Genomic DNA, 57671 nt, shown 5'->3' with positions numbered 1-57671 from the left:
TTTGAGTGGGCAAATTACCTTGGTAGGGCGGCAAGAGCATGTCAGCGATTATCTGGCGAACGCCGATGTGTTATTGCTCACGTCGGGCTTTGAAGGTTGCCCCTTGGTGGTGTTGGAGTCCATGCCGATGGGGGTGCTGCTGGCAAGCACCAATGCCGGTGGGGTGTATGAGCTGTTTGCCGAACGGCGCGATGAATTTGTCGTTGGTCAAGCCAGCGGCGCAGCACTGGCCGATTTAATCATTGCACAGCAAACGCACGCCGCCGAGTTAAGTGAATGGCTTAAGCAACGTGCAAAATGCTATGCGCAGGAGGTGTTAATCGATCGTTGGCAGGCGCTGCTTAGCGAGCATCACGACGCTTAAGCGGCTTTGCTGACCGTTCATACAGAATGGGTTGGCATTTGCGACATCTTGTTACGCCAGAAGGCGCGATTTTGCGGGGGAAAACCGTTAAAATAGCGCATTCACAGCCTAAAGCCTGCCATGAACCGCGCCGCACTCTTGATCCCCCATTTTAATAATCCGCAAGGTTTGGCGGCGTCTTTGGCGTCGGTCGGCGCGGATGAGTGCGTTGACGCGGTGATTGTTGACGACGGCAGTACGCGTGCGACGATTGACGAAGCCTTATGCCGCGCCGCGTGGCGCGCTAAAGGTGAGCTGAAGTTTTATTATTTACCGCACAATTGCGGCATTGAATATGCACTTAATACTGGGCTAGAAGCGATTTTGGCGGCGGGCTATGAATTTGTTGCGCGGCTCGATTGCGATGACCTGTGTGTATCGGATCGCATCGCGCGTCAGGTGGCCTTTTTAGACCAATACCCCGAAGTGTATTTACTCGGCAGCGCCGTGACATTCTTTGATGCCAGCGGTGATCGCTTTACGCTGCATCAACCGCAAACGCACGCGCAAATTGTGCGGCAGATGCATAAAGACAATGCCTTTACCCATCCGAGCGTGATGTTTCGCACCGCCGGCGTAAAGGAAATTGGCCTCTATCCCATGGATTGCCAAGCGGCGGAAGATTTTGCGTATTTCTGGGCCTTTGTTGCCCGTTACCAAACCGCCAATTTGCCCGAAGTGCTGACGCGCTCTGAATACAACGACAGCGGTATTTCGATGAGCCGCCGCCGCCAGCAGCAAGCGATGCGAATCAAAATTCTCGCCCGCTATTTTGATTGGCGGCCGCAATCGATGCTCAATATTGCCAAAGCGGCAGCCTCCTTTGCGCTACCGCTGTCATTCACCCGAAAAATTAAACGACTGCTTGGAGTTGGCACGTGGAATTAAAGCATTCGGTTTTATTACTGATACCCCATTACAACAATCCTGATGGCTTACTGAAATCATTGGCCAGTATTGGCGCGGATGAGCCGTGTGATGTGTTGGTGGTGGATGATGGCAGCACGCGCGCGCCGATAGAGATGGCGGCAGCGAATGCTGCCTACCACGGTTGCGGTACGTTACGCGTACTCAATTTGGCGCAAAACAAAGGCATCGAAGGGGCACTGAACGCCGGTTTGCAATGGGCCAAATCGCGTGACTACACATGGATTGCGCGGCTCGATTGCGGCGATGAGAACGTATCGACCCGTATCGCTCAGCAAATGGCGTTTCTTGCCGCACACCCCGAGGTGGTCTTGCTCGGTGGCGCGGCGAGCTTTGTCGATCAAAATGGCGTGGAACAATTTGTATTGCGCCATCCCACTGAGCACGCTGAGATTTTGCAATTCATGAAAAAAAACTCGGCGTATATTCACCCAAGCGTGATCTACAAATTATCAGCGGTCGATACGCTAGGGATGTATCCTTTGGACTTTCCGGCTGCGGAAGATTACGCGTTGTTTTGGGCGTTGGCGCGGCAGCACCAAGTGGCTAATTTACCCGATGTGTTGATCAAATATGAACTCGACCCGAATGGTATTTCGCTGGGTAAGCGCAACACGCAGCTTAAATCTCGGTTGAAATTACAGCGCAAATACTTCGACGGTAGTCCGGCGGCGATGGCAGGCATAGCCCGCACGCTGGCTTTGTTGGCCATGCCGTATGCGTTGGCGTTTAAAATCAAAGCCAAATTGCGCGGGGGAAAAGCATGAGTGCCATTGTGCATGTGGTGGAATCGTTTGGCGCTGGGACTTTGTCTATGGTGTCGGCCATCGCCAACGCTCAGTCGCAAGACGGGCATCAAGTGACGGTGATTCATTCGGTGCGCGAGGAAACGCCAGCAGGATGGCGGGATTTATTTGTGCCAGCGGTCAATTGTATTCATTTGCCGATGCAGCGAGCGATTCATCCTTTAAACGATTTTCGTACTGGCCGCGCTTTATTTAAATGGATTGCTTCGATTGCGCCCGATGTGGTGCATTTGCATTCCAGTAAGGCTGGGGCGCTAGGGCGCTTGGTGAGTTTGGCTTGGGCTTTGCGCTCTGATGGGCCGCGTTGGTTTTTTTCGCCGCATGGTTTGTCATTTTTGCAGCGCGCGGAAGGCCGTTTGAAAAACGGGATCTTCTTAACGATTGAAAAAATACTTGCCGGAGTGCCGGTGACCTTTATTGCCTGTTCAAAGTCTGAGGGTGAAGAAATTCGCCGGCACTTATCTGGCAATGTGGTGGTGGTGAATAACGCAGTTGATTTAAGCAAAATACCGCAAGCGAACGCGCTCACTCCCCAGTCCCCACTCCCCACTCCCCGCCGTCTACGCATTGGTACGGTAGGCCGGGTTTGTTTGGCGCGTAATCCAGAGTTTTTTGCCGAAGTGGCGAGCAAAATGGCCAGCGACTCGCTGGAGTTTGTCTGGGTGGGCGGTGGCGAAGCCAGCGGCGAAGCGGCACTGCGCGCAGCAGGCGTTGCCGTGTCGGGCTGGTGTGATCGTGCTGCCGCTTTGGCGCAGTTGGCAACGCTGGATATTTATATTCAAACCAGTCGTTGGGAAGGTTTGCCAGTGGCGGTGATTGAAGCGATGGCGGCCGGTTTGCCGGTGGTGGCAACCGATGTCGTTGGCAATCGTGATTTAGTTAAAAATGGCGAAAACGGTTACTTGGCGCATACGCCTGACGAGTTTGTCGCGCATTTACAGGCTTTGAGTGCCGATCCGGCATTACGCCGGCAATTGGGGCAACAAGCGCAGGCTTTTGCGCTGGAGTTTTATTCTTTAACACCGATGATGGCGAGCTTATATGCCGCGTATGGCATTGCGCCAACGGCAGATAAGACGCCCAAAGAGACGCAATGATTCAAGAAAAACACTTACAAGCTGAGCGCGCCAAACCTTGGTTGGCGCTGGCTGATTTTATGGCCTTGGCGCTGTCATTTGGCGTGGCGATGCTGCTGTTGTGGATTTTTCGCTATGACCGCATTTCGGCCAGTTTTGGTCTGTGGTGGGCTTGGGAAGGGCAGCAACAAGGCTTGGCGTTTTTAGGCTTGGCCTTGATGACCATTGCCAGTTTTTGGTGGCGTGGGCATTACAGCTTGCGTCTGCCTTTTTGGGATGAATTGCTCGAAATTTTGCGCGCCTTATTGTTGGCAGCCTTACTCAATGGCATGTTGGTGTTGTTGGGTAAATTTACCGTGTCGCGTTTTTTGTGGCCGGTATCTTGGGGCGTAGCGCTGGTGTTGCTGCCGTATTTTCGTAGCTTAATGCGCGATTGCTTATTAACAAAACGGATCTGGCAATTACCGACGGTGATTATTGGTGCCGGCGCCAATGCGATTGAAGCGTATCGGGCGATGTATAGCGAGCGCCAATTGGGCTTTGAAGTGCAGGCGTTTTTGTCAGTCGATCAAGACGCGCCAGATGAATTACAGATTAATGGCGAGCGTTTGCCGGTGGTGCGTTTAGAGCGCGAAGCACTGTTGGCTTGGCTCAGTAGCAATGGCCGCCCGCACGTGGTGATTGCGGTCAACGAAGATGAATTGCGCCAGTTAGAAACGCAAATCGAGCAACTGTCGCTGCGGTATAAAGACCTGCATATTATTCCGCCGATTGCCGGTTTGCCTTTATTTGGCGTGGTGCCGCATCATTTTTTCAGTCATGAAGTCTTGCTGCTGCGCGTGCGTAATAATCTGTTGGTTAAGCCGCTGATTGTGTTAAAACGCGCTTTTGATTTGTTTGGCGCGGTGTGTGGCATCTTATTACTCAGCCCTTTATTGCTGTATGTGATGTGGCGGATTAAATGCGAAGGCGGGCCAGGGGCGATTTTCTTTGGTCATGTGCGGGTGGGGATGAATGGCGTGCCATTTAAGTGCTGGAAATTCCGCACTATGGTGCACAATTCGCAAGAAGTATTGGACCATTTATTAGCGACTGATCCACAAGCGCGCGCCGAATGGGACACCGATTTCAAGCTTAAAAATGACCCGCGAATCACTAAAATTGGCGCGTTTTTACGCAAAACCAGCCTCGATGAAATTCCGCAATTGTGGAATGTGATTTGTGGCCAAATGTCTTTGGTTGGCCCGCGGCCAATTATCGACGCTGAACTTGAGCGCTATGGCGATAAAGTCGACTTTTATCTCGAAGCACGTCCAGGTTTAACGGGCTTGTGGCAGGTGTCTGGTCGCAACGACACCACTTACGCCGAGCGTGTGGCGCTCGATGCGTGGTATGTCAAAAATTGGAATTTGTGGTACGACATTGCGATTGTCTGCAAAACGATTAAAACCGTGGTCAGTGGACGTGGTGCGTATTGATGTATTGAGTTGCAGGCGTTGATAGCTAACGCCTACGTTAATATACCTTCAAGCCTTAGAGGCGATTGCTATGCAAGATTTTGTTCAATGGTTCCGTCAAGCTGCGCCGTATATCCACGCTTTTCGTGGTCGCACGTTTGTGATTGCCTTAGGGGGTGAAGTCGTTCGTGATGGCAAGTTTGCCACGCTAACGCATGACATTAATTTGTTGACCAGCCTTGGGGTGCGCTTGATTGTGGTGCATGGTGCGCGTCCGCAAATTGAGGCGCGTATTGCCGAGCGCGGTTTGGAAGGCCGTTATCTAAACGGTATTCGGGTGACCGATCAGCCATCACTAGAATGCGTGATTCAAGCGGCTGGCCATGTGCGCGTAGAAATCGAATCTTGGCTCTCGATGGGGCTCCCTAATTCGCCGATGGCCAACGCCGATATTCGGGTTTCGGCGGGTAATTTTATTACCGCGCAGCCGATGGGGGTGCGCGATGGCGTGGATCTGCAATACACCGGTGAAGTGCGTAAAGTCGATACCACGGCGATTAATTACCGTATGGATGATGGCGAATTGGTGCTGATTTCAACCATCGGTTATTCGCCAACTGGCGAGATTTTTAATCTGACCTTAGAAGACGTGGCGACCTCGACGGCGATTGCTTTAAAAGCTGACAAATTGCTGTTTTTATTTGGTCAAGATGGGGTGATTAATGACGCCGGTGAGTTGCAAACTGAATTGACCGCTTTGGCCGCCGAGCACTTTTTGGCCGAACACCCGGATGCCAACGACGATGTGTCTTTGTATTTGCCGTGTGCGATTCGCTCGGTACGTAATGGCGTACAGCGGGCGCATTTGATTAGCAATAATGTTGACGGCAGTTTGTTGATGGAATTGTTTACCCACGATGGCATTGGCACGATGATTTCGCGTGAGCCACTGGAAACCTTGCGCCAAGCAACGATTGACGATATTGGTCGAATGCTGGCGCTGATCGAGCCGCTCGAAGATCAAGGCGTGTTGGTGAAACGCGGCCGTGAATTACTTGAGCGCGAAGTGCATCGCTACTCGGTACTCGAGCATGACGGTAAAACCATTGGTATCGTGGCGATTCACCCATTCCCGAATAGCAAAATGGCCGAGTTGGCTTGTCTGGTGATTCATCCGGATTATCGCGATGAAGATCGTGGTGCTGATTTGCTGCGCCACGTTGAGCAACAAGCCCGCGGCTTGGGCATCGAAAAGCTATTTGCTTTAACCACGCGAACCAGCCATTGGTTTGTCGAGCGTGGCTTTAAGCAAGCTTCGGTGGATGATTTGCCAATGGAGAAAAAAGAGTTGTACAACTACCAGCGGCGATCGAAGGTGTTTATTAAAGTGTTGCAGCGCTAGTCTAGGCGCATAATCGCTGATTGTGTCGCGTTTCGTTCGCTAATATGCGGTTTTACTTATATTGCATTTTGAGGGATAGTAAGCTTTAGTATGTCTTTATCTTCCCTTTCTTTGCGTTCGCGGTTTATTTTGGCCTGTATTGCGGTACAGGCGCTATTATTGCTCGCATTATTATGTAATACCCACCGTATTTGGTCGGAGATGGCGCAAGAGCAAGAGGCTGCGCATGTACAGGCACTCTCTAGCTTATTGAATGCAGTGTTCTTACCTTCGATGATCGAAGGCGATCGGGTTAAAGCGGCCGAGATTCTTAATCATCTTCAGCTGGCGGACGAAATCGATTATTTGGTGTTGCTCGATGAGCAGCAACAAATGATTGCCGCGCGTGGCTGGGATATTTCTAAAAAACTGCCTGCCAGTAGCAATCATCATTCATATGCATTGTGGGATCGCCCAACGTTAGAGCATGTTCGCGCGCCTTTGCTCGTTAATGGCGTGCAATTGGGTGAGCTCAGTTTTGGGCTGAGCAATATCAGTGCTTATCGCAGTTTCCAGTATTTAATTTGGCAAAATGGCTTGATTGTCATGCTGGGTTTTATGGCCATCATGGGTTTAATGCTGTTAGCGGCGTGGTGGATTTCGCGGCATCTATATCGCCTGATTCAAGCTACGGAAACCGCGGCAACCGGCTATTTTGAGCCAGTATTGGCCGCCAATGGTTCCGGTGAAATCGCTAAAATATCACAGCGCTTTAATGATATGGCGCGCGCGATTAAGGCGCATGTGACGGCGTTAAAAGACAGCGAAGCGCAATATCAAACCATAGCGGATGCCAGCAATAGCGCCGAATTGTGGATTAATCCGGCAGGGCAATTGGTGTGGGCCAATGCCATGGTGGTACGTATTACTGGTTATTCAGTGAATGAATGCTTATTACTCCCCGATTTTCCATTAACCATTGCCACGCCAGAAGAGCGCTTGCGCGTTGAAGACACCTTTTTACAAGCGGTAAATAATAAATCCACTGAGCAAGATTACGAATTTCGCGCCATGCGCCGCGATGGCAGTTTATTTTGGGTGTCGGTGAGTTGGCAGCCCATGTTTAATGCCGAACAAAGTTATTTAGGTCTTAGAATCAGCCTGCGTGACAATACTGAAATCAAAGATGAGCGTTTGGCGCTGCGTAAATCGGTGATTGAATTACGTCAGATTCAGTCTTTGGGTAAAAGCTATTTACAGCATGCCGAATCAGAGCGCGCGCGTATGCTGGCGTTGTTGGCCGCAATGCGCTTTGGGGTGTTGTTTGTTGATAATGACCATCGGATTGTATTTTTTAATCCGGCCTTTTGTGAAATATGGGGTTTGTCGTCGTCGCAAGCCATGATTGGGCGCCCGATTGGGCAGGTTTTGCAATTGGCCGACAATCGACCAGCACTCAGTGATGGACTGTCTTGTTATTTAGAAGAGCACAGTGCGCTGGAAGATCGGGTTGATTTTGGTGAAGTCACACTGAATGATCGCCGAGTCATCGTACAAAATTGTTACCGCGTAACCGATCCACAAGGCGTTACTAATGGCCGAATGTGGGTGTATGAAGATGTCACGCAGCAGCGCTTAATCGCTGAGCGGATGGTGAACTTGGCCGAGCGTGATGCATTAACCGGTCTGTTTAACCGCCATCGCTTTCAGCAAGAATTAGAACGCATGGTGAGCGAAGCAAACCGGCGCGACCATCAAATGGCCTTGGTGTTTTTTGATTTGGACGAATTTAAGCTGGTTAACGATAGTTTTGGCCATACCGTTGGTGATGAATTACTGAAAAGCATCGCCCGTGAAGTGAATAAGCAAGTGCGCCGACATGAGGTCTTTGCGCGTTTGGGCGGCGATGAGTTTGCGGTGCTGCTACCGACTTGCGATGAGTTTGAAGTCAGTAAATTGGCCGATCGCATTGTGCAAACGGTGATGCAGATTCAATTTGCTGCTGGCAGTCATTTGATGCGTCCTTCAGCGTCGGTTGGTGTCGCGATTTATCCATTGCACGCTAATTCTGCGGATCAATTGGTAGCCCATGCTGATACGGCAATGTATCAAGCCAAGGCCGCAGGCAAGAATACTTGGCGCATTTATCGACCAGATTCCGATCATTCGCGCAATGAGTTAAGCCGCTTATCGTGGAAAGAGCGCATTGTTGATGCCTTAGAAAACGATGGCTTTGAATTGCATTACCAAGGCATTTATTACACCCACAATCGGCAATTGGCGCATTTAGAAGCCTTGGTTCGTATGAAAGATCCCGATGTCGAGGGCGGCTGTATTATGCCGGGCAATTTTATTGGCCATGCAGAAAAAACCGGCAAAATCATCGATTTGGATCGCTGGGTCATTAAAGAAGTGATTCGACTGTTAGCCCAATATCCCGATTGTCCGTCGATTGCGGTCAATGTTTCCGGGCGATCATTTGATGAGCCTGAATTGCCGCTGTATATCGCCAGCTTGCTCACGCAATACGCAGTGGACCCCAAACGCTTATTGGTTGAATTAACCGAAACCTCGGCAGTATCGGATTTATCCGATGCACAGCGCTTTATTGACGCGCTGCGCTCAACCGGTTGCGTGGTGTGTTTGGATGACTTTGGTGTGGGCTTTGCGTCGTTTGCGTATTTGAAGCAGCTTAAAGCCGACGTGTTAAAAATCGACGGGCTGTTTATTCGCGATTTGCCCAATGATAGAGACAGCCAGATTTTTGTTCGTGGCATGGTGAGTATTGCGCATGATATGGGCAAAACCACGATTGCTGAATTTGTCGAAAGCGAAACGATTTTTAATATGCTGCTTGAATTTGGCGTGGATCAAGTGCAAGGGTATTGGCTCGACCAACCGCAAAAAAACCACCCTGGCCTTAAGTAGTATATCGCTGCAGGCTTTGATAATAAAACTCTGAAACGATATACATCTATGATTTGGGCTATGTTCAGATAGCGTGTTGATGATTTTAAGTGCCTGCGGCACAGCATCAACACCAAATCTGAATATTGCCATTATTTTAGCTTCTGCTGATCTGCAACTCAGGCTGGGTTACAGATCGATCTGCAAATTTTATGCTATTGGCTAATCACCGCTTGAATGTTTTTCTCACCGGTTACTCGGCTAATGGTAGTCATTGCTTCGCTGCGGCTGGCGAAAGGGCCGAGACGAACGCGGAAAAGGTTGCTGCTGCTTTGGATGCTGAGTTTATCGCTGTCTTGGTCAAGCTCTCTGGCGACGTGTGCTTTAAAGCTCTCGGCGTTGCTTTGCGATGAAAATGCCCCCAATTGCACAAACACTTTGCCATTGCTTTCGGCAACAGGGATCGGTCGTGGCTTATTACTCACCGGTGCCGGCGTGCTGTGAACCGCCACTTTGGCGTTGGCAATGATGTCGCTCGGTGCGTCGCTTGGCATCAGGCTTTCGACGATGACTTCCGCGCTGCCATTATTGGCGTAGCCCAAACGGCAAGCGGCCAAAAAAGACAAATCCATCACACGGCCTTTATGAAATGGCCCGCGATCATTCACCCGAACAATCACGCTGCGGCCATTTTTAACATTGGTCACGCGGGCATAGCTGGGGATAGACAGCGTGGGATGCGCTGCTGTCATTTGAAACATATCGTAGGTTTCGCCAATACTGGTTTTTTGCCCATGAAATTTACGCCCATACCAGCTGGCAATGCCTTGCTCTTTGTAGCCATCAATCTGGCTATGCGGCGTAAACGACAGTCCGAGTACGGTATACGGGCGATTCGCCCATTTATGCGGCGTTTCCCAGCGTGGAATAGGTTCGAGCACTTGATCCAAATTGGCCGGAAAATCGGCCATTGGGCCATCGTCTTTATAAAAAGCACCGTTACCTGAGCTGGCCTTATAGCTGCAGTTATAGGGCGATGGCGTGCCAGTGATGGTTGACGGCTGAGTCGGTGCTGGAACTACCGGTCGTGGGGTGGGCTTTTCTGGTGTGCTGCTACAAGCGGCCAATAATAAACTGGCGCACACCAGTGTGGCCGAGTGGGTTAATTTCATATCAAGCCTTCATCAGTGGGCGATCACGCTGGATGCTCATTAAAATACCGAAACCGGCCAAAATCGAAACCATTGACGTGCCACCATAGGAAATCAGCGGTAAAGGCACGCCAACAACTGGCAGCATGCCAGTGACCATGCCCATATTTACCAGTGCATAGGTAAAGAAATTCATCGAAATTGCACCTGCCAATAGGCGACCAAATAAGGTTGACGCACTATTGGCAATCATTAAGCCACGGAAAATCACCGCCAAATACAGCACTAATAACAAACCATTGCCCAGCAAACCAAATTCTTCACCATAAACCGCGAAAATAAAGTCGGTGGTACGCTCAGGAATAAAATCCAGATGGGTTTGCGTGCCAGCCAGCCAGCCTTTACCAAATAAGCCGCCCGAGCCAATCGCAATCGTGCCTTGAATAATGTGGTAGCCCGCGCCAAGTGGATCTTCCATTGGGTTGAGCATGGTGGCGATTCGGCGGCATTGGTATTCGTGCAAAATATTAATGCACAAGTCCCAATGGGTAACGATATAGGCGATCACGGCAATCGCCACACTCATCACCGCCAATACTGCCCAAGGCAGACCGGCAAAAAACAAGATATAAAAGCCCGATGACGCCACCAGCAAACTGGTGCCTAAATCGGGCTGCTTCATAATTAACAGCACCGGAATGATAATAATGAAGGCGCCAGCAACATAGTGGCGTTTACCGAGGCTGGCTTGGAAATGATTGAAATACCACGCCACCATCAGTGGCAAGGCAATCCGCATGATTTCTGACGGCTGAATTCGGGTAATCCCAATATTGAGCCAACGGGTCGCGCCGTGGCTGGTAATACCAAAAAACTCGACCAAAATCAGCAAAATAACCCCGCCAACATAGGCGGGCAAAGCCAGTTGCATTAAGGTTCTTTGCTGAATATTGGCGACAAACCACAAGATACCCAGCGAAATGCCCATAAAAACCACTTTATCGGTCACGCGCTCTAAATCGCGATTGGATGCGGAATACAGCACCCCCGCCGAAACGGCAAACACCAGTAAAATCAAAATAAATAGCGCAGGATCAATTGGGCGCTTGATACGATCCCAGATATAGCTAATCACCGGTTACTTCCTCGACGATGGCGGGTACGGCCGATGCCGTTTTGCTAGGTGGATCTTCAGGCATTTTGCCCGTGAGGTAATAATCGAGTACTTTACGTGCAATCGGCGCTGCTGCTTGTGCACCAAATCCGCCATTCTCAACAATTACCGCCAGTGCAATCGTTGGTTTGTCTGACGGTGCAAAAGCAATAAACCAAGAGTGATCACGTAAACGCTCTTTGACTGAATGCGCGTTATATTTGGCGCCTTTTAAGCTATACACCTGTGCCGTACCGGTTTTGCCGGCCGATACATATTGCGCGCCGCGAAACACATTCGCCCCTGTACCAATGGTCATTACGCCTTCCATACCACGGATGACGCGTTCGATATTGGCCGGTTTCCAATCCATGGTTTTGAGGGGTTTGGGCTCGACCAAGGTTTTGGCGCCACTGCGTGGATCGGTTAATGTAGCGACAACGTGCGGACGAAATGCTAAACCGCGATTGGCCAAGGTGGCGGTGGCATGCGCCATTTGCATTGGTGTAAAGGCGTTATAACCTTGACCAATCCCGATGGACACCGTCTCGCCTGAATACCATTTTTGCTGTGCAGGATTTTTAAAGCGGGATTTTTTCCACTCGGGGCTAGGCAAAATCCCTGGACGCTCACCGGGTAAATCAACGCCGGTTGGGCGGCCAAAATCTAAAGTCCCCATAAATTTGGCGATATTGTCGATGCCCATTTGCACGGCTAATTGGTAGAAATAAGTATCGCTGGATAATGCAATCGAGCGATCAAAACTCATTGAGCCATAACCACCTTTTTTAGAGTCATTAAACCGATGCCCGCCATAAATAAAATAGCCGGGGTCAGAAATCGTTTGATGTACCAAAGGCAAGTTTTGTTCGAGCGCCGCCATGGCCATAAATGGCTTATAGGTTGATCCGGGCGGATATTCACCGCGAATAGCGCGATTCAGTAGTGGTTTATCGATCGAGGTATTGAGCTCATTCCAGCTCACCGGATCAATGCCATCGACAAATAAATTTGGATCAAAGCCGGGTTTAGACACCAGCGCCAAAATACCGCCGGTTTGCGGATCGATCGCCACCAATGAGCCACGGCGCTCACCAAATTGTTTTTCGATCATTTCTTGCAGCTTAATATCAATCGACAAAGTTAAATCTTTGCCCGATTGGGGCGCGGTACGCTTAAGGGTACGCACCGCACGGCCACCGGAATCGATTTCAACCTGTTCAAAACCAGTTTGGCCGTGCAATTGTTTTTCATAGCTGCTTTCAATCCCCAGCTTGCCGATGTAATCGGTGCCGCGATAGTTGGCATACACTTCGTCGTCTTTGAGGTCTTTAATGTCTCGATCATTAATTCGGCCGATATAGCCGATCAAATGACTGCCCACTTCACCCAAGGGATATTGGCGGAACAAGCGCGCTTTTAGCTCAACGCCGGGAAATAAATAACTTTGCGAAGCAAAACGCGCCACTTCTTCGTCGCTTAAGCGGGTACGAATCGGTAGCGTTTCAAAGTCTTTGGTTTCGTCTTGTAGCTTTTTAAAGCGACGGCGATCGCGCGGTGTAATGTCGACAATGCCTTTTAAGCTGGCAATGGTTTCATCTAAATTGGCAACTTTGGATGGCGTGATTTCTAGCGTATACGCCGAAAAATTGTGCGCCAGAATCACACCGTTACGGTCGCGAATAATGCCGCGCGATGGCGGAATGGGCACTAAAGAAATACGATTTTGTTCGGCTAATGTCAGGTAACGGTCGTGCTCAACCACTTGCAACCAAAAAAAGCGCGCAAACAACACGCCAAACATCAGCAAAATAAATAGCACAGCAACAATCAGGCGGATTTGAAATGCAAAACGCTCGCCTTTAGGATTGATAACAACATTCTTACTCATGGCAAACACCGTTGCGGCATGCCAAACAACCACGACCGATTATTGGCGAAATAGCGAAAAAAACACAGATAGGCTGCACCGACTGAAAACAAGCGCAATCATGCAAACTCATAATTCGTCGGGCGCGTCTTTACGTTGATACATCAGCATCAAATTTGAAAAAGGTGGCCATAAAATAGCGGCAAATAAACTGCCAGTAAAATAGCCCCAGCCCACAAAAGGCTCACCCATGATGCTGCGAATACTCACCATAATGGCTTGCGACAGTAGCAGTAGCGCGCAAGCAATCAGTGCTTGTTGCCAAAAAGGGAAAATCGCTAATTGCCGCTGCCGCACCAAGGCCAAATAAGCAATGATGGAATACGCCAGCGCGTGTTGCCCTAAAATATTGCCATTGGCGACATCCATCAGCACCCCTAAAAAGAAGGCGCAAGCGACACCGACACGGCGCGGCTGATTGAGTGCCCAATAAATAATCAATAGCGCGACAAAATCAGGGGAAAAATTCATTGCCGTGGCTTGCCATGGTAATAAATTAATCAAAATAGCCAGTACAAACGAGCAAAAAATAAAGCCCACACCGGCAGGACGAAGTAATTGGCGGCTAATTGGCATGGCTCAATCTCCGGCCACACGCGCTGTCAGTGCGCAAAAAGGATAAAAAATACACATTATTTAGTCTTGGCCTTCGGTGCTGAGGCTTCTGTTGGATAAGGTGGCGGCGCAGCGGGCGCATCCAAAATTAAGAAATAACGATGCTGATCAATTTTGGCCAAAGGCTCGCTATAAATGCGGGCAAAGGCGTTGCCGGTGGTGCGCTCAACTCGAGTTACTCGCGCTACGGGTAAGCCTGCCGGATAAATACTATCAATGCCTGAGGTGAGTAGTTGGTCGCCCACTTGCACGTCAACATTTTGCGCCATATTGCGTACTTCGAGCGGCGCATGGCGGCCGGTGCCATACACCACGGTACGCAATTGATTGCGCGCCACGATCACTGGCACCATGTGATTGCGATCGGATAACAGCCGCACTTCACTGGTAAGGGGTTGCACGCGAACAATTTGCCCAACCACACCGCTGGCGTCGAGCACGATTTGCCCGGCACTAATTTGATTTTGCTGGCCTTTATCAAGGACTAATTTCGCCGCAAAAGGATCGCGGCTATTGTAAAGAATTTTGGTGAGCTGCGAGCGGCGCGGCGTGTTTTCACTGGCAATGCTCAGCGAGCGTAAATTGGCGTTCTCAATTTCTAAAGCCTGCAAACGCATGGCCATGCCTTTGGCGGCGAGCTTGTCGTTATTGAGCGCTTTGTTTTCGCTGACCAATTGGGCTTGTTGCTGGAGAAAATCCCCACCTTCAATCACCGCATTGATTGGCGTGGTGGCCAGCCATTGCAGGGGGTAAAGCGCCAAAGACAGCTTATCGCGGGCGAGCCCTAACCATTGGTAGTTGGCATCGCCGAAAATCAGCGCAAGCGAGAGTGCAGAAAAAATCAAAACACGCGTTAGCGGTTTCGGGCCTTGTTTAAAAAAGGCAGGTTGATTAGCTTGCATTGGATCTGCGAAGTAGTGAAGGTGTGAGGATGGCGGTAAGGTGACAGCGGCCCAAACTAGCAAAGGCTTGGCATACGCCAAGCCCTATTTGCTTACCTTACCGGCAATCTAATCAGTCATTAGCAAAAATGCCAATGCCGCCTTTATCGAGCTTTTCAAGTGCTTTACCTGAACCGCGTACGACGCAAGTGAGTGGATCTTCGGCCACAATCACTGGAAGACCAGTTTCTTCCATCAATAAGCGATCCAAATCGCGCAATAATGCGCCACCGCCAGTTAGTACCATGCCTTTTTCGGCAATATCAGCACCGAGTTCTGGTGGGGTTTGTTCCAGCGCTTGTTTGACTGCCGAAACGATTTGATTGAGTGGGTCAGTCAAGGCTTCGAGAATTTCGTTGCTAGAAATCGTGAATGAGCGTGGAATACCTTCGGCTAGGTTGCGGCCTTTCACTTCCATCTCGCGCACTTCGGCACCTGGGAAGGCCGAGCCGATGCGTTTTTTGATTTCTTCAGCGGTGGTTTCACCAATCAACATGCCGTAGTTACGACGGATATAGTTGATGATCGATTCATCAAATTTATCGCCACCCACACGCACGCTAGAAGCGTAAACAATACCGCCGAGCGAAATCACGCCGACTTCGGTGGTGCCGCCACCGATATCTACCACCATTGAGCCGGTCGCTTCTTCAACCGGTAGGCCTGCGCCAATCGCTGCCGCCATTGGTTCTTCGATCAATTCAACCTTGCGCGCACCAGCACCGAGTGCCGATTCACGAATCGCCCGGCGTTCAACTTGCGTTGAGCCGCAAGGCACGCAAATCACGATGCGCGGTGGCGATGAAAACATGCGGCTTGGGTTCACTTTTTTGATGAACTGTTTCAGCATTTGTTCGGTGATGGTGAAGTCGGCAATCACGCCGTCTTTCATTGGGCGCACGGCATTGATATTGCCTGGGGTGCGGCCGAGCATTTTTTTGGCTTCTGTACCGACCGATAAAATGGTTTTCTTGCCTGAAGGGCCGCCTTCTTGTTGGATGGCGACGACCGACGGTTCGTCCAATACAATTCCTTTACCTTGCATATAAATCAAGGTGTTAGCTGTACCCAAGTCGATAGCGATGTCGTTGGCAAAGTAGCCAGAAAGAAGTCCAAACATTAATAATCCCGCAATGATGTTGTGTGATGGCAAGCCAAACTTCAGTTCAGCCCACTGTAAATTGGGCGAATGCTCGTATTATGCTGTATTGCAAGGAATCAAGCTTCGCATTTATTTTTAATTTCGCGTCCACTGTAAATGCTACCGCGAGCCTTTGCCGTAGGTGGGAGAAACAAACCCGATATGATACCCTATTGCGTTGTTGTTTAAGTAGCTTTAACGCGGTAAATACGACCACGTTCCGATTAAAGTACGCTGTACTTGGTCGGCAAAGATATGCCGTGGTTTTAGGATGAAAAAACGCGGTAAATTGAGCCACGTTACGATTAAAAGTATGTTGTGTTGATCAACATGACTGCGCCGCTATTTAGGACGTATATACAGGGAAATATCAATATGTCGCTATCTATGGACGATGTACGGCGCATTGCGCGTCTGGCACGGATTGCCGTGACCGAAAATGAAGTGATTGAGAGCCATAAACAACTCAATCAACTATTTAGTTTGATTGAAGAAATGCGCAGCATCGATACTACCGGTGTTGAGCCAATGCCACACCCACAAGACATGTTACTGCGCTTGCGTGACGATGTGGCGACAGCGACTAATCGCCGCGAAGCCTTTCAGGCGATTGCCCCTGCGGTTGAAAACGGCCTTTATCTGGTTCCGAAAGTCATTGAATAAGGAATTAGGGTCGGGGAGTAGGGAGTTGGGAGTGGGGAGTAAAACCTGCTGCTTTGACGCCCTACGCCCTATGCCCTACGCACAAATATGCTAACCATCAAACAAATTATTGACCAACTCGCTAGCGGTGAAACCACAGCTGTCGCGTTGGCAACGCAGTATTTAGATCGCATCGCGGCGCATCAGCACCTCAATGCCTTTATTACCGTTGACCGTGAAAAATCGCTGGCCCAAGCCGCCGCGGCAGATGCTGCGCGTGCTGCGGGTGATACTCGACCGTTGCTCGGTGTTCCTTTTGCGCACAAAGATATTTTTTGCGCTGAAGGTTGGAAAACATCGTGTGGCAGCAAAATGCTCGACAATTTTATTGCGCCGTATTCAAGCAATGTGGTTGAGCGCTGTGACGCCGCCGGTTTGGTGACGCTAGGTCGCACCAATATGGACGAGTTTGCGATGGGCTCTTCCAATGAAAACAGCTTTTATGGCGCAGTTAAAAACCCTTGGGATTTAACCGCAGTACCCGGCGGCTCGTCGGGCGGTTCGGCAGCGGCAGTGGCAGCACGTTTAGTGCCAATGGCCACGGGCACCGATACCGGGGGGTCGATCAGACAGCCTGCGGCATTTTGCGGCATCACGGGGATTAAACCGACCTACGGTACTGTGAGTCGTTTTGGCATGATCGCTTACGCCAGCTCGCTCGATCAAGGCGGCGCAATGGCGCAAACGGCCGAAGATTGCGCGATTTTGCTCAATGTGATGGCTGGCTTTGACGAGCGTGATTCAACTAGCTTGCAACAAGCGAGCGAGGACTACACCCGCGATTTAAACCAATCGTTAGCCGGACTGAAAATCGGCCTGCCACGCGAATACTTCGCTGATGGTTTGGCCGACGACGTGCGCGCGGCAATTGACGCCGCAGTGGCTGAATTCAAAAAACTGGGCGCCATCATTGTTGACGTGAGCTTGCCGAATACCAAAATGGCGATTCCAGCGTATTACGTCATCGCCCCAGCCGAAGCATCGACCAACTTAAGCCGTTTTGACGGCGTACGTTATGGCCACCGCGCTGCGGATTACAATGGCCTCAACGATATGTACGAAAAAACTCGCGCCGAGGGTTTTGGCGATGAAGTGAAACGCCGTATTCTGACCGGCGCGTATGTTTTGAGCCACGGTTATTACGACGCTTATTACCTACAAGCGCAAAAAATCCGCCGCATGATCGCCAACGATTTCCAAGCCGCGTTTAAAGAGTGCGACGTGTTGTTTAGCCCAGTTTCGCCAAGCACCGCGTGGAACTTAGGTGAAAAAACTGCCGATCCAGTGGCGATGTACCTCGAAGACATTTACACGCTGGGCGTGAACTTGGCGGGCTTGCCTGCCATGAGCGTACCCGTTGGCTTTGGCAGTAACGGTCGCCCAGTTGGCATGCAAATCATCGGCAACTACGCCGGTGAAAGCCGCATGCTCGGCATGGCGCATCAATACCAGCAAGTGACTGACTGGCATACCAAGGCGCCGCAACTTTAAACGGAGGTCGCAATGGCATTGACGCAAAGTGAGGGCCTTTCAGTTGAGCAATATTTAGCCGATGAAGCGGTGTCAGAAGATCGACATGAGTATTTTGATGGCTTGATCTATGCGATGACTGGCGGCACGTCTGCACATAATACGCTGGCATTAAATTTACACATGGCGTTGCGTCCGCATCTAAAAGGCTCGCCATGTCGAATTTATGTAAATGATATGCGACTGCGGGTGGACGCGGCGAACTGTTATTTTTATCCAGACGTGGTGGTGACTTGCGAAGCGGTTGATGCCAAAACGACCACCTTAGAATCGGCCAAAGTGATTGTCGAAGTCTTGTCGCCAGCGACGAGTAACTATGATCAAGGCAAAAAATTTGCAGTTTATCGCCAGCTTGAATCATTACAAGAATATGTGCTGATTGATTCGGAATTGAAAAGCGTTCGGGTGTATCGCCGTGCAGAGCAAGGTGACTGGATCTTTCATGCTTATACCAACGATGAAACTGTACGCCTAGCCAGTATTGATTTTTCTGTGTCGTTGACTGAACTGTACGACGACACGGGCATAGAGGAATAAACCATGAAATGGGAAGTCGTAATCGGGCTAGAGGTTCACACTCAGCTCACCACAAAATCGAAAATTTTCTCACCGGCCAGCACGGCGTTTGGCGCTGCGCCGAATACGCAAACGGCGGTGGTCGATATCGCCTTGCCGGGCGCTTTGCCAGTGATGAACCGCGCCGCCGTTGAGCGCGCGATTCAGTTTGGCCTCGCGATTGGCGCCAACGTTAAACGCCGTTCAGTGTTTGATCGTAAAAACTACTTTTACCCTGATTTGCCAAAAGGCTATCAAATTAGCCAAATGGATTTGCCGATTGTTGAAGGCGGCGTGATCACCATTCAAGTTGGTGACGAAGAGCGCAAAATCAACCTCACTCGCGCCCATTTAGAAGAAGATGCCGGCAAATCGCTGCACGAAGACTACCAAGGCATGACCGGCATCGATTTAAATCGCGCCGGTACCCCCTTGCTCGAAATCGTCTCTGAGCCAGAAATGCGCTCAAGTGCCGAAGCCGTGGCCTACGCCCGGGCCTTATATGAGCTCGTAACGTGGATTGGGATTTGCGACGGCAATATGTCGGAAGGCTCATTCCGTGTGGATGCGAACGTTTCAGTGCGTCCCGCCGGCCAAGTTGAGCTGGGCACGCGCCGCGAAATCAAGAATCTGAACTCGTTCAAATTCTTGCAGCAAGCGATTGATTACGAAATCCGCTGGCAAATCGAAACCATCGAAGACGGTGGCCGCGTGGTGCAAGGCACGGTGCTGTTCGACCCAGACAAGGGCGAAACGCGCATGATGCGTAGTAAAGAAGACGCGCACGATTACCGCTACTTCCCTGATCCAGATTTGCCACCGCTGGTGATTTCGGAAGAATGGATTGCTCGGGTGCAAAGCGAATTGCCAGAATTGCCAGTGGCAATGCAAGCACGCTTTATCGAGCAGTACGGTATCTCCGCCTACGACGCGCGGATGTTGACCTCTAGCAAGATACTGGCCGCTTACTTTGAAGCCACCGTTGCTGCGGGCGCCGATGCCAAACTCGCCGCGAACTGGATCATGGGCGACATCTCGGCCACACTAAACCGCGAAGAGAAAACCATTGCTGATTGCCCAATTTCCGCTGCCGCTTTGGGCGCGCTGATTGCTCGTATTTCGGATAACACCATCAACAACAAAACCGCTAAAGACGTGCTCAAGAAAATGTGGGAATCGGGCGATTCGGCTGATGTGATTATCGAGCGCGATGGTCTGAAACAAGAATCCGACACCGGCGCGATTGAAGCGATTGTCGACACCGTGCTGGCAGCCAATCCGAAAGCGATTGAAGAATATCGCAGCGGTAAAGAGAAGGCGCTCAATGCCTTGGTCGGCCAAGTAATGAAAGGCTCCGGCGGCAAGGCCAATCCGGCGATGGCGTTGGAGATGTTGAAGAAGAAGGTGGGGTGATAATCCTCAAGTAATAAAGCGGCCGAATGGCCGCTTTTTTTAAATCCTTTAGAAGGTTTGTTGATGATTAAAGGCATTAAATATACATTCTTTATTTCAATAGTCGTTTTTTCAACATTTTGGTTTGCCACAGAATGGTCATTAATTGACTGGCCTTGGGAAGCTTTTATTGCTTTGATTGCAGCTTTGGCTGCATTAGCTAGAATTATTTATCAAGACGATAAAGCATTTTCTAAACTACAGAAAAAGTTTACGTTATTGTGCGAGCATGATTTAAATTTAATTAGTGATATTTTTACAGTTTTCCCTGTTGAAGAAACAACTAGATTTTTCAAAGAACATGACTTTGCTAATTCTTTTCGTGATTCAAAAACAAAAGGGTTGTTTTATTTTGTGGATTATTGGGATGTTGTAGATAAAAAATTTATTGATGTCGAATTAGAGAAGCAGCGTAGCGAATTTTTTATTTATGCAAAAGATGTAGCTAGAAATATTGCACAATATACATCTCCAAAGAGTGCGGATTTGCAATCTGTTGATCCTTATGGTCGAAATACAGACTTCCATCTTGACCCTCTCATTGAACAAGATATTAAAATGTTAAATGCAACATCTTCTGCATTCTTTGAAAAGTATGAAGCGTTTATAAAATATTGTTTGCATCGAAAGTCTGTCTGTAAGTAATCAGCATCTTAGGTTGGGCTAAGCTTGCGCAGCCCAACGTTTACCGCGATGAATGAAACCGCCGGATTGATTCTGGCGGTTTTGTTTTATGCGGCTGCGCCGCAGGTGTTTTGGTGCGCGTTCCGCCGCGCGGGCGGGAAGGGGACTTTGCTTCTGCAAAGCCCCCTTCACCCCAAAGCAGCCCCCGGTATCTGCGCCGACTTCGTCGGTACCCTCGCTGCGGACAATCGAGGCGGTTGCGCTCAAAACTCGGCCTGCGGCCTCAAACAATGAGCGCAAAAACCCCGCCCCGCTTGCTCCTCACTCGGCTGGATACAGGGGATCACAAGCCCCAGACCAACGATCAAGCAGGTATGCATATGTATTGCCAGCTAAACATTGCGATATAAGGTCTGGACTTAAATACCTCTTGTTTATGCGAGCAAGTAGGGCGTAATCGCCGAAGGCATTACGCCGCATGAACATCGCATCATTGGTGTATTGCCGCTTCGCGTCGAATACACCCTACTGGAGACGTCAAACCGCCCGATTGATTCGCGCGATTTTTTATGCCGCGGCGCCGCGTGGTTTTTATTGGGGGATGGAATAAAAAAAGCCACGATGGGTATCGTGGCTTTTTGTTGGCGGCGGGTTAGCGCTGCGGGTTTATTTCAATTTGACTGACCATTTGGCTTCAACACATTGTGTATATTGATTGTCGATCAGCGCCGAGAAGCCCGATTGCTCGCTGGTGAGGCGGCATTGGTATTTGATTGGTGCTGGGTTGTCGGCGGTTTCTTCGGATTTATTCCAATAGATGGCCACTGCGGCTGAGCTGCCACCGCTGAAGGATTTCATATCGGTACATTTCATCGACTCTTTGGAGATGTCCAAATTCAATTCGCGGGCAAATTCGACGTAGAAGTTATTGCGCGCCTGTGCCGTTGGTTTGATTGGATTAGACATACATTCGCCATTGATAATCTGGCTAGTGGTTGGGAAGTCGTTCCCCAAGCCGCCGGCGATATCGGTCGCGTTCGGTACCCAAGTGCCGTCCAGTGTATGCAATACCGATGGTTTTGGCGGTTGTGGTGTCACAAAGAAATACAAGGCCGAGGCCATATTCAACCACGTTGACGCCACCAGATCAGGGTTGTCGCGTAGCACGGCGCGGTCGCCATAAATCGCCAACGACAGTGGGGCGTAGTTGAAGATGTAAGAGATTTGATGCGCGCCACGGCCGTAGTAAGAAATCCACGTGCCATCGGGGTTTTTGCCACAAGCGAGCGTGCCATCAAACTGCTTTTGCCAGTTCACATCACCACAACCGGATGAATAGGCTTCTGAGCCTTTACCATCGCCGCCTTCACGCAGTGCCGTTAAGCCTTGGCGCCATTTTGGATTGGGGCTTGATGCGCTGTGATTGCCGGTTTCTTGTACCACGTGGGCAAAAAAGGCAGCAACAACGCGGCGGCAAATTTGATCCGCATTGCGGCCATCGTTGTAGTCGGCGCAGAAGCTTGGGAATTTCGCTACGCCACGCAAGAAGTTGGTGTAGGTGTAGCCCGGGTTGGCTTCAGGGAAGAAATAATTCCATTGCTGCTGCGACACAATGCCTTCCACCCGTTTCACGTTGGCTGGATTGCTTTGATTGCCCGGCGTGACTTGCTCAACCAGTTTATTGTCGAGCGTGGCAACCGAGGCGCGGATCATTTGCATATACGGCGTGCTGATCGCGGCGGCTTCGTGCGCTTGTGCTTCGGCTAAGGTTTCTGGGCCAGAGGCACGTGGCGTGCTTGGGCCAGTACATGCACCAAGGGCTTTCCATGCGCCGCCGACGGCGGAGTTGGCGCTAGGCTCGATATTGCTCGAGTAATAATTGGCTTGGTAGTTTTTGCCATACGCACTGCGGATGACCAGGCCCAAGTTCGGACGATAAATTTCATCCGGATTCCACACCTGCGCGCAAGTATTGCCACCCGGTGTTGGGGTCGCCGTTGGTGTTGCGGTTGGCGTCGCCGTTGGGGATGCAGTTGGCGTTGCGGTTGGTTTTGCCGTTGGTGTGGCAGTTGGTGTGGCAGTTGGTGTGGCAGTTGGTGTGGCAGTTGGTGTGGCAGTTGGTGTTGCGGTTGGTGTGGCAGTTGGTGTTGCGGTTGGTGTGGCAGTTGGTTTTACCGTTGGGCTAGCCGTTGGTACTGGGCTGCTTTCGATTGCCCAAGGGCCCCATTGCGTGCCACCGGGTATTTCACCGGTAGTCCACCATTTGGCTTTCCAGTTTTTACCTTGGTAGGTGACGGTGGCACCTGCGGTATAGACTGCTTTGCTGTCCCAATCGGCGGCCATCACACTGGTGCTTAAAAACAGCGCAGCCAGTAGTGCGGCGAGTTTGATTTTTTTATTCATTATCCTCTCCATCCATAGTGGGATTCGCCTGTCCAAATTGGCTTTGATGTGCTTCCCACACACATCTCAGACGTCATACCTTATTGGTATTGTTTTATGTGTTGAAATCATACCTTTTATGCTGACGGCGTCAAAGCTAGCCAGCGTTAAACGCTGTTTTAAGTCAGTCATTGTGGTGAATCTTGTGATTGGCTGAGTGTTGCTACGCTGGTTGCTGCTGAATCGGGCGCATCGCGCCATCGGCGGTAGGTGGCGGCTTGACCATGGCGCACGCCCATCTCGTCGATCAGATTCCACACGGTAACGTCTTCAATCCAAAAGCGCCGTCCGGTTTTGGCGATTCGCAGCCCGCGATAGCCACAGGCATAACCGTGCTCACGCACCGCGTTGAGCAATTGTTCGCGCTCTTGCTGATCAGGTGTCGCAGCAGATAGCCGTGATGGCAGGCCAAGTAATTGGCCATCAGGATAGTCAAAACAGCGGTGGGCGCTGTCGTTGGCAAAAATAAACCGAGGGTCGGTGCTGGCATCATGCGCCAGCACACAAAACGGCGCCTCATGCTGCAGCCACGCCGCGGCATCGATTAAATCGACAGTCGCCGGCACTAAATCATGCCCCAGCAATTGGCGATAGCTGCTTAGCAGCAGTTGGATCAGTGCAAGTGAAGACACGATAAAATCCGGTAGATAAAAATACGGCTTATTGTAAATTATTTATCTGACATATGATTTTTCTATAGGTATTGATCAGAAATAACGCCCAGATAAATGCTGCAATCATATACCCTTGGCAAACTGCTGCAGCAGCTGGCAGCAGTGGGTTTTTCTTTTGATGGAAATGCGGATTAATTTAAATGAATATTTTTCAAGTTTTAAGCCAAGGCAAAGCGCGATTACATGAGCCGAGTATGTCGGCAATGCTGGGCTATTTATTAGATAGTTCGGAAGACCATGGTTTAGGTGATGCTTTTGTGCGAGTTTTTCTCGCGCAACTGGGGGCCGAGCATTTTGCTGAGATCTTGAGCTGCCCATTTATTAATTCGAGTGCCGAGCTTGAGGTGGCTTATGAGCTAGATAGCGCTATCAAATACATTGATATTGAACTTACTCTGTTAGGTAAGGCAAATAGCGTGCCGTATCGAATTATTATCGAGAATAAGATTAAAGTCGGTGCAGCTAATCCCAAACAGCTGCGCGATTATTACCAAGCCATTTTGCAAGATGATCCAACGATTCAGAAGTTGATGGTGGTATTTCTAACACCAGAGTCTAAAACCAGTGCGCTGGTTGCCGAGTATGACAATTTGGCTGATTTAAACCCTGAGCATCATAAAGCTTGGCTGTTTTGGCATTCAGATACACAAGCTAGTCTGGTCGCTTTGTTGCGCCAAGTGCTATTGGCAGAGGCCTGCGGTGAAATTAATCCAATTAATGAATACATGCGGCATACGCTAAAAGCTTTTATTCGTCATGCGATCGGCGCATTTTCACCCGTTGCTGGGCAGGCCTCGCGGGTGGGGGAGGATATCGGTGAGATTCAGGCTGAACTGCTGATCGAGTTAAAAGATGGTAGCCAGTATCGCGTGGTGCAGCGCGACAGTACGCAAATCCAAGTGTTTAATGTACAAACTGGTGATAAAGAAGTGGCACGCCGGATTATGGGTCAATATATCGATGAACAGAATTTACCCATTAAACATCCAGATTTTAATACCCGTACGATAGGAAAAATGCTGTTTAAATTGCAGTCATCAGTCAGTTAATCGCTGGCCAACAACTTGAGCAACAACCGACAACCGCCAGATTGATTCTGGCGCTGCAGTCCGCAAAACGAGTTTGGATACAGATGGGGGGATTTGTTCATCTTCATTTATATTGATGAGGGCAGAGCGCGGTAATTTGGCGCAGACATTGCGGGTGTGCAATGCCAAAGTACGCGCCTTTACTGCTGAGCCGCTCAGCAGTGCTCGATTTAATTTTGAATGAATAAGGAAACCGCCAGTGGACACTTGGCTTACTCAACTTAAAACGCTGCTGTTTGACACGCCCGAAGTCCATAGCGTGCTATTGGCTATTTTGGTGATTGTTGCGGTGAATGCCTTGCTGGCTTTTGCACTGCGTCAGGTAACGCGCTTGGCGCAAAAATCGAATACCCGCTGGGATGATGTGCTGGTCAATGCTGCCCGTCCTGCTTTGCGTAGTTTGGTTTGGGTGCTGGGGATTAGTTATATTTTGACGCTGATTCCACAGTATTTGCATGTCAATATCGTCGGTTTAACTTCGCCATTACGTAATGTAGGGGTGACGCTGTGTTTGGCTTGGTTCTTATTTCGTTTAATCACTTTAACCAGCAGAAGCTTTTTGAGCGATCGCTATGAACGCGGCGAAAGTGTTGATTCCACCACGGTGGATGCCTTATCTAAATTAGGGCGGTTAAGCGTGGTGATTGCCACGGCGCTGAGCATTTTTCAGACGCTTGGTTTTAGTGTTTCTGGGGTGCTCGCGGCGGGGGGGATTGGTGGTTTAGCTGTGGGTTTTGCTGCCAAAGATTTGCTGGCTAACTTTTTTGGTGGATTAACGATTTATCTTGATCGACCGTTTAGCGTCGGTGAGTGGATACGCTCGCCGGATAAGCAGATTGAAGGCACGGTAGAAAAAATTTCTTGGCGGCATACGCGGATTCGCGGCTTTAATAAAAACCCAATTTACGTCCCAAATGCGATTTTTACTTCCATCGTGGTCGAAAATCCTTCGCGTATGACGCATCGGCGGATTCGCGAAACCATCGGTCTGCGCTATGACGATATTGCCCAAGTGCATAGCATCGTGAGCCAGATTAAAGAGATGCTACAAGCGCATCCCGAAATTGATTCGACGCAAACGACGATTGTCAATTTCAATCAATTTGCCGCGTCATCGCTGGATATTATGCTGTACACCTTCACCAAAACCACCGACTGGGTGCGGTTTCATGCGGTGAAACAAGATGTGTTATTGCAAATTGCCGCCATTATTGAGCAGCACCAAGCGCAAATTGCCTTTCCAACTCGCACCCTACATATTCCAGAGCCGCCAGAGGCTTGAGCTGCCTCGCGGATAGATCGTGCGCTGCGATTTCATCCGACCAAAGCGCTAACCGCTCGATTGAATTCGAGCGGTTTTTTTATGTGCGGCGGTAAGTCCCTTGAGCTTGTTATCGATGTATTGGTTTCTAGCCTAGTGGGTTTAAACACTGCATCGAAATACCCAATAAATTTTGTTAAATAGATTGCTGCCCGTGTGGAACTCCTTGCCTAAGCTGAGGTCTGACTTAGCTAAGTTCAGCCGTACTATTTTATTGATTTATTCAGAAGGGGAATTGAGATGGGTTTGTTTGATATGTTCAAGAGCGACACTAGCACGACGATGAGTCCACATTTCGCTTTTGCGACTGGCCTTTTATACATGATGTCGGCTGATGGCGAGATGGATAACGAAGAAGTCGGCCATTTGTTGTCGGTATTGGGCGGCCAAAAATCAAGCAGTGGTGCGATCGGTGTTGGCGCACAAAACAAACAGTTGCTCGATCGTGCTTTGGCGTATCGCCAAAAAAATTCGATTGATACGTTCTTGGCCGAAGCGACACCGGTGTTAACCGATGCGCAAAAAATGTGCATTTTGATGAATCTGCTCGATTCAGCGTTCTCTGATGGCGAAGCTGAGCCAGAAGAACAAGCGTTGTTTGCCAAGATTCAAGCGGCATTTGGTGTGAGCGATGAGCGCTTTAAACCGTTCTTCCAAGTTTTAATGGTGAAGAACGATCGCGCCGTATTTGTGAATAAAGATCATCCAAGCAACCAAGCGGGCTATACAGTGCAATTGTAATTTAGCTATGGACTCTTAGTCAGGAAGGTAAAAACCGCCGTTGTTCGGCGGTTTTTTTATGCCTTCACAATGCGAAGTAAAAGACAATGCCATGTTAAATACCAAGAATAGACAACGCGGTTGTAATTCTAAGGGTATTTATCGCCGGCATAAGATGGCATTTAGCTGGGATGAAATACCCTGCGGTTATGATTTTGCTCGGGGACAGATTGGCAGTGGATTGATATCGACCAAGCACGTTGACGGTGTTTTAACTAAGTATTTTGCTTGCAAAAATCTTGTTTATACATTGCATTTGCTTGTTAAATGAGTCAGCAAAATGCATGTAAATGCATGATACTGAGTTCATCACTCGTTGTGCTCAGAGAGGCAGAGGCGTAGTTCAGCTCGTTTTAAACGAGCGGTTTTGCAGGCATTGGATCGTTATCGCGCTGCGGCGTTGTAAAAATGGGGTTTGCTGGAGTCACAGGATGAGGCAAGAGACAAAGCAACAGTTTAATCAGTTAGATTGGTCAGCGATGTTGGCGTTGCTGTGCGCGCTGCTGGCGGCAGTGTTTGTTTATCTTAGCTATTTTACTTTGGCTGAACGGCAAGAGGCGAGCGATCGGCGTTATGAGTCATTTTTATTGGCTGAGCAAATGCGCTTGAGCTCAGATCAGCTGACATTGATGGCCCGGGCTTATGCGGCCACGGGCAATCCCAAGTTTTTGCAGTTTTATAATCAGATTTTAGATATTCGCAATGGCATTCAGCCTAGGCCAGAAAAATACCATCGCGTGTATTGGGATTTATTAATGCCCCAGCAGGGGCTGCCACCCTTTCCAAATGGCCAGACCATTAGCTTGAAAAAATTGCTAGATGAAAATGGCTTTACAGAGCAAGAATTGCAGCAACTGCACGCAGCACAAGCGAGCTCGGATCAATTGGCGGAGTTAGAAAAAAACGTATTTAAACTGGTCGCGCAAAATAAACCTAAAGTAGCGGGCAATTATGTAACGCCTGCGGCGGTCAGTCAGTTGTATAGCGAAGCGTATTTTCAAGCTAAAAGCCAGATCATGGGGCGGATTAATGAGTTTTATCATTTGCAAGAAGCAAGAAATAACAGCAATGTGGCCCATGCAGTTAATAAAAATAATTTGATGATTGCTTTTGCCGTATTAAGTTTTATTGGCTTAATAGTGAGCTTAGCATTTAGTTTTAAAGCAAGAGCCCATTTGGCAGCGCAATTTATTGTGGACTTGCAAAAAGAAGTGACCGAGCAGACGAATATTATTATTGAAAAGAACCAAGAGCTAACTCATGCTTTTGATTTGATGGCTAAGGCACAAAAAAATCTGATTGAATCAGAAAAAATGGCTTCCTTAGGCGCATTAGTGGTTGGCGTGGCGCATGAAATAAATACGCCGGTTGGGATTTGCATTACGGCCACTAGCTATATGGAAGAAGAAAATAATGAATTAAGTAAAATGGTTTCTGACCAGTCTTTGAAGAAAAAATCGCTAGAAAATTACTTAGAGAAGTTTGACCAAAGTATTAAATTATCACTAAAAAACCTACACCGAATTGCCGGTATTATTAATAATTTTAAAGAAGTTGCCGTAGACCAAGATGTTGATGTGTTTTCTTCGGTTGATTTAAAAGAAGACATTCAGTATATGATTGATGAAATTGTATTGAGCAATCAGTATAGTCAAAATCAAATTAACATTGATTTGCATTGCGATGAGCAATGGATTTGCCTGTGTTACCCTGGGGTGTTAATTAAAGTATTACGGCAGCTACTTAAAAATGCCTTGATTCATGCTTTTGATCCGGGGGCGGATGGGCAAGTTGATATCGTTGTCGCGAAAATTGATGATTGGTATCAAATTAGCGTGCAAGACAATGGCAAGGGTATGCAAGAGCTCGAGCAGCTCAAAATTTTTGATCCGTTTTATACCACCAAGCGTAATCAAGGCGGTATTGGTTTAGGTTTGCCGATCGTATTTAATTTGGTAACGCAAAAACTCGGTGGCTCGATTCGTTGTACCTCGGTGGCCGAGCAAGGCACGTGTTTTCAAATAAAAATTCCAGTTGAGGGCAAATCGGTCGATCATCCTTAAGTCAGCGGTGCTGGCGTTACGTGAATATATGGCTGTTATTTGATGCAGAGCCTGAATGATTGACTTCATTTGGGCTTTATTTATGGCGGATGGAGTGAAGTATGCAATTGGTGATTGGCAATAAAAATTACTCTTCATGGTCCTTGCGGCCGTGGTTGGGGATGAAAGTCGCGGGGATTAAATTTGACGAAGTGGCGCATGATTTGTACGCGCCCAATGCCTTGGCTGAGCGTTTGCAGTTTTCGCCTAGCGCTAAAGTACCGGTGTTGATTGATGGTGATATCCATATTTGGGATTCTTTAGCCATTGCGGAGTATTTGGCCGAACGTTATCCGGCGGCAAAATTATGGCCACAAGACATCGTGGCGCGTGCTTATGCGCGATCAGTTTGCGCTGAAATGCATGCTGGATTTTCAGCTTTACGTAGCACTTGCCCGATGGATATTCGGCAGAAACACCCTGTAGTGATGACCCCCGCATTGCAGGCCGATATTGATCGGGTATTGGCGATTTGGCATGACTGTCGCTCGCGTTTTACTGGGCATGGTGAGTTTTTGTTTGGGCATTTTTCTTGGGTTGATGCTTTTTTTGCGCCGGTGGTCACTCGCTTTGTGACTTACGGCATTACCGTGCCTGCACCGTTAGATTTATACATGAACGCAGTGTTGGCCTTGCCCGCGATGCAAGAATGGATGGCGGATGCGCAAGCTGAGTCCAGTGTTGCGGCATAGCTGGATTTTCAGCGGTTATCAGCAGCAAAAACAGCGGCTTTTTGCCGCTTTTTGTTGCCTATTTTTTAGGCACGATGTAGAATCCGCGCCTTCCCCTTGAATGATTTAAATGCCATGCAGATTGGCCCGTATCAGTTAAAAAATAATCTGATCGTTGCCCCCATGGCGGGAGTGACTGATCGTCCTTTTCGTCAGCTGTGTAAGCAGTTTGGAGCAGGGCATGCAGTCTCAGAAATGATGACTAGCGATGTGGCTTTGCGTTCAAGTCAAAAGTCTTTGCTGCGCGCTAATTTTGAAGGTGAATTGGCGCCAATTTCGGCGCAGATTGCCGGATCAGACCCCAAAATGTTGGCCGAAGCGGCGCGGTTTCAAGTCGCCAATGGCGCGCAGATTGTTGATATCAATATGGGCTGCCCAGTTAAGAAGGTCTGCAATAAGCTGGCGGGTTCGGCTTTATTGCAAAACGAGCAATTGGTTGGCGATATTTTGGCTGCCGTGGTCAATGCCGTTGATGTGCCAGTAACGTTAAAAACTCGCTTGGGTTTTGCCAATGGCGCGGAGAATATTTTACGTGTTGCTGAGCTGGCCGAGAACGCTGGGATTGCTGCGTTGGCGATTCATGGCCGCACGCGAGAAGATATGTATCACGGGCAAGCCAGATATGAATTGATTCGCGCAGTCAAAGAATCAATCTCGATTCCGGTGATTGCCAATGGCGATATCGATAGTCCGGCTAAAGCCGCTTTGGTGCTAAAAGAAACCGGGGCCGATGCCATTATGATCGGCCGTGCCGCACAAGGCCGACCTTGGTTATTCCGTGAAATTGCGCATTATTTGGCGACGGGAGAAACATTACCGCCGCCCGAAGTGCTAGAAATTCATGGCGTATTGCTTGGGCATTTGGACGATTTATATGCGTTTTATGGCGAGTATTCCGGTTGCCGAATCGCCCGTAAGCATATTGCTTGGTATACCAAGGGTTTGCATGGCAGTAATGAATTTAGGCAAACGATGTATGCCGAGGAAACAACCGCTGGACAAGCGCTAGCGGTCGATACCTACTTAAAAAGCTTGCTCAATTTTGGCGAGCGACTGCAATACCGCAACACAGCGAACGAATCAGAATAGCGTAACAGCTGTGTGATGAAGACAATAACGAACACCGAAAAATCGGGAGATTGAATGACCACCCCCACCGACTTGATTGCAACGGCAATTAATGAATCGCTCGCGCAGTATTTTAATGACCTAGATGGTGAGCCGCCGAGTGCATTGTATGAAATGGTTTTGGCTCGCATGGAAAAGCCGCTCTTGGTGAACGTGCTACAGCGCGTTGAGGGTAATCAATCGCGCGCTTCAGAAATGCTCGGCATTAATCGCAATACCCTGCGTAAAAAATTACAAGCCTACGATTTGTTATAAATCGACCCCTGTGGGGTCTAGTTTCAATTCAAACAGAGGAAGCATGATGAGCAAAATTACCCGTGCCTTGATCAGCGTATCGGATAAAACTGGTGTGTTAGCATTTGCCCAAGCCTTGCATCAGCAAGGTGTCGAGATTCTTTCGACAGGTGGCACTGCTAAATTATTCGCCGATCACGGTCTACCCGTGATTGAAGTTGCCGATTACACCGGCTTTCCTGAAATGCTCGATGGCCGCGTGAAGACCTTGCATCCAAAAATCCACGGTGGCATTTTAGGCCGTCGTGATTTAGACGCCCATGTGGCCACGATGGGCGAGCATGGCATTGGTAATATTGATTTAGTTTGTGTGAATCTGTATCCGTTTGAAGCGACGATTGCTAAACCCGATTGCAGCTACGAAGACGCGATTGAAAACATCGACATCGGCGGCCCAGCCATGGTGCGCTCAGCCGCCAAAAACCACGCACACGTGGCGATTGTCACCGATGCCGCTGACTACGATTTATTGATCGAAGAAATGCAAGCCAATGGCGGCGCATTGGCTTTGGCAACGCGCAAAAACTTGGCGAAAAAAGCCTTTAGCCATACCGCAGCGTATGACGGCGCGATTTCAAATTACCTGACGGCTTTAACCAGCGATGGTGAAAAAGCAATTTACCCAACGCGCTTAAACTTGCAGTTCGAAAAAGTGCAAGACATGCGTTACGGCGAAAATCCACATCAATCCGCCGCGTTTTACCGTGATTTGGACCCAGCAGCAGGCAGCTTGGCCAATTACAAGCAATACCAAGGTAAAGAATTGTCGTACAACAATATCGCCGATTCAGATGCCGCGTGGGAATGCGTGAAGCAATTTGCCGAGCCAGCCTGTGTGATTGTTAAGCACGCCAACCCTTGCGGCGTTGCCGTGGGTAAAGACAGCTATAGCGCATACCGCCTAGCCTTAGCGACCGATACCACCAGTGCCTTTGGTGGCATTATTGCTTTCAATAAAACCGTGGATGCCGACACGATTGAAGCGGTTTCGACGCAATTCTTGGAAGTATTGATTGCACCGTCGTATACGGCAGAAGCATTGGCTTTGATCGCCAAAAAACAAAACGTTCGCGTTTTGGAAATTGCCATTGAAAGCGGTGAAAACCGTTTTGATTTGAAGCGTGTTGGCGGCGGTTTGTTGGTACAAACGCCAGACGTTCATGCCCTGATGTTGGCTGATTTGAAAGTCGTGACCAAGTTGCAACCAACACCAGAACAATTGAAAGATTTGTTGTTCGCGTGGAATGTGGCCAAGTTTGTTAAATCAAACGCGATTGTGTTCTGCAAAGGCGGCCAAACATTGGGCGTTGGTGCAGGCCAAATGAGCCGTGTTGATTCAACTAAAATTGCTGCGATCAAAGCGCGCAATGCAGGTTTGGAACTGCGCGGTTCAGTCGCAGCGTCAGATGCGTTCTTCCCGTTCCGTGATGGCGTGGATGTGATTGCCGAAAACGGTGTGTCAGCGATTATTCAACCGGGTGGTAGCTTGCGTGATGAAGAAGTGATTGCGGCTGCCGACGAGCATGGCATTGCAATGGTGATGACTGGCATTCGCCACTTCCGTCATTAATTGAGTACGACCTCGGCAGTGCTCAAGCGCTGCCGAGGTGATCAACATAAAAAAATACTAATAATAAAAACCAATTAACGAACCAAAAGAGTTCGTATTTCACGGGAAGATGAAAACATTTCTAACTATACGAATTATTAAAATAATGACATTTAAAAAAATATGGGCAATGTGTATCGGGCTATTGTTAGCGGCCAATGTATCAGCAGCAGACTGTGCCGATTGGTGGCTGTTTGATAAAGCCTGCAGCAATATTAGTGGCATTTGGAATGAAGGCGAAACTGGTTTGTTGGTGTCTGGTTACGCTTGGCATAATCGCAGCACCTATGATCGAGATAAAATCGATAGTTATAACGAACTGGCGTATGGCGGTGGCCTTAGCCTGTATCGTGCTTTACCCAATAATAATGAAGAAATGATTTATGCGATGATGTTTTCTGATTCGCATAGCAAGCCAGAAACCCATATTGGTTATGCCTATATGTGGTACTGGAATGTCTTAGGACCACTTAAAGCGGGAGCGGGTTTGACTGCGGGTTTGTTCTCGCGCAGTGATATCGGCAGTTATGTCCCGTTGCCTTTTGCTTTGCCTTTAGTTGCTCTGAAATATGACAAAGTCAATCTGTATGCGACTTATATTCCAGGTGGTAGTAATAATGGCAATGTGTTGTTTTTATTTTCCCGCTTTGATTACTAATCAGCGCTTGGAGTAAGAAAGAAATGAATATCCTCGTCATTGGCTCAGGTGGCCGTGAACATGCATTAGCTTGGAAATTAGCCCAATCTGAGCGCTCGACTAAAGTATTTGTCGCGCCAGGTAATGCAGGGACTGCACTCGAAAAAAATCTCACCAATGTCGCAATCACCGCTATTCCAGAATTGATTGAATTTGCTAAAGCTGAAAACATCCAGCTAACCGTCGTCGGCCCAGAAGCGCCGTTGTCGCAAGGGATTGTGGATGCATTTCGTTTGGCTGGGCTGAAGATTTTTGGCCCAACTCAGGCAGGCGCTCAGCTGGAATCATCTAAAGATTTTGCTAAAGCCTTTATGCAGCGCCATGGTATTCCGACTGCGGATTACCAAACCTTTGCCGATGCTGCGGCAGCGCACGCCTATATCGACGCCAAAGGCGCGCCGATTGTGATTAAGGCGGATGGCTTAGCGGCGGGTAAAGGCGTGGTGGTCGCGATGGATTTGCTTGAGGCGCACGCTGCTGTGGATGCGATGTTGTCCGACAATCAATTTGGCGACGCCGGTGCTCGCGTGGTGATTGAAGAATTCCTCACCGGTGAAGAAGCCAGCTTTATCGTGATGGTCGATGGTAAAAACGTATTGGCGATGGCCTCCAGCCAAGATCACAAACGCTTACTCGACGCGGATTTAGGCCCGAATACCGGCGGCATGGGCGCATATAGCCCGGCACCCGTGGTAACGCCAGAAATCAACGCGCGCGCAATGCGTGAAGTAATCTTGCCTACCGTGCAAGGCATGGCCAAAGACGGCATCGAATACACTGGATTTTTGTACGCCGGTTTGATGGTGAGCCCTGATGGTTCGCTTAAAACACTGGAATTTAACTGCCGCTTTGGTGATCCAGAAACGCAACCGATTATGCTGCGCTTGAAGTCAGACTTTGTGACTTTATGCGAGCATGGTGTGAATGGCACGCTGGATCAAGTTGAATGCGAATGGGATCGTCGGGTCGCTTTGGGAGTGGTAATGGCTGCGGCCAATTACCCAGACACTCCGCGCAAAGGCGATGTGATTACCGGTTTGCCAAGTGATTTAGAAGACGGTCATGTGTTCCATGCTGGTACTACGCTGAACGAAGCTGGCGAGCCAATCACCAGTGGCGGTCGTGTATTGTGTGTTACCGCATTTGGTGAAAACTACAAAATGGCGCAAAAACGCGCGTATGAAATTTTGGCCGATATTCATTTTGATGGCGCGCAATATCGTACCGACATTGCATGGCGAGCGATTAATCGTAAATAAAGCATTTCAACGTATGGCATAAAAAGAGCGGCTTAGGCCGCTTTTTTTTTTGAGCCGTAAATTTCAATACTGTTTTAGTTTTTCCAAAAAATGAAAACAAATGCACGCTGAGATGTTTTAATTTGTTAGCTTGTTTTAAGCTTTACATAAGAATTTGCTGGATAGTATCTCTTACTGCCTCATTGATTTTGTAATAAATTAGAAATAAATAGTGTTGCCACTGTAAGAGGGTGGAGTAGATAGAAATTACGACTGGAGTCGACATGACGTTTAAACTAAGTTCACGCATAAGCCTTATTTCTTTAGCATTGGCTATGTTGCCGGGCATGGCCAATGCGGGTTGTTCAAATAGTGGCTTTTGTGGGCGAATTATTTATTTAGGCAAAACAGTCGACTCTAAACAGGCAGTATTTTTGTCGGCTACTAAAACGCCGGGCAAGTATGACGTGAGCACCACTGCGGCTTTTGATCCTCATGGTGGCGGTGATTTACCGATCGACACGTGGAGTAAGAGCCGACCTGGCTTGCGGTTGACGGTGTCAAATTACCCCGAAGATTGGGGTGGAACGCATATCTTGTATGCGTATCCAGGTGAAAACTCGCAGCTACATTCACGCCAATTTGTCGCTTCCGCAAATCAAAATCCAGATGGTATTGTTTTTCCGCCAAACTTTAAGCCGCCCGTTATCAAGCCACCAACTCGCCCACCCGTGGTTGGCATCACGCCAGAAGTACCGATGGCGGTAAAACCGCCGATTGCGACGTTGCCAGAGAAGCCACCGGTAACAGGGCTAATGCCAGAATTACCCATGGGCGTGAAGCCACCGATTGGTACGATTCCAGTAAAACCACCGGTAACAGGGGTGACGCCAGAATTACCCATGGGCGTGAAGCCACCGATTGGTACGATTCCAGTTCAACCGCCAGTAACAGGGGTGACGCCCGAATTACCCATTGGCGTCAAACCACCGATTGGCACGATACCAGCCAAGCCGCCGGTAACAGGCGTGACGCCAGAATTACCCGTGGGGGTAAAACCACCGATTGGTACGATCCCAGTACAACCGCCAGTAACAGGCGTGACACCGGAATTACCCATGGGGGTCAAACCGCCGATTGGTACGATCCCAGTTCAACCGCCAGTAACGGGCGTGACGCCCGAATTACCCATGGGGGTCAAACCACCGGTTGGCACGATACCAGCTAAGCCGCCAGTAACAGGCGTGACGCCAGAATTACCCATGGGCGTGAAGCCACCGATTGGTACGATTCCGGTCAAGCCACCGGTAACGGGCGTGACGCCAGAATTACCCATGGGCGTAAAACCGCCGATTGGTACGATCCCAGTACAACCGCCAGTAACAGGCGTGACGCCAGAATTACCAATGGCGGTAAAACCACCAATTGGCACGATCCCAGCCAAGCCGCCAGTAACAGGGGTGACGCCCGAATTACCCGTGGGCGTGAAGCCACCGATTGGTTCTCGACCAGAGCGGCCGCCGGAAGGGGGCGAAATTGTCGTAGCGACTCAGTTGCCTGCGAGTCGTGAATTAGCGGTTGTTAACCCTTGCACGATGCAGCAAGACCCAGCAACAATGGTCGATAAAAATGCAATTACTGATGTTAATTGCATGGGTATGCAACTAGAGGGGAATAACAGCAGCAATGTAACGGCAATACCGACTACAGAAGGTCGTGAGTTTGGCCTAGAAACGCGATGGAATACCTGGGCTGATTCGCAATACGTTGATATTCGTGATCGTCGTCATGACTTGGATCTGTCGGGGCATAGCGCGAGTGTGGCACTGGGTTTTGATCGTCGTTTAGATAGCGGTTTGATCGCCGGACTGTCGTTGTCGCTCGAAAACAATCAGAGCAGTGCATTTGCCAACGATATGCGTAATCGCAGTAATGGCTTCAATATCGGGCCGTATATTGCTTATCCGTATTCCGAAAACTGGGTTTTTGATGGCGCGCTAACATTTAGCCATATGAATAATCAGCAGCATTTATTGGTTTTGGATGGTGATTATTCATCACAGCGCTATGCGATTTCTGCACGAGCCAACGGTCAATTTCCCTTGGGTGAGGCATTTATTCGGCCGAAGATCGGAGTGTATTACGCCCACAATCGCAGTGCGGCGTATGCGCTCAGTGGCATGATTGCCGGCTATGCGCTGCGGCTAGAAAATGAAAAATCGAGTGTGAATACTGGCTCGATTGATTCGGCCATTGAAATCACGCAAACGTTTTACACGCAAAACGGCACGCCGTGGATGCCGTATGCCGAGCTATTGTTGGGCTATGAATTTGCGCGAGTCAATGACGGTAAAGTACTCACTGGGGACTTGTCTTTGGCTGATACTAGCCCGTGGCAAGGAGGGGCTAAGGTTGGGGTTCGCTCATTATTGGGTCGTAGCTCGTCGATTGATGTCAGCGCGGCTTATCTGAGCTTGGGGCAAAAAGGGCTTAATATTTGGGAGCTGCGTTTATTCCTATCACACGCCTTTTAAGCAACTAAATCGGCGCTGTTAGCGCCGATGAATGCACTAAGCGCTATTGATTTTGCCGATCAATAGCGCTTTTATTTTGTGCGTTAGCGCTGCTTGAGTTGCGCTTTGTTGATCGGCATCAACGAGAAATTCGCCATATGGTGTGATATTATGAATCATTCTCATTGCGGATTGGCGACTATGCGTGCTCTCTCTCAGCTAGATTTAAACCAACGTGCCGTGGTACACGCCATCAGTACGGATGTTGATTTACTGCCACGATTGTCGGCGCTGGGTTTGCGTGAGCACAGTGAAGTCACGGTGATTCGCCGAGGTTGGCTGGGTGGCCCTTTGCATTTGCGAGTGGGCAATACTGAATTTATGCTGCGCCGCGCTGATGCCGCGTTGATTCAGGTGCTGCCGATTGTATCGACGGTGGTCGTGCTGAATCAGGCTGAGGTTTTAGTATGAAGCGGGTCGCCCTCGTTGGCATGCCCAATACAGGAAAGTCCACTTTATTTAATCGCCTCACTGGCGGCACTGCTCGCGTGGCCAATTGGCCGGGCTTAACGGTGGAATTGGCTTCCAGCAGAATTTTGCTCGGCGCCAATATGGTGCAAATTTTTGATTTGCCGGGGATTTACGATTTAGTCGGCGGCGCTGAGGACGAGCATGTCGCCCAGCGTTTTTTGGCCGAAGCCAAACTTGATGCCATCGTATTGGTACTCAATGCCACGCAACTCGATCGCCAGTTGGCACTGGCATTGCAGCTCAAAGCCTTAGGGGCGCCGCTGCTGATTTGCCTCAATATGCAAGATGAAGCCAAACGCGCCGGTATCTCGATTGATTGCGCTTTGCTGGCCAAGGAATTGGGCTGCGCAGTGCAATTAATTAGTGCCAAATTGGGCGCGGGCCTGAATGAAGCCAAGCAGCAATTAAATCAACTGATGGCGCAACCCAGTGTGCAGCTTGATTTAACCAATGTGCCTGCGGCCAGCGCCATGCATGCACAAGAAAAACGCCTATTTCAAGCCGCAGTGCAGCAGCCACCAACGCTGGCGCTGGATACCACGGCGCAAGTCGATCGCTTTGTGTTACACCCTTGGCTGGGTTTGCCGCTGTTTATTGTGGTGATGTTTGGTTTATTCCAACTCACCTACGCCATTGGTACGCCGCTGCAAGACACCATGGAAGCGGGATTAGTTTGGCTTAAAGACAGCTTTTTATTGCCTGCTACGCAATCGCTGCCGGCTTTTTGGCAAGGTTTGATTGTCAATGGTGTGTTTGATGGCGTCACCACGGTACTGACTTTTGCGCCGATTATTTTCTTGTTTTTCTGCTTGATGTCAGTGATTGAAGACTCGGGATATTTTGCCCGCGCCGCGTTTATGATGGACGGCATTATGAGCCGAATGGGCCTTGATGGCCGTGGTTTTGTGATGCTGATGATGGGCTTTGGCTGCAATGTGCCAGCGATTATGGGCACGCGGGTGATTCGTGATCATAAAGCCCGCTTGCTCACGATGCTGACGATTCCATTTTCACTGTGCTCAGCGCGCTTGCAGATTTTCCTCTTTTTGAGTGGGGCTTTGTTTAGTCCGGCGAATGCGCCATGGGTGTTGTTGTCGCTGTATATCATCAGTATTTTGGTGGCGATGGGCACTGCGGTGTTATTTCGCTCGCACTTTCAATCCAATGAGCCGTTTGCGCTGGAATTACCGCCTTATCGTTTGCCATTGCTGAGCCATATCTGGCGGCGGGGTTGGGGTGAGGCGCGCGACTTTTTGCGTTTAGCCAGCACCATGATCGTTATTGGGGTGGTGTTAGTGTGGTTGCTGACTAATTTCCCGAATCCACAACACAGCTATGCCTTGATGGTGTCTGATTTTTTCCAACCGGTATTGTCGCCCATTGGCATTGATTCAACCTTGTCGATTGCGCTGATCTTTGGTTTTGTTGCCAAAGAAGTCGTGCTCGGCGCCTTATCGGTGATTACCGGTCACGATGGTACGGCGCTGGCAACGCAGCTCGCACACACGCTAGATCCGGTGTCGGCATATAGCTTTATGCTGTTTACGCTGACGTATATCCCTTGCGTTTCAGTGATTGCCGCCATGAAAAAAGAATCTAAATCGACGGCGTTTACTGCGTTTTCACTGGTTTGGTCTTTGGGCTTGGCGTGGACGATTTCCTTTGTTTTTTACCAGTCAGCACGACTGCTGAATTTTTAATCGCGTTCTACTCCTTTAGTGTGGCGTGAAGTGGGTGTTTTCAGGGTAAAATGGCGGGTTTTGCAACCCGCCATTTTTTCATGAACCTGCTCGTCCTCGGCCTTAACTATCAAACTGCACCGCTTGCGGTACGGGAACGGCTGGCCTTTAATCCGGATGAGTTGCCTTCGGCATTGGCCGACTTAGTCGCGCTCAAAGGCGTTTTTGAAGCTGCGATTGTCTCCACCTGTAATCGAACCGAGCTGTATTGCCACGCTCGCGATATCGAGCAAGTGATGTATTGGCTTGCAGATAACAGAAATCAAGACTTGGGTAGCATTACCTCTCATATGTATATCTATGAAGGCGAAGCTGCGGCGCGGCATGCTTATCGCGTGGTGTCGGGTTTGGATTCGATGGTGGTGGGTGAAACGCAAATTGTTGGCCAATTTAAAGATGCCGAACGATTGGCGCGAGATGCCGGCACCTTGGGGACTTTGCTCAATGGGGTGTTTCAACGGGCATTTTCCGTAGCCAAAGAAGTTCGCACGCGAACGCAAATTGGCGCGTCATCGGTGTCGATGGCCGCTGCGGCGGTGCGTTTAGCCGAGCGTATTTTCCCTTCGATTAGCGATTGCAAAGTGCTGTTTATTGGTGCCGGTGAAATGATTGCACTGTGCGCCACGCATTTTGCGGCACAAAACCCTAAAAAAATCGCCATTGCTAATCGCACGCTCGAGCGCGGTCAAGTGCTAGCGCAGCAATTTAATGGCGAAGCGATGTTGTTGGCCGATTTACCGGCCAGAATGGCCGAGTTTGACGTGGTGGTCACGTCCACTGCCGCGTCGTTGCCGATTGTGGGCAAGGGCATGGTCGAGCGAGCTTTAAAAGCGCGCCGTCATCGACCAATTTTTATGGTCGACTTGGCCGTACCGCGTGATATAGAAAGCGAAGTCGCCGATTTAAGCGATGTGTATTTATTCACCGTGGATGATTTGGCCGAAGTCGTCCGCCAAGGGATGGCGTCGCGATCGTTGGCGGTAGAAAGCGCCGAAGCGATTATCAGCGAGCGCTTGAGTGATTTTAATACTTGGTTAGCCAGCCGGGCTTTGGTGCCGACGATTCGCGATTTACGCGATCATTCCGAGCGCATTACCCGAACTGAAGTCGCCAAAGCGCAAAAACGCTTGGCTGCTGGTGCTGATCCCAGTAGCGTGATCGAGCAAATGGCGCAGCAAATGAATAATAAATTTTTGCATGCTCCGCTTGCTGCGCTCAATAGTGCTGCGCCAGATGAGCAAGAAGCTTTGGTGAATTTAGTACGCCGTTTATATCGATTACAAGATATTGATTAAACGCTGGGCTAGGGAGTATATGAATATGGCTTTTATTGTTTAAGGGTTATATTCATATACTTAGTTTTTTTTGACTTGTTGTCGTGTTGGGCAGCAGGTGCAGCCTGCGGCATTGCCTCCCCGTGATTGGGGCAGGGTTAGAGTAGGGTGATACGGCGCGCATTCGGCGCTGTCACTCAGGCTTAGCCCGAGTGAAAGGCGCTATCGCTTAAATAGCGAATGGGCTTATTCAATGGCTTACCTTAACGGATCATTCACAATCTGAATAAACGCTCTATTTATTGATTGTGCAGCCACAATTATTAGCATTGGTTTGAGTTCGGCGAGGTTTTAATCTTGCATGTAGCTCGCCTTATGGAAACAGCATGAAACCATCAATTCAAGCCAAATTATCGCAATTGGCTGATCGTTTAGAAGAAGTTAGCGCTTTATTGGCGTCTGAAGAAGCCACGCGCGATATGGACCAATATCGCAAATTAAACCGTGAATACAGCGATATCACTCCGGTGGTTGAGTTGTGGCATGAGTTTAATCGCATCAATGCCAATTTGGCCGATGCTGAGTTGATGCTGTCTGATCCAGAAATGGCTGAATTGGCCGCGGAAGAAATCAAAGACGGTAAATTGCGCCTTGAGCAGCTCGATTATGATTTGCAAACCGCGCTACTGCCTAAAGATCCGAACGACGAGCGCAATATTTTCCTCGAAATTCGCGCTGGTACGGGCGGCGATGAAGCGGCGTTGTTTGCCGCTGATTTGTTCCGCATGTATAGCCGCTACGCCGAGCGTAATCGCTGGCAAGTTGAAATCATGTCGGTGAACGAATCTGAACTCGGTGGCTACAAAGAAGTGATCGCGCGCATTGTTGGGCAAGGCGCGTATTCGCGACTGCGTTTTGAATCGGGCGCACACCGCGTACAGCGGGTGCCAGCGACGGAAACGCAAGGGCGGATTCATACCTCGGCGTGTACCGTGGCGGTGATGGCCGAGGCCGATGAGATGGAAGAAATCAACATCAATCCAGCCGATTTGCGGATTGATACTTACCGCGCCAGTGGGGCCGGTGGTCAGCATATTAATAAAACCGACTCGGCCGTGCGCGTGGTGCATATTCCGACCGGCATTATTGTTGAGTGCCAAGATGATCGCTCGCAACACAAAAATAAAGCCCGGGCGTTAGCGGTGCTGTCGGCGCGAATTAAAGACGCGCAAATGCAAGAAATCAACGCCAAAGAAGCTGCCGAGCGCAAATCGTTAATCGGCTCGGGCGACCGCTCGGAGCGCATCCGCACGTATAATTATCCGCAAGGTCGAATGACCGATCACCGCATTAATCTGACCTTATACAAGCTCGATTACATCATGGATGGCGATTTAACTGAGCTAACACAAGCCCTGATGAGCGAGCGCCAAGCCGAATTGCTGGCGCAACTGAGTGATTAGCAGAAAACCTTTTACCACAGAGACACTGAGGCACAGAGAAATTAGATTCAACTTATGTTGTGATTTCTCTGTGTCTTTGTGCCTCTGTGGTTCGAAATTTTTTTAGATTTTTTTGGCGCGCGCATAAATGAATGTATTTTACGAAGAAGATGGCAGCTTTAAGGTTGCAACGATCCAAGACGAGCAGCCGGCGAGTTTGCAAGTCGAAGATACCCGCGGTAAGCGCAGCAAAATCAAGGCCGCCAATGTCTTGCTCAAATTCGATAAAGTCGGTTTGGATGACTTTTTCAAAGCCGCGCAAAGCGAAGCTGCCGACGTTGATGTGACTTTATTATGGGAATGCTGCGGTGGCGACGAACTCAATTTTGCCGCGATTGCCGCTGAGTATTTTGGTAAAAATCCAAGCTTAATTCAGCAAGCTGCTGCCGCGATCGCCCTGCACGCTGCGCCGATGTACTTTTATCGTAAAGGGCGTGGCAATTACAAAGCCGCGCCAGAAGAAAACCTCAAAGCGGCATTAGCTGGTTTAGAGCGTAAACAGCGTGAAGCCGAGCAAATGGCGGCATGGCAAGCAGAATTACTAGCAGGTATATTGCCAGAAGCCTTTAAGCCTATCCTCTCTAAGCTAATACATCGCCCAGACAAAAACGGTTTGGAATACAAAGCGTTGGCGCAAGCAGCAGAAAGCGCGCAAACCTCGACTTTGCGTTTACTGGATAAAGTTGGTGCGATTCCCAATATCGCGCAATATTTCCTCGATGGCTTTTTGGTGGAGCATTTCCCTAAGGGGCGTGGTTTTGCTGAATTTGAGCCGGTGACTGCGCCGGAAGACTTACCGATTGCCGACGTAAAAGCGTTCTCGATTGACGACGCCACCACCACTGAAATCGACGACGCGTTCAGTTTGCAAAAATTGAAAAACGGTAACTGGCAGGTCGGCATCCATATTGCCGCGCCCGTGCTCGGTATTGCGCCAGGCTCAGCGCTGGATCAAGTGGTACTCGATCGCCTGTCGACGGTGTATTTCCCCGGCGACAAAATCACCATGTTGCCCGACGACGCAGTGGATGTGTTTACGCTAGAAGAAGGTGCGGCGCGCCCAGCGGTATCGATGTATTTGGAAGTGTCGCTCGGCTTTGATATTTTGAGCTACCGCTCAGTGATCGAACGCGTGCCCGTGGTGGCCAACTTGCGCCACCATGATATCGAGCCGTATTTCAACGAAGAAACCGCCGGTCAAGACGGGCCAGATTATCCGTGGAAAGACGAGCTCAATTTCTTGTGGCATTTTGCTGGTGCGCTCGAAGGGCGTCGCGGTAAGGCCGATCAACCGCAGCAAACGCGGATGGATTACAACTTTTATATCGACCGCGATGTGGTGGATGGCGTTGAGAATGAGAAAGTTCGCATCGTGCCACGCAAACGCGGCGCGCCGATGGATAAACTGGTCGCCGAGCTGATGATTTTGGTCAATAGCCAATGGGGTAAAGAGCTGCGTGACGCGCAAATCGCCGGTATTTATCGCTCGCAAGGCGGTGGCCGCGTGCGCTTGTCAACACAGGCCACAGCACATGCGGGTCTTGGCGTGGAATGCTATATGTGGTCGAGCTCGCCGCTACGCCGTGCTGTGGATTACATTAATCAACAGCAATTAGTGGCCATGCTGCGCGGCGAAAAACCGCGCTACCAAAAAAACGACGCTGAATTATTCACCGCGATTTCCTCATTTGACGCCGCTTATGCCGCTTACGCTGAATTCCAAGATAAGATGGAACGCTACTGGTGCTTGCGTTTCATGGAGCAAGAAAACCTAAAAGACTTTAACGCGCAAGTGATTAAAGAAAATCTGGTACGCATTGACGGTATGCCTTTGGTGCTGCGTGTCGGTGGTCTGCCTGAATTACCGGCAGGAACTACCGTCGCCTTGCAACGTCTAAATATTGATTATCTGGAATTAGCCGTCGAGATGCGTGTGGCAAGAATGTAAAGCGCAGTCACCGAGCGAGTGTTAGGCTCGCTGGTTTTGCCTGATTGACGCTACGCGTGGTGCTGGCAAGCTTTACCAGAATATTTTCTTGGCTTTCTATTGCTTGCCATCAAGCTTTTGCACTAATACTGTTAAATTGACTTCAGCGCCGTTAATGATCACGGCGTTGCTGATTTGGAATACGTGAATTTCGTGGCCGCGTTTAACAATTAAACGCCTACTCACAAGGAATAATGATGCAGCCTAACCGCCGGCTCAGTGATTTTTTACCGTTGAAATTTGCCAACGGTAATCAAGTAAAGCAATTCTCTAAGCCCTGTGTTCGTTGTGGCACGATGCTCGACGCCAAACAAATGAATGGCATTGCGCGTTTGGTAGAAAACCACATTGCGATTGCCGCAACAGCGCAATGCCCAAAGTGCAGCGAAAACTTTGGCGTAGCTTGTGTGATTAACCCCGATAAGCAAGTGAAACGGGTGGTGTTGCCGCGCGTGCTATTTAATTTGTATTTACGCGCTTTGCCGGTGCAAAAAGGCGAAGTGAGCGCTCAAGCTACGTTGAATCGTGGCGGTGTTACGCCGTTGCCTGAAGTGCGTGATGCCATGGAAGACGCCGCCGAAATCGCTCGCCAGCAAGCCAGTAGCAAGCAAGTAAAAGCACGCGATATCGTTCGTTCCGAAGAAGCGCTAGGGCGTTTTAACGAAAAAGCGATTCCAGCTTGGCTGTTACTGGATGGCCAGCGTTTTGACTTTGAACGCATCGCCCCCAACGCACAAGTGGGCGAAGGTGAATTTTTGCTCGATGGCTGTTTGATTTATCGCGCCAAAACCTAATTGATTCTGGGCGCTCAGTCACTGTCAGTACCAGCAGTGAGGCCGGGTGAGACCGGGCGATCAGAAAGTTTTTGCTTTACTACTTACATTGGGCATTTTCGCCAATGCAATTTATAATCGAGCCCTATTTTAAATGCGCTTAAGTGAACGCTCTGTTTAGGGCACTTGGTCCACCCTTTCGGTATGACCTGCAGCGCGGGAGAAAACCATGCAACGCAATATGCTCAAGTCCAAACTGCACCGTGTAACGGCAACGCACGCCGAACTGCATTATGAAGGTTCGTGCGCGATTGATGAAAATCTACTCGATGCCGCCAATATTCGTGAATATGAAGCCATTGATATTTGGAATATCAACAACGGCTCACGTTTCTCGACGTATGCCATTAAAGGCCAACGTGGTTCAGGGATTATTTCAGTGAATGGCTCAGCAGCGCGCCATGCACAAGTGGGTGATTTATTGATCATTGCAACTTTTGCCGATTACGACGACAGCGAACTGGCCGACCATAAGCCATCGTTGATTTATGTCGATAACAATAATCAAATGACGCACAGCAAAAATGCAATTCCAACGCAGCAGCTTTGATCGCCAACTGGCCGCGGATTAAACGCTGCGACCTTGCCTTTCATGGCCAAATCCCCTTTCGCCGGTGTTGCCAAAGGGGATTTTTTTTGCGCTCGGATGGCTAAAAAAGAATGCCCGTCAGCTCAATGAAGGAATGATGGAATGAATATCACTGCAGTAAAAGAATACCTACTGACATTGCAACAAAATATCGTCGCGACATTAGAAAACATCGATGGCTGCTGTTTTCAAACCGACCGCTGGCAGCGCCCAGAAGGTGGCGGCGGCATTAGCCGAGTGATCGAAAACGGCGCGGTGTTTGAGCGTGGTGGGGTGAATTTCTCGCATGTATTGGGCGCGACTTTACCGCCATCGGCGAGCGCGCATCGGCCGGAACTCGCTGGCTGTGCTTGGGAAGCGATGGGCGTTTCTTTGGTGCTCCATCCGCGTAATCCGTATATTCCAACAGTGCATATGAATGTGCGGTTTTTTATCGCGCAACCCGCGGCGGGTAGTGATGCTGAGCCCGTGTTTTGGTTTGGTGGCGGCATGGATTTAACGCCGTATTATGGCCACCGCGAAGATGCGTCGCATTTTCATCAAACCTGTCATCAAGCGTTAGCGGGGTTTGGCTCTGATTTATATCCGCGCTTTAAAGACTGGTGTGACCGGTATTTTTATTTAAAACATCGCCAAGAAGCGCGCGGCATTGGTGGGATTTTCTTTGATGATTTTTCTGAGCTGGGTTTTGCGCAAAGCTTGGCAATGATGCAATCGGTGGGCGATGCCTTTTTACCGGCGTATACCCCGATTGTGGCGCGCCGCCGTGATTTGGAATATGGCCAGCGTGAACGCGATTGGCAAGCATATCGCCGTGGTCGTTATGTTGAATTTAATCTGGTTTGGGATCGTGGCACTTTATTTGGTTTGCAGTCGGGTGGTCGCACTGAATCGATTTTAATGTCGATGCCACCCATGGCGGCGTGGCGTTATGATTATCAACCAGAAGCGGCTTCGCCAGAAGCGGCTTTATTGCGCGACTTTTTACCGATTCAGCACTGGCTGGCATAAAGCCAAATGGCGGAACGCTTTGCCAAAGCGTTTCGCCTATCTCTGCGCGGACGCAGCATTGCGTCCGTTCATCGTTTGATCTCCTTGCGGCTTGCTGTCGCAATCTCCCCTTGTTGCCCTAGCAATTTTGCTATTTGACTCGAAAAACCACAGATTGCTGCGTTTTCTATTTCAGCTTGCGATAAGCAAAAAGTAAGCTAATTTAATAACTGTGTATCAATTCCCGAGTTAGTGGCATTTTTAGGCAAAGGGTATCGCATGGCGAAGACCATTTTAATTGTTGATGACTCATCGAGCATGCGACAAACCGTCGGTATGGCTCTAAAAAAAGCCGGTTATGACGTCGTAGATGCCTGTGATGGTCGTGATGCTTTAAGTAAGCTCGATGGCCGCAAATACAACCTCATTATTTCGGATGTCAATATGCCGAATATGGATGGGATTAGTTTTGTTAAAGCCGCAAAACAGTTGGCAAATTATCGGTTTACGCCGGTGATCATGTTAACCACCGAATCGGGTGAAACACTTAAAAATGAAGGCCGTGCCGCCGGAGTTAAAGCTTGGGTGGTTAAGCCATTTCAACCGGCACAAATGCTCGAGGCCGTGCAAAAACTCATTTTGCCGTAATGCCATTTCTAAATTGGCATGAACCTCGATGAAACCAAAATGGTGTATCAGCAATGACTGAACTTATTTTGAACGGCGAACAAACCATCTACCAAGTGCGTGACACTTATCAGCAACTCAAATCGATCCTGAATGAAAGCAAAGGTTTGTCTTTGTCTTTACAGCAGATTCAAGAATGCGATTGCGCTTTTGTGCAGTTACTACTCTGGGCCAAGCAAGAGGCCGAGCGCCAACAGCAGCCATTGCAGTTGTTGCAACCGACTGCAGAATTAAAAGAGCTGGTGAGCTTGCTGGGTTTAAGCGATTACCTATTCGCGCCAAATCAGGAGAGGCTCAATGCATGACGAGGGACTACAGGCGTTTATTGATGAGGCCAATGAGCTATTGCAGCAAATGGAGCATATTTTGCTCGATGCTGAAAATGCCCAAGGCAATATTGAGCTGCTCAATGCGCTATTTCGAACGATGCATACCATTAAAGGTTCGGCGGGATTATTTGCGCTCGATGACATCGTTAAATTCACCCACGAAGTAGAAAACGTTCTCGACTTACTGCGAAATGGCAGCATTCAGCTCGATGAAGCTTTAGTCAGTGTCATGCTGCGTTGTCGTGACTATGTGCAAAGCATGGTCGATGCGATGAGTAATACCGCCATTATTCCGTCGGCGGATGATCGTGCCGCTTTACTGGCCGATTTGCAGCAATATCAAGTTGAAAAGCCCGTGGTTGCGCCAGTTTCGCCAGTCACGGTGCTCGAGACTACGCCAGCGCAGCCAGTGGACGCGGGCTCAAGTTGGCTGATCTTTTTGGGCTTTAGCCCTGATTTGCTGCAGCATGGTTTGGACTTGGCGAGCTTTTTTCGGTTTTTGGCGCGGCAAGGCCGGATTGAACGGGTACTGCCATTCACCGATACGCTGTTCAACACGCGTGATTTTGACCCTGAGCATAATTATTTGCAGTTTGCGCTGCGCTTTGAAGGCAATACCACGGCAGCCGCGTTACATGATGTATTTGAGTTTGTGCGTGAAGACAGCCTGATTTTGATTGCCCCATTGGCCGAGGCACGCGAGTTTTTACAGCAGCAAACCGGGCAAATTGCGCCTGAGGTGTGGGAAAAAATCAATGCCGCATGGGTTGAATTAGGGCTCGCACCGCTGGAGGTAGAACAACCAGCGCCAGTGGAAGCGCCGATTGTGAGTCGTCCCGCAGCGGAAACCACGGCGCAGCAAGCGGGGGCTAAAAAAGTCAAAACTGAGAAAACCGGTGAAACCACCTTTTTGCGGGTGGAGGCTGAAAAGCTCGATAGCTTGATTAATTTAGTCGGTGAATTAGTGATTTCCGGTGCCGCAGGTAATTTGCTGGCCAGTCAAAACGGTGCGATGGCTTTGCAAGAGTGGAGCTTGAGCATGAGTAATCTGATCGAGCAAATTCGCGCCGGCGTGCTGTCAATGCGGATGGCGCAAATTGGTGAAGTGTTTCAGCGCTTTCCTCGTGTGGTGCGCGATGTGGCCAAAGAATTGGGCAAAGACATTCATTTAGAAGTCACCGGCGCGGAAACCGAGCTGGATAAATCGATGATTGAAAAGCTCTCTGACCCATTAATGCACATCGTTCGTAATGCAATGGACCATGGTATTGAGTCCAAAGAGACAAGGATCAAGGCCGGCAAGCCAATACATGGCACTGTTTACCTTAATGCTTATCACGAATCAGGCAGTGTGATGATCGAGGTGAGCGATGATGGCGCGGGCTTACGCCGCGATAAAATTTTCGCCAAAGCGGTGGAGCGCGGCTTGGTCAGTGCCGAGGCGCAACTCTCTGAGCAAGAAATATTCAGCCTGATTTTTGAGCCGGGATTTTCCACCGCCGATCAAGTGACCAATTTGTCGGGTCGCGGGGTGGGCATGGACGTGGTGAAAAAAAGCATCGATGCGCTACGTGGCCATGTGATGGTTGATTCCGATGTCGGGGTTGGTACGGTATTGCGAATTCGGTTACCGCTGACTTTGGCAATTATCGATGGCTTTTTGGTGCGCAGCAGCAATGCCACGTATGTGGTGCCATTGGAGTCGGTCATCGAATGTATTGAATTACCCGATGAATTAAAACTTGACGGTAGTTTGGACCATTTAAATTTACGCGGCGAATTATTGCCTTTATTGCGCTTATCGAATTTCCTTGAATTGGAATCGGATGATCAAGCAATAGATCGCGCCAATGTGGTGGTGATTCGCGCCAATGAAAGAAAAGTCGGTTTAGTGGTGGATGCTTTATTGGGTGAGTTTCAAACGGTGATTAAGCCTTTAGGTACTTTATTTCAGCATCTTAAAGCCATTGGCGGCTCAACGATTTTAGGTAATGGGCAGGTGGCATTGATTTTAGATGTCAGTGAGCTGGTGCAGCATGTCACGCTGCGCGATGCGGAAATTTTTAGTTTTAACCATGAATTGGCCACTCGGTCGGTAGTGCATAGCCATTTGGCATTTTGATTGTGTTTTCGGTAAGCGCCGAACCAAGGAGAAAGCGATGAATTCAACTAAAAACATGAGCGTTGCAATGCGGCTGGGTCTAGGCTTTGGCGCGCTAGTGGTGATGCTATTGATCTGTGTGGCGGTCGCGGTGCAGGGTTTGGCACAAATTAATGCCCAGCTCGATGATATTGTGAAAGTCAAATTTTCTCGTAATGATCTGTATGCTTTGATGGTCGATAAGCTGCAAGAAATGCGCGTGCTGTATCGGCAATCGGTGATCGAAGAGGATGAGAGCAAACTCAAAGGCATTGACGAAAAATACCAAGCCGCAAAGAAAGCGTTTTTAGAAGCGCAAACGGCTTTTAATAAATCAATGGAAGAGCACGATGGCCAAAATTCGCGCAAAGAAGTTGAGATTCAAAATCAGCTCAAAGCATTAATTCCGCCAACATTTGAGCTCACAGATAAAGCACAAATGTTAGGCTTGGAAAATAAAGCCGACGAAGCAAAAGTAGTTTTGCAGCAAGTGATTGTGCCAATGACCAATTTATTGCAAGTGGTGCGTGATTTGGGCGATGAGCAAACGCGTTTAAGTCAAATTAGTGGTAAAGACGCGTCTGCCAGTGTCGACAAAACCAAGTGGTTATTGGTGACGGTGGCTTTGATTGCCTTATTACTGTCGATTGCAATTAGCTGGCTGATTATTCGCTCGATTACCCGTGCTTTGGGCGGCGAGCCGTATTACGTGCAAGCGCTGATGTTTGAATTGTCCAAAGGCAATTTAATGATTGATGTTGCAGTACGTGATGGCGATAAAACCAGCTTGGCGTATGCGATTCGCACCATGGTTGAGCGTTTGCGCGGCATTATTATTGAAGTAAAAAGCAATACCGACAATATGTCTGCCGCTTCAATGCAATTGTCGAGCACCTCACAAAGCCTATCGCAATCGTCAAGCGAATCGGCGGCCAGTATTGAGGAAACCTCATCTTCGATTGAAGAGATGACCTCATCCATTAATCAAACCAATGAAAACGCCCGATTAACTGAAAGCATTGCCACCAAAGCGTCTCGCGAAGCTTCAGAAGGCGGCGCGGCGGTCCGTGAAACCGTTGAAGCGATGCGTAAGATCGCCGAGCGTATTCGCATCGTGGATGATATTGCCTACAAAACCAATCTCTTGGCGCTCAATGCTGCGATTGAAGCGGCACGTGCCGGTGAGCATGGTAAAGGCTTTGCGGTGGTGGCTGCCGAGGTGCGTAAATTGGCCGAACGCAGCCAAGTGGCAGCGCAAGAAATCAGCGAGGTGGCCAGCAATAGCGTGGCTTTGGCTGAACGCGCCGGTAGTTTGCTCGATGAAATGGTGCGCTCAAGTACTAAAACTGCCGATTTAGTGCAAGAAATTGCCGCCGCCGCCAATGAGCAAGCCGGTGGCGTGGGGCAAATCAATAGCGCGGTGCAGCAAATCAATAGCTCGACGCAATCCAATGCTTCAGCCAGTGAAGAGCTAGCGGCCACCGCCGAAGAAGTCAGCTCGCAAGCGGGCAATTTACAAGATGTGATGGGATTTTTTCAAATTGATAGCACCAGCCACCGCCGTAGCCATGTGCAATCGGGCAAAGGGATGGGTAAAAAACAATCATCGGCTCAGCATGCACCCCAATCATCGGGTTTAGATGAAAATGATTTTGTCCATTTTTGAGAGGAGGTGAATGATGGGGGCGCTCGCATTAATGAACAAAACGGCCGGTAAAAGTGATGCAGAAGTCCAAATGCAAAGCACCGAGCAATATCTTTCATTTCAACTAGGGGGGGAAACTTTTGCGATTGGGATTCGCTCGATTCGAGAGATTTTAGAGTACGAATATTTGACCGAAGTGCCGATGATGCCGGACTTTTTGCGTGGTGTGATGAATTTGCGTGGCGCCGTGGTGCCGGTAACGGATTTGGCCTTGCGCTTTGGCCGAGCCCGCACTGAGCTGGGCCGGCGCACTTGCGTGGTGATTGTTGAAGTTTTAGATCCTGAAACTGGCGCGGCGCAATTGATTGGCGTGTTGGTCGATGCGGTGCATGAAGTGTTAACCATTGCGCTGGATGATATTGAAAGAGCGCCGCAGTTTGGCAGTAAATTACGCGCCGAGTTTATTTCAGGCATGGCGTGTGTGGATAATCGCTTTATCGTATTGCTGGATATTTCACGGGTATTGTCGGTGGAGGAAATGTCGGTCTTGGCTGGGATTGAGCATGATGGGGTAATGCCAAAAATGGATGAGAGCCACTCTCATGAAGAGCTTCATGCAATTAAATGATGCCACATTTGCCCGTTTTAGCGCGTGGATGCGCGAGCAATCGGGCATGCATATGCCCGAGAGTAAGAAAACATTATTGCAGCAGCGTTTATTGAATCGTTTAACCGCACGGCAAGTGAGTACGTATGAAGCGTATTTGCGAGTGTTACAAGATCCAGACGAAGTGCAAGAGCAAGCCATTGCGGTGGATTTACTCACCACGCACGAGACTTTTTTCTTTCGTGAGCGCAAGCACTTTGATTGGATGCAGCATGAAGTAGCGGCGTGGCCTAAAAATCGCGCACTCAAAGTCTGGAGCGCCGCTTCATCCACTGGCGAAGAAATTTGGAGTATTGCCATGGTTTTGGCGCATCAGCTTGGTGAGCAAGCCGATTGGCATGTACTCGGGAGTGATATTAGTTTGCGGGTGATTGCGCAGGCGAATGCGGCGCATTATTCACTCACCCGCGCTGATGGCATCCCTAGCACATTGATGCGCAAATATTGCCTTAAAGGTGTCGGCAAGCAAGATGGCTCATTATTGATTGCGCCAGTGCTACGAAATAAAGTCGGGTTTAGACAAATTAATTTGGCAGCGCCATTACCGGAAATTGGCTTGTTTGATTTTATTTTTTTAAGAAATGTGCTGATTTATTTTGATGGTGATGGTAAGCAGGATATATTAAATAGAGTGCTTAAAAAATTAAAAAATAATGCGTATTTATTAGTGAGTCATTCTGAAAGTCTATATGGTTTAAATGATAGCTTGAAGTTAATTCAACCTGGAATTTATCAATATAAATCGCTGGCGGGAGTTTGATTTGTTGGTCAATATATACATAGGCAATGGCTGTGTATGATTTATAACTGGTAATTACGCACTTTGCTTCTGGCTTTTAAAATTCCAGGCCTAAAAATAGAGCAGTAATAAAAAACCTAACTGCTACGATATTTATCGGATAAAAATATGATTAAGGTCATGGTGGTGGATGATTCGGCGGTAATTCGTCAGGTGGTCAGTGCAGTTTTAAATGCAACTGTAGATATTCGCGTGATTGATTCAGCGCCTGATCCGGTTTATGCCCTCGAAAAAATGAAGAAAAATTGGCCCGATGTCTTGGTGCTCGATGTTGAAATGCCCCGCATGGACGGAATTACGTTTTTGAAGCAGCTGATGAGTGAGCGGCCAACGGCGGTGGTGGTTTTATCCTCGCTCACCACACAAGGATCGGTCACTGCGATTGAGGCGTTGCGTGCAGGGGCGGCGCAGGTGTTGGCCAAATCTAGTTTAGGGGTAAAGCAGGCGCTACTGGATGATGCCGCAAGTTTGGTCAGTGCGGTTCGAGCCGCAGCACGGGCCAAAGTGGCGTTGCTAAAACCCAAGCCAGATACGCCGCCGATTATTGTGCGGCCTAAATTAACTGCCGATGTGGTGATAGCACCACCGACTCAGGGCGCGATGCTGCAAACGACAGAGCGTATTGTCTTACTCGGGGCTTCAACGGGTGGCACGCAGGCTTTGGAAGAGGTGTTAAAAAAACTCCCTCGTACTTGCCCACCGATTGCGATTGTTCAGCATATGCCACCTAATTTTACTGAATCATTTGCGAATCGTTTAGATCAGTTGTGCGATATCGATGTGCGCGAAGCCAAGCATGGTGATCGATTATTGCCAGGTTTGGCGTTGATTGCGCCAGGCGGCAAGCATTTGATGATTAAGCGCAGTGGCGCTCAGTATTTGGTGGATGTTGTTGATGGACCATTGGTGAGTCGACACTGCCCATCGGTGGATGTGTTATTTCGTTCGGGCGCTAAATTTGCCGGGCGCAATGCCATTGGCGTGATTATGACGGGGATGGGCGATGATGGCGCTAAGGGCTTAAAAGAAATGCAAGACGCCGGTGCAAAAACCTATGCCCAAGATGAGAACAGCTGCGTGGTTTTTGGTATGCCGAAAGAAGCCATTAAATTGGGGGCCGCCGATGAGGTGCTGCCATTGTCGAGAATTTCTAGCGTGATCAGCGCTTAAGGAGTCATTGTGTCAACAACAGTGATGGTGGTGGATGATTCTTCGGTGCAGCGGCGACACGCGGTGAATTTGTGCCGCGAGCTGGAGTTGGAGGTGATTGCTACTGCGGACGATGGGCTCAATGCTTTATTGCAATTAAAAGCACCGACCTTAAAACCAGATTTAATTTTACTCGACTTAGAAATGCCGGGCGTGAATGGCATTGGTTTACTCAAAGAGCTGGGGCGTAGCCATCAACAAGCTGGCATTTTAGTGGTGAGCTCCAGAGAAACCGTGTTGCTGTCTTCTGTGGTGTCTTTAGGGCGCAGTGATGGTTTGCATATTGTTGGTTCAGTGCAAAAACCGCTGACCGCCGATTTATTACGCGCGGCTTTAAGTGGGTTTGCTCCACGCACCACCACGGCCTTGAGTGCGGTTTTACCGGCCGATTTAGTTGCGGCAATCAATGCCGATTTAATTGGTTTTGCTTACCAGCCCCGGATTGATTTACATAGCCGACTGCTACAAGGGCTGCGTGTGGTGCCAACGTGGGATGAGGCGGTTTTTCCCGGGCAAAATCGCGATGCATTGATCGCGCAATTGTATGCCTTGCCGCAATTTACCGCGCTGGTGCAAAGTTTTATGACGCAAGCGCTCAATGATCTGGCGTCTTGGCAGCGGCATGGATTGCGATTGACTATGAATATTCCGCTGCCTTTTGCGACCTTTGCTGCCTATACCATGGCGCCGACTTTTTTAAATGATTTAGCGGCACTACAATTGCCGGCCAATTCAGTCATATTAGAAGTGGCTTGCTGGGCAGGGCGGGATGATGCGGCAAGTATTCTGAACACCTTATTGCAACTGAGGATAAAAGAGGTAGGTATTGCATATATCGATCGTGGGCAAGGCTTTACTTGGCTTGAAGAGCAGGGCCAGCTGCCTTTGAGCGAATTTCATTTATCTGCCGGTTTGATCGAGCGCGCGCAGCAACAAGAGTTGAGTCAATTATTGATTAAATACAGCATTCAACTGGCGCACGATTTATCACTGAAAACCTATGCCAGCAATGTCACCACGGCGGCGCAGTTGCAGCAATTGGAAGCTGCGGCTTGTGATTATGTTTCGGGGGCCATGATTGGCGAGTTAATTACTGCCGATGAAGTACCAAATTGGCGTAAACAGGTGGCGCTCAGCGGCCAAGTTTGATTGATTGCTTGATCCATTTGGCATGGATCAAGCGGCGGATTTAAAAGAAATCAAAAGAAATCAATTCCTGCACTGGTCACCGCACTATGGTGCGATTTGCCCGAATGTATCGTTTTTTGCTCATTGGTGGTGTAGCTCGATTCTAGCTCGTTTAGCCACTGGCTTTGCGCTGGTATTGGGCTTTGTTTGGCCAGTAGCTGTTGTAATTTATCCATATCCCCTTGCACATGTCCCATGATTTGCCCCATTCGATCTTGGTATTGTAAGTGCACCAAGACTTCATGGATTTCTTGTTCGACGGCTTGGCTTTCCGTATTGAGTTGTTGCACGGTTTGATTGAGTTGGTCTGCCGTTTGATGAAAGCCGTGTACGACATCATCAATAATATTTTTTGACTCGCCGATCATGCACGCTTCGGTGATGGATAGGTTTTTGGCTGCTGCTAAAGCGCCTTCTATCGTGGCATTGATCGACTCTACCTTGCTGCGAATATGTTTGCCGGTTTCGCCAGATAGCGTTGACAGTTTACGTACTTCATCGGCAACCACGGCAAAACCCCGACCCGCCTCCCCAGCGCGCGCCGCTTCAATGGCCGCATTGAGCGCCAATAAATTAGTTTGCCCAGCGATTTCAGCCACGGATGTCGCCATTTGTTTGAGCTCAGTATTAAATTGCCCTAGGCCTTCTAGCTCAACCAAGAGCGCGGCGCGATCTTTGAGCACTTGCTCGAGCGCTTGAACAATATTGTTTAGTTGCGCCTCAGAGCGATTGATGGTGGCAATCACATTGCCGCCGTGTGCGCCATCGGAAGCCAAACGAATTGTGCCCCCCAAACTCTCGATAATATCGGCAAAGTGCAGTGCTAATTTATCCACCGCTTCTTGGCTTTGATCGCGCGCCAAGATTAAATTGCGTTGCCAAAGCGGCAGTAAATCCACCAGCAATAAGGGCAATTCATTGTGAATTGGCGGGGGCGGCGGCGCGGCTTCGACGCCTTGTTGTGCTGGATTTTGCTGCTGGCTAATGAGTAATGCGCCGCAGATTACCACGCCAAGCAATAGACCTTGCCACCAAACTGAGGCAATCAGGCTACTGATTGCGCAATTTATTATTGCAATTGCAAGCAAGTAAGAGGTTTTTATAGACATTTTTCGTAATCTTTATGTAGGCTGTTGATCCGTCATAGAAGATAAATGTTGCTTCGGCTAGTGGTGTTTCGCCTGATTTTGCTTAAGTTTTGGTTTTTTATTTTTTCAGCAGCAAATTATTCTGGCACACTTATCCATTGGGCGATTTTTTCTTGATGAAGTCGGTTAAACGATGTGGTGAAGTCTGCTACTCAGACATTGATATTGCATAGGAATAGACGAATGGACATGGCATTTCCTAACGAGCAGGGGATGTACGACCCCGCCAATGAACATGACGCTTGTGGTGTGGGTTTTGTTGCTCACATCAAAGGCCAAAAAAGCCATCATATTATTGAGCAAGGTTTGCTCATTCTAAAAAATATTGACCACCGTGGCGCAGTTGGCGCGGATGCTTTAGCGGGGGATGGTGCAGGTATATTGATCCAGATCCCTGATGCGCTATTTCGCAAGGTGACACTCACCCAGGGTATTGTTTTACCGCCGATGGGCGATTACGGTGTCGCAATGTGCTTCTTGCCCCAAGAAGCCGCAGCCCGCGCCGCCTGTGAAGAAGAAATTGAGCGCGCAGTTCGCGCCGAAAAACAAGTTGTACTGGGTTGGCGTGATGTCCCCGTTAACCACGATATGCCGATGTCGCCGCTGATTAAAGCCACTGAGCCAGTGATTCGCCAGCTCTTTATTGGTCGTGGCAATGATGTGTTGGTCACTGATGCGCTAGAGCGCAAGTTGTACATCATTCGCAAACGCGCCAGCCATGCCATTCGCGCCTTAAAGCTTAAATACGGTGGCGAGTATTACATTCCGTCGTGTTCCGCTCGTACTATCAATTACAAAGGTTTATTACTGGCCGACCAAGTGGGCGAGTATTACCTAGATTTGCAAGATCCTGCCTGTATCTCGGCGCTGGCCTTAGTGCATCAACGCTTCTCGACCAATACCTTCCCAACTTGGGATTTAGCCCATCCATTCCGCTATATCGCGCATAACGGCGAAATCAACACTTTGCGTGGCAATGTGAACTGGATTCGTGCGCGTGAAAAAGCCATTAGCTCGCCGGTGCTGGGCAAAGATATCGACAAAAT

48 protein-coding genes and 1 pseudogene (2 of these 49 cut by a window edge) are annotated in these 57671 nt (G+C 49.2%); 40 read left to right on the top strand and 9 right to left on the bottom strand.

Annotated elements, in window-relative coordinates; genetic code table 11:
- The 7 genes from HQN60_RS04400 to HQN60_RS04370 form a co-directional block, all read left to right on the top strand.
- On the top strand, nt 1-364 hold the final stretch of the coding sequence (locus tag HQN60_RS04400; RefSeq protein ID WP_173532516.1) for a glycosyltransferase. Its footprint begins 734 nt before the window's first position; 364 of the gene's 1098 nt are visible here — the last part of the coding sequence; the start codon falls outside the window, past its left edge; the stop codon is at nt 362-364.
- A gap of 120 nt (nt 365-484) precedes the next feature.
- Nucleotides 485-1291 (top strand): glycosyltransferase, encoded by an 807-nt coding sequence (locus HQN60_RS04395; RefSeq protein ID WP_173532515.1) that lies wholly within the window; start codon nt 485-487, stop codon nt 1289-1291.
- Nucleotides 1282-2097 carry a glycosyltransferase gene (locus HQN60_RS04390; RefSeq protein WP_173532514.1) on the top strand — a complete coding sequence of 272 codons (816 nt, stop codon included), beginning with the start codon at nt 1282-1284 and terminating at the stop codon, nt 2095-2097. Before HQN60_RS04395 ends, HQN60_RS04390 begins: the two co-directional genes overlap by 10 nt.
- Nucleotides 2094-3233 (top strand): glycosyltransferase, encoded by a 1140-nt coding sequence (locus HQN60_RS04385; RefSeq protein ID WP_173532513.1) that lies wholly within the window; start codon nt 2094-2096, stop codon nt 3231-3233. The genes HQN60_RS04390 and HQN60_RS04385 overlap by 4 nt, the downstream gene beginning before the upstream one ends.
- Nucleotides 3230-4690: an undecaprenyl-phosphate galactose phosphotransferase WbaP gene (gene wbaP, locus HQN60_RS04380; RefSeq protein WP_173532512.1), complete on the top strand. Its 1461-nt coding sequence runs from the start codon at nt 3230-3232 to the stop codon at nt 4688-4690. Before HQN60_RS04385 ends, wbaP begins: the two co-directional genes overlap by 4 nt.
- Nucleotides 4691-4760: 70 nt before the next feature.
- Nucleotides 4761-6071: an amino-acid N-acetyltransferase gene (gene argA / locus HQN60_RS04375; RefSeq protein ID WP_173532511.1), complete on the top strand. Its 1311-nt coding sequence runs from the start codon at nt 4761-4763 to the stop codon at nt 6069-6071.
- A gap of 90 nt (nt 6072-6161) precedes the next feature.
- Complete coding sequence (locus HQN60_RS04370) at nt 6162-8978, top strand: EAL domain-containing protein (RefSeq protein WP_173532510.1); 2817 nt, start codon at nt 6162-6164, stop codon at nt 8976-8978.
- 194 nt (nt 8979-9172) lie between these two features.
- Here HQN60_RS04370 and HQN60_RS04365 read toward each other — a convergent pair whose 3' ends face one another.
- The 6 genes from HQN60_RS04365 to HQN60_RS04340 all read right to left on the bottom strand — a co-directional run bounded on the left by HQN60_RS04365 (nt 9173) and on the right by HQN60_RS04340 (nt 15867).
- Nucleotides 9173-10129, bottom strand: a complete 957-nt coding sequence (locus HQN60_RS04365) for a septal ring lytic transglycosylase RlpA family protein (protein WP_173532509.1) — start codon at nt 10127-10129, stop codon at nt 9173-9175.
- Nucleotide 10130: 1 nt separating this feature from the next.
- Nucleotides 10131-11243 carry a rod shape-determining protein RodA gene (rodA, locus tag HQN60_RS04360; RefSeq protein WP_254456675.1) on the bottom strand — a complete coding sequence of 371 codons (1113 nt, stop codon included), beginning with the start codon at nt 11241-11243 and terminating at the stop codon, nt 10131-10133.
- Nucleotides 11236-13152, bottom strand: a complete 1917-nt coding sequence (gene mrdA / locus HQN60_RS04355) for a penicillin-binding protein 2 (RefSeq protein ID WP_173532508.1) — start codon at nt 13150-13152, stop codon at nt 11236-11238. Before mrdA ends, rodA begins: the two co-directional genes overlap by 8 nt.
- A gap of 108 nt (nt 13153-13260) precedes the next feature.
- On the bottom strand, nt 13261-13767 hold the full coding sequence (mreD, locus tag HQN60_RS04350; protein WP_173532507.1) for a rod shape-determining protein MreD: 507 nt from the start codon (nt 13765-13767) through the stop codon (nt 13261-13263).
- Between the two features lie 56 nt (nt 13768-13823).
- Complete coding sequence (mreC, locus tag HQN60_RS04345; protein WP_173532506.1) at nt 13824-14708, bottom strand: rod shape-determining protein MreC; 885 nt, start codon at nt 14706-14708, stop codon at nt 13824-13826.
- Nucleotides 14709-14820: 112 nt separating this feature from the next.
- A complete protein-coding gene (locus tag HQN60_RS04340) occupies nt 14821-15867 on the bottom strand; it encodes a rod shape-determining protein (RefSeq protein WP_173532505.1) in 1047 nt (348 codons plus the stop codon).
- A 396-nt stretch (nt 15868-16263) separates the two neighbouring features.
- Between HQN60_RS04340 and gatC the strand changes: the two genes are divergently transcribed.
- The 5 genes from gatC to HQN60_RS04315 all read left to right on the top strand — a co-directional run bounded on the left by gatC (nt 16264) and on the right by HQN60_RS04315 (nt 20772).
- The gene (gene gatC, locus HQN60_RS04335; protein ID WP_173532504.1) at nt 16264-16551 is read left to right on the top strand and encodes an Asp-tRNA(Asn)/Glu-tRNA(Gln) amidotransferase subunit GatC; all 288 of its coding nucleotides are present in this window, start codon (nt 16264-16266) and stop codon (nt 16549-16551) included.
- Nucleotides 16552-16638: 87 nt separating this feature from the next.
- Entirely contained in the window at nt 16639-18081 is a 1443-nt protein-coding gene (gatA, locus tag HQN60_RS04330; RefSeq protein ID WP_173532503.1) for an Asp-tRNA(Asn)/Glu-tRNA(Gln) amidotransferase subunit GatA, read from the top strand.
- Nucleotides 18082-18093: 12 nt separating this feature from the next.
- Nucleotides 18094-18657 (top strand): Uma2 family endonuclease, encoded by a 564-nt coding sequence (locus HQN60_RS04325; protein WP_173532502.1) that lies wholly within the window; start codon nt 18094-18096, stop codon nt 18655-18657.
- 3 nt (nt 18658-18660) lie between these two features.
- Nucleotides 18661-20088, top strand: a complete 1428-nt coding sequence (gene gatB / locus HQN60_RS04320; RefSeq protein ID WP_173532501.1) for an Asp-tRNA(Asn)/Glu-tRNA(Gln) amidotransferase subunit GatB — start codon at nt 18661-18663, stop codon at nt 20086-20088.
- A gap of 63 nt (nt 20089-20151) precedes the next feature.
- A complete protein-coding gene (locus tag HQN60_RS04315) occupies nt 20152-20772 on the top strand; it encodes a hypothetical protein (RefSeq protein ID WP_173532500.1) in 621 nt (206 codons plus the stop codon).
- A gap of 645 nt (nt 20773-21417) precedes the next feature.
- On the opposite strand, the gene HQN60_RS16355 is transcribed toward HQN60_RS04315, so the two are convergent.
- Both HQN60_RS16355 and HQN60_RS04300 read right to left on the bottom strand, forming a co-directional pair.
- On the bottom strand, nt 21418-23154 hold the full coding sequence (locus tag HQN60_RS16355; RefSeq protein WP_308419426.1) for a glycoside hydrolase family 19 protein: 1737 nt from the start codon (nt 23152-23154) through the stop codon (nt 21418-21420).
- A gap of 167 nt (nt 23155-23321) precedes the next feature.
- Complete coding sequence (locus HQN60_RS04300) at nt 23322-23825, bottom strand: MEKHLA domain-containing protein (protein ID WP_173532499.1); 504 nt, start codon at nt 23823-23825, stop codon at nt 23322-23324.
- A gap of 182 nt (nt 23826-24007) precedes the next feature.
- Here HQN60_RS04300 and HQN60_RS04295 point away from each other — a divergent pair, with 182 nt between their 5' ends.
- From HQN60_RS04295 to HQN60_RS04165, 27 genes are all read left to right on the top strand, one after another.
- Nucleotides 24008-24916: a PD-(D/E)XK nuclease family protein gene (locus HQN60_RS04295; RefSeq protein ID WP_173532498.1), complete on the top strand. Its 909-nt coding sequence runs from the start codon at nt 24008-24010 to the stop codon at nt 24914-24916.
- 238 nt (nt 24917-25154) lie between these two features.
- Entirely contained in the window at nt 25155-26237 is a 1083-nt protein-coding gene (locus tag HQN60_RS04290) for a mechanosensitive ion channel family protein (protein ID WP_173532497.1), read from the top strand.
- Nucleotides 26238-26516: 279 nt separating this feature from the next.
- On the top strand, nt 26517-27017 hold the full coding sequence (locus HQN60_RS04285) for a tellurite resistance TerB family protein (RefSeq protein WP_173532496.1): 501 nt from the start codon (nt 26517-26519) through the stop codon (nt 27015-27017).
- A gap of 470 nt (nt 27018-27487) precedes the next feature.
- Nucleotides 27488-29119, top strand: coding sequence for a sensor histidine kinase (locus HQN60_RS04280; protein WP_173532495.1), 1632 nt, complete (start codon nt 27488-27490; stop codon nt 29117-29119).
- Between the two features lie 101 nt (nt 29120-29220).
- Nucleotides 29221-29850, top strand: a complete 630-nt coding sequence (locus HQN60_RS04275; protein WP_173532494.1) for a glutathione S-transferase family protein — start codon at nt 29221-29223, stop codon at nt 29848-29850.
- A gap of 114 nt (nt 29851-29964) precedes the next feature.
- Nucleotides 29965-30978: a tRNA dihydrouridine synthase DusB gene (dusB, locus tag HQN60_RS04270; RefSeq protein WP_173534597.1), complete on the top strand. Its 1014-nt coding sequence runs from the start codon at nt 29965-29967 to the stop codon at nt 30976-30978.
- A 54-nt stretch (nt 30979-31032) separates the two neighbouring features.
- Entirely contained in the window at nt 31033-31272 is a 240-nt protein-coding gene (locus HQN60_RS04265; protein ID WP_173532493.1) for a helix-turn-helix domain-containing protein, read from the top strand.
- Between the two features lie 46 nt (nt 31273-31318).
- Nucleotides 31319-32881 carry a bifunctional phosphoribosylaminoimidazolecarboxamide formyltransferase/IMP cyclohydrolase gene (gene purH, locus HQN60_RS04260; RefSeq protein WP_173534596.1) on the top strand — a complete coding sequence of 521 codons (1563 nt, stop codon included), beginning with the start codon at nt 31319-31321 and terminating at the stop codon, nt 32879-32881.
- A gap of 145 nt (nt 32882-33026) precedes the next feature.
- Nucleotides 33027-33578: a lipid IV(A) palmitoyltransferase PagP gene (pagP, locus tag HQN60_RS04255; RefSeq protein WP_173532492.1), complete on the top strand. Its 552-nt coding sequence runs from the start codon at nt 33027-33029 to the stop codon at nt 33576-33578.
- Between the two features lie 23 nt (nt 33579-33601).
- Nucleotides 33602-34876 (top strand): phosphoribosylamine--glycine ligase, encoded by a 1275-nt coding sequence (purD, locus tag HQN60_RS04250; protein WP_173532491.1) that lies wholly within the window; start codon nt 33602-33604, stop codon nt 34874-34876.
- 263 nt (nt 34877-35139) lie between these two features.
- On the top strand, nt 35140-37389 hold the full coding sequence (locus tag HQN60_RS04245) for an autotransporter outer membrane beta-barrel domain-containing protein (protein ID WP_173532490.1): 2250 nt from the start codon (nt 35140-35142) through the stop codon (nt 37387-37389).
- A 150-nt stretch (nt 37390-37539) separates the two neighbouring features.
- On the top strand, nt 37540-37839 hold the full coding sequence (locus tag HQN60_RS04240) for a FeoA family protein (RefSeq protein WP_217390235.1): 300 nt from the start codon (nt 37540-37542) through the stop codon (nt 37837-37839).
- Complete coding sequence (gene feoB, locus HQN60_RS04235) at nt 37836-39599, top strand: ferrous iron transport protein B (protein ID WP_173532489.1); 1764 nt, start codon at nt 37836-37838, stop codon at nt 39597-39599. Before HQN60_RS04240 ends, feoB begins: the two co-directional genes overlap by 4 nt.
- 80 nt (nt 39600-39679) lie before the next feature.
- On the top strand, nt 39680-40933 hold the full coding sequence (gene hemA / locus HQN60_RS04230) for a glutamyl-tRNA reductase (protein ID WP_173532488.1): 1254 nt from the start codon (nt 39680-39682) through the stop codon (nt 40931-40933).
- 365 nt (nt 40934-41298) lie between these two features.
- Nucleotides 41299-42375 carry a peptide chain release factor 1 gene (prfA, locus tag HQN60_RS04225; protein WP_173532487.1) on the top strand — a complete coding sequence of 359 codons (1077 nt, stop codon included), beginning with the start codon at nt 41299-41301 and terminating at the stop codon, nt 42373-42375.
- Between the two features lie 127 nt (nt 42376-42502).
- On the top strand, nt 42503-44362 hold the full coding sequence (locus tag HQN60_RS04220) for a ribonuclease catalytic domain-containing protein (RefSeq protein WP_173532486.1): 1860 nt from the start codon (nt 42503-42505) through the stop codon (nt 44360-44362).
- Nucleotides 44363-44595: 233 nt separating this feature from the next.
- Nucleotides 44596-45195: a hypothetical protein gene (locus HQN60_RS04215; protein WP_173532485.1), complete on the top strand. Its 600-nt coding sequence runs from the start codon at nt 44596-44598 to the stop codon at nt 45193-45195.
- Between the two features lie 208 nt (nt 45196-45403).
- Complete coding sequence (panD, locus tag HQN60_RS04210) at nt 45404-45784, top strand: aspartate 1-decarboxylase (RefSeq protein WP_173532484.1); 381 nt, start codon at nt 45404-45406, stop codon at nt 45782-45784.
- Nucleotides 45785-45925: 141 nt separating this feature from the next.
- Complete coding sequence (gene hemF / locus HQN60_RS04205) at nt 45926-46834, top strand: oxygen-dependent coproporphyrinogen oxidase (protein ID WP_173532483.1); 909 nt, start codon at nt 45926-45928, stop codon at nt 46832-46834.
- A 258-nt stretch (nt 46835-47092) separates the two neighbouring features.
- A complete protein-coding gene (locus HQN60_RS04200; RefSeq protein ID WP_173532482.1) occupies nt 47093-47461 on the top strand; it encodes a response regulator in 369 nt (122 codons plus the stop codon).
- Between the two features lie 53 nt (nt 47462-47514).
- Entirely contained in the window at nt 47515-47805 is a 291-nt protein-coding gene (locus HQN60_RS04195; RefSeq protein WP_173532481.1) for an STAS domain-containing protein, read from the top strand.
- On the top strand, nt 47798-49951 hold the full coding sequence (locus tag HQN60_RS04190) for a chemotaxis protein CheA (protein WP_173532480.1): 2154 nt from the start codon (nt 47798-47800) through the stop codon (nt 49949-49951). The genes HQN60_RS04195 and HQN60_RS04190 overlap by 8 nt, the downstream gene beginning before the upstream one ends.
- A gap of 37 nt (nt 49952-49988) precedes the next feature.
- Complete coding sequence (locus HQN60_RS04185) at nt 49989-51635, top strand: methyl-accepting chemotaxis protein (RefSeq protein ID WP_173532479.1); 1647 nt, start codon at nt 49989-49991, stop codon at nt 51633-51635.
- A 31-nt stretch (nt 51636-51666) separates the two neighbouring features.
- The gene (locus HQN60_RS04180) at nt 51667-52242 is read left to right on the top strand and encodes a chemotaxis protein CheW (RefSeq protein WP_217390233.1); all 576 of its coding nucleotides are present in this window, start codon (nt 51667-51669) and stop codon (nt 52240-52242) included.
- A complete protein-coding gene (locus HQN60_RS04175; protein ID WP_173532478.1) occupies nt 52229-53041 on the top strand; it encodes a CheR family methyltransferase in 813 nt (270 codons plus the stop codon). Before HQN60_RS04180 ends, HQN60_RS04175 begins: the two co-directional genes overlap by 14 nt.
- Before the next feature lie 147 nt (nt 53042-53188).
- Complete coding sequence (locus tag HQN60_RS04170; RefSeq protein WP_217390231.1) at nt 53189-54250, top strand: protein-glutamate methylesterase/protein-glutamine glutaminase; 1062 nt, start codon at nt 53189-53191, stop codon at nt 54248-54250.
- A gap of 9 nt (nt 54251-54259) precedes the next feature.
- The gene (locus tag HQN60_RS04165) at nt 54260-55438 is read left to right on the top strand and encodes an EAL domain-containing protein (RefSeq protein WP_173532477.1); all 1179 of its coding nucleotides are present in this window, start codon (nt 54260-54262) and stop codon (nt 55436-55438) included.
- A gap of 50 nt (nt 55439-55488) precedes the next feature.
- Here the strand turns inward: HQN60_RS04165 and HQN60_RS16435 are convergent.
- A pseudogene (locus HQN60_RS16435) lies at nt 55489-56148 on the bottom strand (methyl-accepting chemotaxis protein); the annotation flags it as partial.
- Nucleotides 56149-56808: 660 nt separating this feature from the next.
- Between HQN60_RS16435 and gltB the strand changes: the two are divergent.
- Nucleotides 56809-57671, top strand: partial view of a glutamate synthase large subunit gene (gltB, locus tag HQN60_RS04155; protein ID WP_217390229.1) — the 5' portion only. Its footprint extends 3802 nt past the window's final position; 863 of the gene's 4665 nt are visible here — the first part of the coding sequence; its start codon is at nt 56809-56811; its stop codon lies off the right edge, out of view.

It is taken from the genome of Deefgea piscis (assembly GCF_013284055.1).
Taxonomy (GTDB): domain Bacteria; phylum Pseudomonadota; class Gammaproteobacteria; order Burkholderiales; family Chitinibacteraceae; genus Deefgea; species Deefgea piscis.
Note: the sequence above shows the minus strand (reverse complement) of the source record. Positions and strands in the feature narration are given on the sequence as shown.

What these genes read in the sequence shown, in the direction of transcription:
- HQN60_RS04395 (WP_173532515.1), top strand. Translation starts at nt 485, where the DNA reads ATGAACCGCGCCGCACTCTTGATCCCCCATTTTAATAATCCGCAAGGT.
- HQN60_RS04385 (WP_173532513.1), top strand. Translation starts at nt 2,094, where the DNA reads ATGAGTGCCATTGTGCATGTGGTGGAATCGTTTGGCGCTGGGACTTTG.
- wbaP (WP_173532512.1), top strand. Translation starts at nt 3,230, where the DNA reads ATGATTCAAGAAAAACACTTACAAGCTGAGCGCGCCAAACCTTGGTTG.
- argA (WP_173532511.1), top strand. Translation starts at nt 4,761, where the DNA reads ATGCAAGATTTTGTTCAATGGTTCCGTCAAGCTGCGCCGTATATCCAC.
- HQN60_RS04370 (WP_173532510.1), top strand. Translation starts at nt 6,162, where the DNA reads ATGTCTTTATCTTCCCTTTCTTTGCGTTCGCGGTTTATTTTGGCCTGT.
- HQN60_RS04365 (WP_173532509.1), bottom strand. Translation starts at nt 10,129, where the DNA reads ATGAAATTAACCCACTCGGCCACACTGGTGTGCGCCAGTTTATTATTG.
- mrdA (WP_173532508.1), bottom strand. Translation starts at nt 13,152, where the DNA reads ATGAGTAAGAATGTTGTTATCAATCCTAAAGGCGAGCGTTTTGCATTT.
- mreD (WP_173532507.1), bottom strand. Translation starts at nt 13,767, where the DNA reads ATGCCAATTAGCCGCCAATTACTTCGTCCTGCCGGTGTGGGCTTTATT.
- mreC (WP_173532506.1), bottom strand. Translation starts at nt 14,708, where the DNA reads ATGCAAGCTAATCAACCTGCCTTTTTTAAACAAGGCCCGAAACCGCTA.
- HQN60_RS04340 (WP_173532505.1), bottom strand. Translation starts at nt 15,867, where the DNA reads ATGTTTGGACTTCTTTCTGGCTACTTTGCCAACGACATCGCTATCGAC.
- gatC (WP_173532504.1), top strand. Translation starts at nt 16,264, where the DNA reads ATGTCGCTATCTATGGACGATGTACGGCGCATTGCGCGTCTGGCACGG.
- gatA (WP_173532503.1), top strand. Translation starts at nt 16,639, where the DNA reads ATGCTAACCATCAAACAAATTATTGACCAACTCGCTAGCGGTGAAACC.
- HQN60_RS04325 (WP_173532502.1), top strand. Translation starts at nt 18,094, where the DNA reads ATGGCATTGACGCAAAGTGAGGGCCTTTCAGTTGAGCAATATTTAGCC.
- gatB (WP_173532501.1), top strand. Translation starts at nt 18,661, where the DNA reads ATGAAATGGGAAGTCGTAATCGGGCTAGAGGTTCACACTCAGCTCACC.
- HQN60_RS04315 (WP_173532500.1), top strand. Translation starts at nt 20,152, where the DNA reads ATGATTAAAGGCATTAAATATACATTCTTTATTTCAATAGTCGTTTTT.
- HQN60_RS16355 (WP_308419426.1), bottom strand. Translation starts at nt 23,154, where the DNA reads ATGAATAAAAAAATCAAACTCGCCGCACTACTGGCTGCGCTGTTTTTA.
- HQN60_RS04295 (WP_173532498.1), top strand. Translation starts at nt 24,008, where the DNA reads ATGAATATTTTTCAAGTTTTAAGCCAAGGCAAAGCGCGATTACATGAG.
- HQN60_RS04285 (WP_173532496.1), top strand. Translation starts at nt 26,517, where the DNA reads ATGGGTTTGTTTGATATGTTCAAGAGCGACACTAGCACGACGATGAGT.
- HQN60_RS04280 (WP_173532495.1), top strand. Translation starts at nt 27,488, where the DNA reads ATGAGGCAAGAGACAAAGCAACAGTTTAATCAGTTAGATTGGTCAGCG.
- HQN60_RS04275 (WP_173532494.1), top strand. Translation starts at nt 29,221, where the DNA reads ATGCAATTGGTGATTGGCAATAAAAATTACTCTTCATGGTCCTTGCGG.
- dusB (WP_173534597.1), top strand. Translation starts at nt 29,965, where the DNA reads ATGCAGATTGGCCCGTATCAGTTAAAAAATAATCTGATCGTTGCCCCC.
- HQN60_RS04265 (WP_173532493.1), top strand. Translation starts at nt 31,033, where the DNA reads ATGACCACCCCCACCGACTTGATTGCAACGGCAATTAATGAATCGCTC.
- purH (WP_173534596.1), top strand. Translation starts at nt 31,319, where the DNA reads ATGAGCAAAATTACCCGTGCCTTGATCAGCGTATCGGATAAAACTGGT.
- pagP (WP_173532492.1), top strand. Translation starts at nt 33,027, where the DNA reads ATGACATTTAAAAAAATATGGGCAATGTGTATCGGGCTATTGTTAGCG.
- purD (WP_173532491.1), top strand. Translation starts at nt 33,602, where the DNA reads ATGAATATCCTCGTCATTGGCTCAGGTGGCCGTGAACATGCATTAGCT.
- HQN60_RS04245 (WP_173532490.1), top strand. Translation starts at nt 35,140, where the DNA reads ATGACGTTTAAACTAAGTTCACGCATAAGCCTTATTTCTTTAGCATTG.
- HQN60_RS04240 (WP_217390235.1), top strand. Translation starts at nt 37,540, where the DNA reads ATGAATCATTCTCATTGCGGATTGGCGACTATGCGTGCTCTCTCTCAG.
- feoB (WP_173532489.1), top strand. Translation starts at nt 37,836, where the DNA reads ATGAAGCGGGTCGCCCTCGTTGGCATGCCCAATACAGGAAAGTCCACT.
- hemA (WP_173532488.1), top strand. Translation starts at nt 39,680, where the DNA reads ATGAACCTGCTCGTCCTCGGCCTTAACTATCAAACTGCACCGCTTGCG.
- prfA (WP_173532487.1), top strand. Translation starts at nt 41,299, where the DNA reads ATGAAACCATCAATTCAAGCCAAATTATCGCAATTGGCTGATCGTTTA.
- HQN60_RS04220 (WP_173532486.1), top strand. Translation starts at nt 42,503, where the DNA reads ATGAATGTATTTTACGAAGAAGATGGCAGCTTTAAGGTTGCAACGATC.
- HQN60_RS04215 (WP_173532485.1), top strand. Translation starts at nt 44,596, where the DNA reads ATGATGCAGCCTAACCGCCGGCTCAGTGATTTTTTACCGTTGAAATTT.
- panD (WP_173532484.1), top strand. Translation starts at nt 45,404, where the DNA reads ATGCAACGCAATATGCTCAAGTCCAAACTGCACCGTGTAACGGCAACG.
- hemF (WP_173532483.1), top strand. Translation starts at nt 45,926, where the DNA reads ATGAATATCACTGCAGTAAAAGAATACCTACTGACATTGCAACAAAAT.
- HQN60_RS04200 (WP_173532482.1), top strand. Translation starts at nt 47,093, where the DNA reads ATGGCGAAGACCATTTTAATTGTTGATGACTCATCGAGCATGCGACAA.
- HQN60_RS04195 (WP_173532481.1), top strand. Translation starts at nt 47,515, where the DNA reads ATGACTGAACTTATTTTGAACGGCGAACAAACCATCTACCAAGTGCGT.
- HQN60_RS04190 (WP_173532480.1), top strand. Translation starts at nt 47,798, where the DNA reads ATGCATGACGAGGGACTACAGGCGTTTATTGATGAGGCCAATGAGCTA.
- HQN60_RS04185 (WP_173532479.1), top strand. Translation starts at nt 49,989, where the DNA reads ATGAATTCAACTAAAAACATGAGCGTTGCAATGCGGCTGGGTCTAGGC.
- HQN60_RS04180 (WP_217390233.1), top strand. Translation starts at nt 51,667, where the DNA reads ATGAACAAAACGGCCGGTAAAAGTGATGCAGAAGTCCAAATGCAAAGC.
- HQN60_RS04175 (WP_173532478.1), top strand. Translation starts at nt 52,229, where the DNA reads ATGCAATTAAATGATGCCACATTTGCCCGTTTTAGCGCGTGGATGCGC.
- HQN60_RS04170 (WP_217390231.1), top strand. Translation starts at nt 53,189, where the DNA reads ATGATTAAGGTCATGGTGGTGGATGATTCGGCGGTAATTCGTCAGGTG.